The organism is Actinacidiphila guanduensis, assembly GCF_900103985.1.
GTDB classification, from domain to species: domain Bacteria; phylum Actinomycetota; class Actinomycetes; order Streptomycetales; family Streptomycetaceae; genus Actinacidiphila; species Actinacidiphila guanduensis.
This window is the reverse complement of sequence record NZ_FNIE01000007.1, coordinates 57,672-113,512: the sequence shown is the minus strand read 5'-3', so window position 1 is coordinate 113,512 and position 55,841 is coordinate 57,672. Positions and strand designations below refer to the sequence as shown.

At 74.4% G+C, this 55,841-nt stretch carries 48 protein-coding genes and 2 tRNA genes (2 of these 50 cut by a window edge); 15 read left to right on the top strand and 35 right to left on the bottom strand.

Annotated features, from left to right (window positions below; translation table 11 throughout):
* The 4 genes from BLR33_RS16810 to BLR33_RS16795 all read right to left on the bottom strand — a co-directional run.
* Positions 1-2,775, bottom strand: partial view of an FAD-binding and (Fe-S)-binding domain-containing protein gene (locus BLR33_RS16810; protein ID WP_093785303.1) — the 5' portion only. It extends 168 nt beyond the left edge of the window; the window shows 2,775 of its 2,943 coding nt (coding positions 1-2,775); the start codon lies at positions 2,773-2,775; its stop codon lies beyond the left edge, outside the window.
* 188 nt (positions 2,776-2,963) lie between these two features.
* Positions 2,964-3,671, bottom strand: coding sequence for a class F sortase (locus BLR33_RS16805; RefSeq protein WP_093785302.1), 708 nt, complete (start codon positions 3,669-3,671; stop codon positions 2,964-2,966).
* 6 nt (positions 3,672-3,677) lie between these two features.
* Positions 3,678-4,367 (bottom strand): hypothetical protein, encoded by a 690-nt coding sequence (locus BLR33_RS16800; RefSeq protein WP_093785301.1) that lies wholly within the window; start codon positions 4,365-4,367, stop codon positions 3,678-3,680.
* 159 nt (positions 4,368-4,526) lie between these two features.
* A complete protein-coding gene (locus BLR33_RS16795; RefSeq protein ID WP_093785548.1) occupies positions 4,527-5,306 on the bottom strand; it encodes an HAD-IIA family hydrolase in 780 nt (259 codons plus the stop codon).
* A gap of 144 nt (positions 5,307-5,450) precedes the next feature.
* Between BLR33_RS16795 and BLR33_RS16790 the strand changes: the two genes are divergently transcribed.
* Positions 5,451-6,509 carry a Gfo/Idh/MocA family oxidoreductase gene (locus tag BLR33_RS16790; protein WP_093785300.1) on the top strand — a complete coding sequence of 353 codons (1,059 nt, stop codon included), beginning with the start codon at positions 5,451-5,453 and terminating at the stop codon, positions 6,507-6,509.
* Positions 6,510-6,833: 324 nt separating this feature from the next.
* Here BLR33_RS16790 and BLR33_RS16785 read toward each other — a convergent pair whose 3' ends face one another.
* On the bottom strand, positions 6,834-7,688 hold the full coding sequence (locus BLR33_RS16785) for a fumarylacetoacetate hydrolase family protein (protein ID WP_093785299.1): 855 nt from the start codon (positions 7,686-7,688) through the stop codon (positions 6,834-6,836).
* Positions 7,689-7,835: 147 nt separating this feature from the next.
* Positions 7,836-9,131, bottom strand: a complete 1,296-nt coding sequence (locus tag BLR33_RS16780; protein WP_093785298.1) for a DUF445 domain-containing protein — start codon at positions 9,129-9,131, stop codon at positions 7,836-7,838.
* A 296-nt stretch (positions 9,132-9,427) separates the two neighbouring features.
* On the opposite strand from BLR33_RS16780, the gene BLR33_RS16775 reads away from it, so the two are divergent.
* The gene (locus tag BLR33_RS16775; protein ID WP_093785297.1) at positions 9,428-10,561 is read left to right on the top strand and encodes an aminotransferase class V-fold PLP-dependent enzyme; all 1,134 of its coding nucleotides are present in this window, start codon (positions 9,428-9,430) and stop codon (positions 10,559-10,561) included.
* A gap of 356 nt (positions 10,562-10,917) precedes the next feature.
* Entirely contained in the window at positions 10,918-11,541 is a 624-nt protein-coding gene (rdgB, locus tag BLR33_RS16770; RefSeq protein WP_093785547.1) for an RdgB/HAM1 family non-canonical purine NTP pyrophosphatase, read from the top strand.
* A 51-nt stretch (positions 11,542-11,592) separates the two neighbouring features.
* Here the strand turns inward: rdgB and BLR33_RS16765 are convergent.
* A tRNA-Leu gene (locus BLR33_RS16765) sits at positions 11,593-11,677 on the bottom strand.
* A gap of 88 nt (positions 11,678-11,765) precedes the next feature.
* Positions 11,766-12,263, bottom strand: a complete 498-nt coding sequence (gene bcp / locus BLR33_RS16760; RefSeq protein ID WP_093785296.1) for a thioredoxin-dependent thiol peroxidase — start codon at positions 12,261-12,263, stop codon at positions 11,766-11,768.
* Positions 12,264-12,370: 107 nt separating this feature from the next.
* Between bcp and BLR33_RS16755 the strand changes: the two genes are divergently transcribed.
* Together BLR33_RS16755 and BLR33_RS16750 are read left to right on the top strand one after the other, a co-directional pair.
* A complete protein-coding gene (locus BLR33_RS16755) occupies positions 12,371-12,697 on the top strand; it encodes a DUF3618 domain-containing protein (protein WP_093785295.1) in 327 nt (108 codons plus the stop codon).
* Between the two features lie 49 nt (positions 12,698-12,746).
* The gene (locus tag BLR33_RS16750) at positions 12,747-13,049 is read left to right on the top strand and encodes a GroES family chaperonin (protein WP_093785546.1); all 303 of its coding nucleotides are present in this window, start codon (positions 12,747-12,749) and stop codon (positions 13,047-13,049) included.
* Between the two features lie 73 nt (positions 13,050-13,122).
* Here the strand turns inward: BLR33_RS16750 and BLR33_RS16745 are convergent, their stop codons facing one another.
* The gene (locus BLR33_RS16745; RefSeq protein ID WP_093785294.1) at positions 13,123-15,489 is read right to left on the bottom strand and encodes a transglycosylase domain-containing protein; all 2,367 of its coding nucleotides are present in this window, start codon (positions 15,487-15,489) and stop codon (positions 13,123-13,125) included.
* A 281-nt stretch (positions 15,490-15,770) separates the two neighbouring features.
* Here BLR33_RS16745 and BLR33_RS16740 point away from each other — a divergent pair, with 281 nt between their 5' ends.
* The 3 genes from BLR33_RS16740 (at position 15,771) to BLR33_RS16730 (ending at position 18,431) form a co-directional block, all read left to right on the top strand.
* Positions 15,771-16,574 (top strand): ABC transporter permease, encoded by an 804-nt coding sequence (locus tag BLR33_RS16740; protein ID WP_093785293.1) that lies wholly within the window; start codon positions 15,771-15,773, stop codon positions 16,572-16,574.
* 88 nt (positions 16,575-16,662) lie between these two features.
* Entirely contained in the window at positions 16,663-17,454 is a 792-nt protein-coding gene (locus BLR33_RS16735) for an ABC transporter permease (RefSeq protein WP_093785545.1), read from the top strand.
* Positions 17,451-18,431: an ABC transporter ATP-binding protein gene (locus BLR33_RS16730; RefSeq protein ID WP_245771482.1), complete on the top strand. Its 981-nt coding sequence runs from the start codon at positions 17,451-17,453 to the stop codon at positions 18,429-18,431. Before BLR33_RS16735 ends, BLR33_RS16730 begins: the two co-directional genes overlap by 4 nt.
* 16 nt (positions 18,432-18,447) lie before the next feature.
* Here the strand turns inward: BLR33_RS16730 and rph are convergent, their stop codons facing one another.
* From rph to clpS, 9 genes are all read right to left on the bottom strand, one after another.
* Complete coding sequence (rph, locus tag BLR33_RS16725) at positions 18,448-19,170, bottom strand: ribonuclease PH (RefSeq protein WP_093785292.1); 723 nt, start codon at positions 19,168-19,170, stop codon at positions 18,448-18,450.
* Between the two features lie 176 nt (positions 19,171-19,346).
* A complete protein-coding gene (locus BLR33_RS16720; RefSeq protein WP_093785291.1) occupies positions 19,347-19,580 on the bottom strand; it encodes a glucose PTS transporter subunit EIIB in 234 nt (77 codons plus the stop codon).
* 148 nt (positions 19,581-19,728) lie between these two features.
* A complete protein-coding gene (locus BLR33_RS16715) occupies positions 19,729-20,481 on the bottom strand; it encodes an MBL fold metallo-hydrolase (RefSeq protein WP_093785290.1) in 753 nt (250 codons plus the stop codon).
* A 417-nt stretch (positions 20,482-20,898) separates the two neighbouring features.
* Entirely contained in the window at positions 20,899-21,849 is a 951-nt protein-coding gene (locus BLR33_RS16710; protein ID WP_093785289.1) for a PLP-dependent cysteine synthase family protein, read from the bottom strand.
* Positions 21,849-22,154: a MoaD/ThiS family protein gene (locus BLR33_RS16705; RefSeq protein ID WP_093785288.1), complete on the bottom strand. Its 306-nt coding sequence runs from the start codon at positions 22,152-22,154 to the stop codon at positions 21,849-21,851. Before BLR33_RS16705 ends, BLR33_RS16710 begins: the two co-directional genes overlap by 1 nt.
* Positions 22,155-22,357: 203 nt before the next feature.
* Complete coding sequence (locus BLR33_RS16700; RefSeq protein WP_093785287.1) at positions 22,358-22,768, bottom strand: Mov34/MPN/PAD-1 family protein; 411 nt, start codon at positions 22,766-22,768, stop codon at positions 22,358-22,360.
* A 27-nt stretch (positions 22,769-22,795) separates the two neighbouring features.
* Positions 22,796-24,382: an amino acid permease gene (locus tag BLR33_RS16695; RefSeq protein WP_093785286.1), complete on the bottom strand. Its 1,587-nt coding sequence runs from the start codon at positions 24,380-24,382 to the stop codon at positions 22,796-22,798.
* Positions 24,383-24,562: 180 nt separating this feature from the next.
* On the bottom strand, positions 24,563-25,126 hold the full coding sequence (locus tag BLR33_RS16690) for a DUF2017 domain-containing protein (protein ID WP_093785285.1): 564 nt from the start codon (positions 25,124-25,126) through the stop codon (positions 24,563-24,565).
* A complete protein-coding gene (clpS, locus tag BLR33_RS16685) occupies positions 25,126-25,500 on the bottom strand; it encodes an ATP-dependent Clp protease adapter ClpS (protein WP_093785284.1) in 375 nt (124 codons plus the stop codon). The genes BLR33_RS16690 and clpS overlap by 1 nt, the downstream gene beginning before the upstream one ends.
* 119 nt (positions 25,501-25,619) lie before the next feature.
* On the opposite strand from clpS, the gene BLR33_RS16680 reads away from it, so the two are divergent.
* Both BLR33_RS16680 and BLR33_RS16675 read left to right on the top strand, forming a co-directional pair.
* The gene (locus BLR33_RS16680; protein ID WP_093785283.1) at positions 25,620-26,951 is read left to right on the top strand and encodes a nicotinate phosphoribosyltransferase; all 1,332 of its coding nucleotides are present in this window, start codon (positions 25,620-25,622) and stop codon (positions 26,949-26,951) included.
* Between the two features lie 426 nt (positions 26,952-27,377).
* Positions 27,378-27,968 carry a nicotinamidase gene (locus tag BLR33_RS16675; protein ID WP_093785282.1) on the top strand — a complete coding sequence of 197 codons (591 nt, stop codon included), beginning with the start codon at positions 27,378-27,380 and terminating at the stop codon, positions 27,966-27,968.
* A 54-nt stretch (positions 27,969-28,022) separates the two neighbouring features.
* Here BLR33_RS16675 and BLR33_RS16670 read toward each other — a convergent pair whose 3' ends face one another.
* A complete protein-coding gene (locus BLR33_RS16670; RefSeq protein WP_093785281.1) occupies positions 28,023-28,337 on the bottom strand; it encodes a hypothetical protein in 315 nt (104 codons plus the stop codon).
* Between the two features lie 148 nt (positions 28,338-28,485).
* The gene (locus BLR33_RS16665) at positions 28,486-30,900 is read right to left on the bottom strand and encodes an immune inhibitor A domain-containing protein (RefSeq protein ID WP_456049198.1); all 2,415 of its coding nucleotides are present in this window, start codon (positions 30,898-30,900) and stop codon (positions 28,486-28,488) included.
* 327 nt (positions 30,901-31,227) lie between these two features.
* On the opposite strand from BLR33_RS16665, the gene BLR33_RS16660 reads away from it, so the two are divergent.
* Positions 31,228-31,551 (top strand): hypothetical protein, encoded by a 324-nt coding sequence (locus BLR33_RS16660; protein WP_093785279.1) that lies wholly within the window; start codon positions 31,228-31,230, stop codon positions 31,549-31,551.
* A 60-nt stretch (positions 31,552-31,611) separates the two neighbouring features.
* Here BLR33_RS16660 and BLR33_RS16655 read toward each other — a convergent pair whose 3' ends face one another.
* The 3 genes from BLR33_RS16655 to BLR33_RS16645 form a co-directional block, all read right to left on the bottom strand.
* Positions 31,612-32,085 carry an RDD family protein gene (locus BLR33_RS16655; protein WP_245771463.1) on the bottom strand — a complete coding sequence of 158 codons (474 nt, stop codon included), beginning with the start codon at positions 32,083-32,085 and terminating at the stop codon, positions 31,612-31,614.
* A 142-nt stretch (positions 32,086-32,227) separates the two neighbouring features.
* A complete protein-coding gene (locus tag BLR33_RS16650) occupies positions 32,228-32,989 on the bottom strand; it encodes an RDD family protein (RefSeq protein ID WP_093785277.1) in 762 nt (253 codons plus the stop codon).
* A 361-nt stretch (positions 32,990-33,350) separates the two neighbouring features.
* Positions 33,351-35,231, bottom strand: coding sequence for an RDD family protein (locus BLR33_RS16645; protein WP_093785276.1), 1,881 nt, complete (start codon positions 35,229-35,231; stop codon positions 33,351-33,353).
* Between the two features lie 279 nt (positions 35,232-35,510).
* Between BLR33_RS16645 and BLR33_RS16640 the strand changes: the two genes are divergently transcribed.
* On the top strand, positions 35,511-36,023 hold the full coding sequence (locus tag BLR33_RS16640; protein ID WP_093785275.1) for an SsgA family sporulation/cell division regulator: 513 nt from the start codon (positions 35,511-35,513) through the stop codon (positions 36,021-36,023).
* A 54-nt stretch (positions 36,024-36,077) separates the two neighbouring features.
* Here BLR33_RS16640 and BLR33_RS16635 read toward each other — a convergent pair whose 3' ends face one another.
* A complete protein-coding gene (locus BLR33_RS16635) occupies positions 36,078-37,448 on the bottom strand; it encodes an FAD-binding oxidoreductase (RefSeq protein WP_093785274.1) in 1,371 nt (456 codons plus the stop codon).
* A gap of 76 nt (positions 37,449-37,524) precedes the next feature.
* Positions 37,525-38,649 carry a 4-hydroxyphenylpyruvate dioxygenase gene (hppD, locus tag BLR33_RS16630; RefSeq protein WP_093785273.1) on the bottom strand — a complete coding sequence of 375 codons (1,125 nt, stop codon included), beginning with the start codon at positions 38,647-38,649 and terminating at the stop codon, positions 37,525-37,527.
* Between the two features lie 124 nt (positions 38,650-38,773).
* On the opposite strand from hppD, the gene BLR33_RS16625 reads away from it, so the two are divergent.
* Positions 38,774-39,244, top strand: coding sequence for an Lrp/AsnC family transcriptional regulator (locus BLR33_RS16625; RefSeq protein WP_093785272.1), 471 nt, complete (start codon positions 38,774-38,776; stop codon positions 39,242-39,244).
* Between the two features lie 27 nt (positions 39,245-39,271).
* On the opposite strand, the gene BLR33_RS16620 is transcribed toward BLR33_RS16625, so the two are convergent.
* The 4 genes from BLR33_RS16620 to BLR33_RS16605 form a co-directional block, all read right to left on the bottom strand.
* A complete protein-coding gene (locus tag BLR33_RS16620; protein ID WP_093785271.1) occupies positions 39,272-40,060 on the bottom strand; it encodes a S16 family serine protease in 789 nt (262 codons plus the stop codon).
* A gap of 211 nt (positions 40,061-40,271) precedes the next feature.
* Positions 40,272-41,045 carry an IclR family transcriptional regulator gene (locus BLR33_RS16615; protein ID WP_093785270.1) on the bottom strand — a complete coding sequence of 258 codons (774 nt, stop codon included), beginning with the start codon at positions 41,043-41,045 and terminating at the stop codon, positions 40,272-40,274.
* A gap of 335 nt (positions 41,046-41,380) precedes the next feature.
* Positions 41,381-43,192, bottom strand: coding sequence for a DEAD/DEAH box helicase (locus tag BLR33_RS16610; protein WP_093785269.1), 1,812 nt, complete (start codon positions 43,190-43,192; stop codon positions 41,381-41,383).
* Positions 43,193-43,384: 192 nt separating this feature from the next.
* Positions 43,385-44,827: an MFS transporter gene (locus BLR33_RS16605; RefSeq protein ID WP_093785543.1), complete on the bottom strand. Its 1,443-nt coding sequence runs from the start codon at positions 44,825-44,827 to the stop codon at positions 43,385-43,387.
* Positions 44,828-45,129: 302 nt separating this feature from the next.
* On the opposite strand from BLR33_RS16605, the gene BLR33_RS16600 reads away from it, so the two are divergent.
* A tRNA-Cys gene (locus tag BLR33_RS16600) sits at positions 45,130-45,200 on the top strand.
* Between the two features lie 69 nt (positions 45,201-45,269).
* Here the strand turns inward: BLR33_RS16600 and BLR33_RS16595 are convergent.
* Entirely contained in the window at positions 45,270-46,412 is a 1,143-nt protein-coding gene (locus tag BLR33_RS16595) for a hypothetical protein (RefSeq protein ID WP_218136668.1), read from the bottom strand.
* Between the two features lie 18 nt (positions 46,413-46,430).
* Entirely contained in the window at positions 46,431-47,567 is a 1,137-nt protein-coding gene (locus tag BLR33_RS16590; RefSeq protein ID WP_093785268.1) for an SPFH domain-containing protein, read from the bottom strand.
* A gap of 317 nt (positions 47,568-47,884) precedes the next feature.
* On the opposite strand from BLR33_RS16590, the gene BLR33_RS16585 reads away from it, so the two are divergent.
* Entirely contained in the window at positions 47,885-48,610 is a 726-nt protein-coding gene (locus tag BLR33_RS16585; protein WP_093785267.1) for an isocitrate lyase/PEP mutase family protein, read from the top strand.
* Positions 48,611-48,853: 243 nt separating this feature from the next.
* Here the strand turns inward: BLR33_RS16585 and BLR33_RS16580 are convergent, their stop codons facing one another.
* The 4 genes from BLR33_RS16580 to BLR33_RS16565 all read right to left on the bottom strand — a co-directional run.
* Positions 48,854-51,151, bottom strand: coding sequence for a xanthine dehydrogenase family protein molybdopterin-binding subunit (locus tag BLR33_RS16580; RefSeq protein WP_245771481.1), 2,298 nt, complete (start codon positions 51,149-51,151; stop codon positions 48,854-48,856).
* A gap of 43 nt (positions 51,152-51,194) precedes the next feature.
* The gene (locus BLR33_RS16575) at positions 51,195-53,300 is read right to left on the bottom strand and encodes a (2Fe-2S)-binding protein (RefSeq protein WP_093785265.1); all 2,106 of its coding nucleotides are present in this window, start codon (positions 53,298-53,300) and stop codon (positions 51,195-51,197) included.
* Complete coding sequence (locus BLR33_RS16570; protein WP_093785264.1) at positions 53,297-54,169, bottom strand: FAD binding domain-containing protein; 873 nt, start codon at positions 54,167-54,169, stop codon at positions 53,297-53,299. Before BLR33_RS16570 ends, BLR33_RS16575 begins: the two co-directional genes overlap by 4 nt.
* A 287-nt stretch (positions 54,170-54,456) precedes the next feature.
* Positions 54,457-55,841, bottom strand: the 3' portion of a protein-coding gene (locus BLR33_RS16565; RefSeq protein ID WP_245771461.1) for a beta-N-acetylhexosaminidase. The gene runs 286 nt beyond the window's last position; only the last 1,385 of its 1,671 coding nucleotides appear in the window; its start codon lies beyond the right edge, outside the window — the gene reads right to left on this strand; it ends in the stop codon at positions 54,457-54,459.

Below are 55,841 nucleotides of genomic sequence, written 5' to 3'. Positions count from 1 at the left end.
GGTCAGGGACCCGCAACCGCAGCAGCCGGCGTCCTCGGGGACGGCGACGTCGGACGCGAGGGCGCGGGCGAGGACGGCAAGCGGGTCGTCGCCGGCGGCGTCCGGCCCGGCGAGGCGGTGCCCCGCGCAGGTGGGGTGGAGGACGGCGGAACCCGCCGGCGAGGCGACCGTCAGCTTGGGCAGCAGCTGCTCCGCCGTCCAGGACACGGCGTCCACGATCGTCAGCTCCTCGTGCAGCTCGCGGTTCGCGTCGCTGAGCAGCGGCACGAGACCCTGCCCGAGTCCGAGCGCGCAGGACTGGGCGTCGACCACGAAGGGGAGCCGCCCGCCTCCGGTCCAGCCCCACGCGTGCTCGACGGCCCGGTTGGCCATCAGCGCGGCCCCCTCCTCGTGGCCCCGGGCCCGCCACGGCGCCGCGCAGCACGTGCCGGCCACGCCCGGCGGGATCCACAGCGGCGAGCCGGCCCGCTCGGCGAGCGCCACCAAGGCCTGCACCACCCAGCCGCGGCGCCCCCGGGCCGGCCCGAGCAGCCGGTTCGCGCACGCCGGGTAGTAGACGGCGGCGGCACCGCGCTGGGCGGTGTGCGGCAGCCGTGGCGCGGCACCGGGCGGATCCGACAGGAACCCAAAGGGACCGGCGGCCCCGCGCTGGGGCGTGCGCGTCGGATCGGGGAGGACGTCGCCGGGGCGGGTGCGGGCGCGTACGGCGGCTGCCGCCGCGAGGGTGCTGCGGGCGGCGCGGCCCGCCGTGCGCCAGTGCCGGGCGAGCGCGGTGGCGGCCCGCTCCTCGGCCCGGCCGCGGCGGGCCCGCCGGAAGTCCCGCATGAGGGCGCCGGTGTCGATGCCGACCGGGCAGGCGGCCGCGCACAGCGACTCCCCGGCGCAGGAGTCGACGGCCTCGGCCCCGTACCCGGCCAGCAGCGCCTCGGCGACGGGCGACCCGGCGCCCTGGCGGTGCATCTCGCGGCGCAGGGCGATCCGCTGCCGGGGTGTGGTGGTCAGCTCCCGGCTCGGGCACACCGGCTCGCACAGCCCGCACTCGGTGCAGGGGTCGGCCGCGGCCTCGATCGCCGGGAGCGTCTTCAGGCCGCGCAGGTGGCCGCGCGGGTCCTGGTCGAGCAGGACCCGGGGGGCGAGGATGCCGTCGGGGTCGAGCAGCCGCTTGACCCGCCACATCAGCGCCACGGCGGCGGGCCCCCAGACGGTCTCCAGGTGGGGTGTCAGGGCGCGGCCGGTGCCGTGCCGGGCCCGCGGGGTGCCGCCGAGCCGTTCGGTGACGGTGTGGCAGTAGTCGTCGAGGAAGGCGGCGTAGCGCTCCACGTCGGCGGGGTCGGCGGCGTCGAAGGCGAGCAGGCATTCCAAGGTGCCCTGGCCGGCGCTGCCGGCGACCGCGGCCGTCTCGAAGCCGTGCCGCTCCAGCAGCGCGAGGAGTTCGGCGCACGCCTCGGCGAGCCGGCCCGGCGGCACCGCGAGGTCCTCGCAGGCCAGGGTGATGCCGGGCGGGCGGGTGGCGCCGACCGCGGTGAGGAAGGCACGGCGGGCCCGCCACAGCCGGGCGATGGCGGCCCGGTCGCGGGTGAAGTCGTTGGCGGCCGTGGGCACCGGGCTGACCAGCCCGAGGTCGTCGCAGATCCGCCGAGCGGCCCGCTCGTAGGCGGCCAGCTCCGTCTCGTCGGCGGCGCGGAACTCCACCAGCAGGGCCGCGCACTCGGCGGGCAGCGCGGCCCACTCCCCCGGCAGGCCCGCCACCGCGGCGGCCGCGCGCAGGGTGCGGCCGTCCATCAGCTCGACCGCCTCGGCGCCGGCGGTCGCGAAGTGCGGTGCCGCCTCGGCGGCCGCGGCGAGCGCGGGGAAGAACAGCAGCGCGGCGGTGGCCGCGGGCCGGGCGGGCAGCGTCTCGTAGACCGCCTCGGCGACGAAGCCGAGGGTGCCCTGGGAGCCGATCATCAGCCCGCGCAGGATCTGCACCGGGGTCTCGGCGTCGAGGAAGGCGTCCAGCCGGTAGCCGGCGGAGTTCGGCAGCGCGTGGCCGGCCCGGATGCGCGCGACCAGCTCAGGGTCGCCCTCGATCTCGTCCTTGAGGTCCAGCAGGCCTTGGTGCAGCTCGGGTTCGGCGGCCGCGAGCGCGGTGTCGGCCTCCGGGTCGCCGGTGTCCACGACGGTGCCCGAGGGCAGCACCGCGGTCAGGGAGAGCACCGTGCGGTAGGAGTCGCGGGTGGTACCGGCGGCGGGCCCCGCGGCGTTTCCCGCGAGCACCCCGCCGATCGTGGCCGCGGCCGCGCTCGCCGGGTCCGGGCCCAGCACCCGGCCGTGGCGGGCCAGGGCGGCGTTCGCGCGGGCCAGCACGGTGCCGGGCAGCAGCCGCGCCCTGGCGCCCCCGGCCTCGACCTCCACGCCGCTGAAGTGGCGGCGCACGTCCACCAGGATGTCCTCGCCCTGGGCCTGCCCGTTCAGGCTGGTGCCGGCCGCGCGGAAGACCAGGGTGCGGCGCTCCCGGCGGGCGTACGCCATGAGCTTGGCGATGTCCTGCACGCTGTCGGGGACGGCCACCGCCTGCGGCACGAAGCGGTAGGGGCCGGCGTCGGAGGCGTACCGGACCAGGTCGGACACGGTGCCGAGCACCTTGCCGGGGCCGAGCAGGCCGGCCAGGTCGGCGGCCAGGCCCCGCGGGGAGCCGCCGGCCCGTGCCTCCTCGACGCGGTCCGGTGCGGCGGTCGCGGGCGGCCGCGGCCGCCATCCGGCCGGCTTCTCCCCCTTCGGCTCACGTACGGGCATCCGGACCTCCACTGGGGGATCACTGGGCTGCGTACACCGCTGTGGCTTTCCGTCCTGGTGCTGTCCTGGTTCCGTCCCGGCAGTCCTGCTCGTTCTGTCGATCGTCGTCGTGTTCGTGGCGTTCGTCGTACTCGTGGCGTTCGTGGCATTCATCGGCTTCGTACGGAACCGTCCCCTTGCCCGGCACCCTAAGCCCCGCTGGTGCGGGCCGCGCGCGAGCCGGTCAGGGAGGCGTAGACCACCACGTTCGCCGAGTACGCCTGGCTGGCCTCGTCGAAGTCGCCGCCGCAGGTGATCAGGCGCAGCTCGGGGCGCTGCGCGGAGTCGGCGCCGTAGACGCGGGTGGCGTCGAAGTGGGCCTTCTGGACGACCTCGACCGCCTCCACCGAGAAGTCGGCGACCGTGTGGTCCGCCCGGGTCACCTCGACCAGCGCGCCCGGCTTCACCGTGCTCAACGGGAAGAACACCGCAGGCCCGGTCTCGGTGTCCACGTGCCCGACCACGATCGCCGCCCCCGCCGACCCCGGCGCCGGACCGCCCCGGTACCAGCCGGCGACCTTCGGCGTCGAGTACGGCGGCGGATCGACCGCGCCGCCGGACAGGCCGCGCGGCACGAGCGGCGCGTGCAGGCCGATCGAGTCGATGTCCAGCCGTACGGGGTCGGCCGCGGGCAGCGGGGCGTGGGCCGCGTACAGGTGCGGCGGGTGGTCGTCGGCGGCCGCGGCGAACACCCGCGGGGCCGCGGCGCCCTGTCCGCCCGAGCCGTGCCCGACGAGCCAGGCCGCCAGCAGGAGCAGTCCGGCCGCCAGCGCCGTCCACGTCCTGCTGTCGGGCCTGGCCCGGGTGTCGCCGCGCAGCGCCGCCTCGTCGCCGTCCCGGTCGTCCCCGCCGGTCATGCCGGGTCAGCCGCGGGCCGCGCGCCGGCGGCGGTGGACGGCCAGGCCGACCAGCCCGGCGGCGGCCACGGCGCCGGTGACCAGCAGCGGCTCGGTGCTGGTGCCCGCGGCCGCGGGACCGGCGGCCAGCTGCTCGGCGCTGCCGGCGCGCTGGGCGGCGAGCTGCTTGGCGGCCCCGCCCCCGCCGGCCGGCACCGGGCGGTCCGGCTGCAGCGGGGTGACCGGCGTGGTGCCGCCACCGCTCGCGCTGACCGTGATGGACGCGCTCGCGGAGCTGCTGGAGCCGTCGCACTCCACCGACACCCGGTAGGAGCCCTCGACCGCGTCGGAGCGGATGAACGCGCTGCCGTCCATGCCGCGGCCGTCGCCGGAGGGCGCGAGGGTCACGGTGTCCACGAAGACCTTGGCGCTCGCCTTGGCGGTCTTGCCGGACTTGCAGGAGGTGGACAGGTGCAGCGAGACGACGCCGCCGGGGGCGACGGTCTGCGGCGAGACGTCCATGCTGCCCTCCGAGCTCGACGACGAGCTGGAGGAGCTGCTCGACGAACTCGACGAACTCGACGCGGACGAGCTGGACGAACTGCTCGACCCGCCGTCGTCGGCGACGGCCTGCTCGACCGGTCCTGACAGGCCGCCGACCGCGAGGACGGCGACGGCGCCGGCGGCTGCGGCGGCGGGCAGTTTCAGACCAAACATGGGGACCTCCGCTCGGCCGGGAGCGGCGACTCGCGCCCGGTGCCTACGAAGATTCCGTCCCCCGCCGCCGCCCGCACTCCGAGCGGGCCCCCAGTGGGCCACCTGGGTGACGAACCGTATACGCAGAGTAAAAACCGCGTGTCGGGACAGCGCCCCGGGTCAGATCTCCGCGACGAGGTCCGCGATCGAGTCGACCACCCGCGAGGGGCGGAACGGGTAGCGGTCGATGTCGGCCACCGCGGTCAGGCCGGTGAGCACCAGGAAGGTCTCCATGCCGGACTCCAGGCCGGCCAGCACGTCGGTGTCCATCCGGTCGCCGATCATCGCGCTGGTCTCGGAGTGGGCGCCGATCGCGTTGAGCCCGGCGCGCATCATCAGCGGGTTGGGCTTGCCGACGAAGTACGGGTCCTTGCCGGTGGCCTTGGTGATCAGCGCGGCCACCGAGCCGGCGGCGGGCAGCACGCCCTCCGGGGAGGGGCCGGTCTGGTCGGGGTTGGTGCAGATGAAGCGGGCGCCGCCGTTGATCAGGCGGATCGCCTTGGTCAGCGCCTCGAAGCTGTAGGTGCGGGTCTCGCCGAGCACGACGTAGTCGGGGTCGTGGTCGGTCAGCACGTAGCCGACGTCGTGCAGCGCGGTGGTCAGCCCGGCCTCGCCTATGACGTACGCGGTGCCGCCGGGCCGCTGGTCGTCCAGGAACTTCGCGGTGGCCAGCGCGGAGGTCCAGATGCTGGCGACGGGGACGTCCAGGCCCATCCGGGCGAGGCGGGCGTGCAGGTCGCGCGGGGTGTAGATGGAGTTGTTGGTCAGCACGAGGAAGGGCTTGCCGGAGGCCTTGAGCCCCTTCAGGAAAGCGTCGGCCCCCGGGATGGGCGTGCCCTCGTGGATGAGCACCCCGTCCATGTCGGTGAGCCACGACTCGATCGGCTTGCGTGTCGACACGGATTGCTCTCCCGTCGTGGTCATATCGGTTCCTCAAGCCTAACGGTGGCGGACACCCCCGCCGGGGCGGAACCCCGCCGCGGGGTCCCGGCCGCGGTTGCCGCGAACCCGAGCGGCGAGGAGCCGCCCCGTACGCTGGGCCGTATGGAACCCTTGCGTGTTGCGCTGGTGGGGTACGGGCCCGCGGGGGCGTACTTCCACGGTCCGTTGATCGCCGGTACGGCCGGGCTCGAACTGGACACGGTGGTCACCGGGAACCCCGAGCGCAGGGAGCAGGCGCGGGCGGAGTTCCCCGGCGTGCGGTTCGCCGCCAAGGCGGAGGAGGTGTGGTCCCGCGCGGACGAACTCGACCTCGTGGTGATCGCCGCACCGAACCGTACGCACGTGCCGCTGGCGACCGCCGCGCTGACCGCGGGGCTGCCCGTGGTGGTGGACAAGCCGCTGGCCGCGACCGCCGCGCAGGCGCGCGCGCTGGGCGTGCTCGCCGAGGAGCGCCGGCTGATGCTCGCCGTCTTCCAGAACCGCCGCTGGGACAGCGACTTCCGCACCCTGCGGGACCTCCTGGAGCGCGGCGAACTCGGCGAGGTGCACCGCTTCGAATCCCGTTTCGAGCGCTGGCGGCCCCAACTCAAGGGCGGCTGGCGGGAGTCGGACGACCCGGCGGAGGTCGGCGGGCTCCTCTACGACCTGGGCGCCCACCTGATCGACCAGGCGCTCACCCTCTTCGGCCCGGCCCGCACCGTCTACGCCGAGACGGCCGCGCTGCGGCCCGGGGCCGGGGCGGTGGACGACGCGTTCGTCGCCCTCACGCACGTCGGCGGGGTGCGTTCGCACCTGTGGATGAGTGCGGTCGCGGCCCGGTTCGGGCCGCGCTTCCGCGTGCTCGGCAGCCGCGGCGGCTATGTCGTCCACGGGCTCGACCCGCAGGAGGCCGCGTTGCGCGCCGGCCGGCGCCCCGGCGGGGGCGACGAGGGTTCCTGGGGCGAGGTGCCGCCCGCCGACTGGGGCACCCTGGGCACGCCGGACGCCACGGAGGCGGTGCCCTCGCTGCCGGGTGACTACCCCGCCTTCTACGCCGCCGTCGAGTCTGCCCTCCGCGACGGCTCCGCCCCTCCCGTCACGGCTCTGGACGCGGCGGCGTCCCTGGCAGTCATCGAAGCGGCCGCGTCTTCTTCACGGGATGGCCTCACGGTCACCCTTTGACCCGCACGGCTCCCCGCCCCCGGGACCCCCTCCGGCGGTGTGCTGGTGGGGTTCCCCCTCCGCGGGAGCAGTTCCCGCGCCCCTGGGTTGTAGGGCCTCGCCCTTCATGCGAAGGGCAAGCACCTTAGGGGCGCGGGGAACTGCGCGACCAGCCCACACCGGCCTTGCGACGGCATACGACCCGGTCGGGCAGACGGGGAGCCGTTCTTGGAGGCGCTGGGGGTACCCCCAGGCGAAGCTCTGGGGGAGGAACTGCGCGACCAGCAGGCCACCGGGCGGCAGGCGGCGACGAGGCGGGAACCCAACGGCGAGAAGCCGCCCCCCTTACGCAGGCGCGAGCTCTTGGCGCTGGCGTCCCAGCCCCTCGATCGTCAGCTCGACGACATCGCCCGGCTTCAGGTACGGCTTGGGCTCGGGCCGGCCGAGGGCGACCCCGGCGGGGGTACCCGTGTTGATCACGTCACCCGGGTACAGCGTCATGAACTGGCTGAGGTAGCGCACGACTTCGGCGACGGGGAAGATCTGGTCCGCCGTCGTGCCGTCCTGGCGCAGCACCCCGTTGACCCATAGTTTCAGGGAGAGTGCCTGCGGGTCGGGCACCTCGTCGGCGGTGACCAGCCACGGCCCCAGCGGGTTGAACGTCTCGCAGTTCTTGCCCTTGTCCCACTGACCGCCGCGCTCGATCTGGAACTCCCGCTCGGAGACGTCGTGCGCGACCGCGTACCCCGCGACGGCGGCCAGCGCCTCCTCGTGCGAGGCGGCGTACCGCAGCTCACGTCCGATGACCACGGCCAGCTCCACCTCCCAGTCGGTCTTCACGCTGCCGCGCGGCACCAGCACGGTGTCGTCGGGCCCGACCACGGTGTCCGGCGCCTTCATGAAGACGACCGGCTCGCTCGGCGCCTGCGCCCCCGTCTCGGCCGCGTGGTCGTGGTAGTTGAGCCCGATGCAGACGATCTTGCCGATCCGGGCGAGCGGCGGCCCGACCCGCAGGCCGGCGTCCAGGGCGGGCAGCGAGCCGTCCGCGGCCGCGGCGGCGACCCGGGCGAGCGCGGCCTCGTCGGCGAGGAGGGCGCCGTCGATGTCGGGCACCAGGCCGCCCAGGTCCCGCAGGACGCCGTCCTGGTCCAGCAGTGCGGGGCGCTCCGCCCCGGCGGGTCCGACACGCAGCAGCTTCACAGTCGTACTCCATACGTCAGGTCGGTCGGATCGGAGCCGGATCGGAGTTCGATCGAGGACGAACCCGTCAGGTCATCCGATGTCTGGGCCGATCCTCCGACTCCGTGCCGTCCGGCCGCAAGTCCCCGACCACCCCGTGGACCGGGCTCAGCGGGTCGCCAGCTGGGAGACGGTGTAGATCAGCAGGCCGGCCAGCGCTCCGACCACCGTGCCGTTGATCCGGATGAACTGCAGGTCCCGGCCGACGTGCGCCTCGATCTTGCGCGAGGTCTGGTCGGCGTCCCAACCGGCCACTGTCTCGCTGATCAGCGAGGTGATCTCGTCGCGGTAGGTGGTGACCAGGTAGGTGGCCGCGTCCTCCAGCCAGCTGTCCACCTTGGCCTGCAGCGCCGGGTCGGCGGTCAGCCGGCGGCCCAGCGAGAGCAGCGAGGCGCGGGCGCGCTGCCGCAGCGCGCTCTGCTCGTCCTCGGCGGCGGCCACCACCATCGCCCGCACCGCGCCCCACGCCGAGGCGATCAGGTCCTGCACCTCGGAGCGGGCCAGCAGGTCCTTCTTCAGCCGCTCCACCCGGGCGCGGGTGTCGGCGTCCTCCTGCAGCTCGTGGGCGAAGTCGGCCAGGAAGCGGTCCACGGCGCCGCGGGCCGGGTGGTTCGGGGAGTCGCGCGTCTCGGTGACGAAGCGCAGCAGCTCCTTGTAGACGCGCTCGCCGATCCGGCGGTCCACGAACCGCGGGGTCCAGCCGGGGGCGCCGCCCTGCACGGCGGTCATCACCGAGTCGCCGTGCTCCACCAGCCAGTCATGCGCCCGTACGCACACCAGGTCCACCATCCGGCGGTGCCCGCCGTCGGCGACGACCCGCTCCAGCAGCCGGCCGAGGCCCGGCCCGACCTCCTGCGCCTCGGCCCGCCGGGTGATCGCCTCGCCGACCACCGCCTGCACGTCGGAGTCGCGCAGCACCGTGAGCACGCCGCGCAGCGCCGCCGACGCCTGCTCGGTGACCTTCGCGGCGTTGTCCGGTTCTGCCAGCCAGCCGCCCAGCCGCGCGCCGATGCCGACCGTCCGCAGCCGGGCCCGTACGACGTCGGCGGACAGGAAGTTCTCGCCGACGAACTCGCCCAGGCTCGCGCCCAGGGCGTCCTTCTTCGTCGGGATGATCGCGGTGTGCGGGATGGGCAGGCCGAGCGGGCGGCGGAAGAGCGCGGTGACCGCAAACCAGTCCGCGAGCGCGCCGACCATGCCGGCTTCCGCGGCCGCCGCCACATAGCCGGCCCAGCCGCCCGCGCCCTCCTCGCCGGCCCACTTGGCCAGCCCGTACACGGCCGTCGCGACGAGCAGGAACCCCGTCGCGATCCGCTTCATCCGCCGCACGCCGACCCATCGGGCCTCGTCCGGATCGCTCCCGCCCGGTGCTGTCGGCCCCGCCACCGCTCTCCCCGCATCCATCGGCTCCACCCGCGTATTCTCACCGCCCGTCCCCTCCGAGTAACGCCCCAGCTCCCCGCGTGGCTCCCGACCCGGCGGATTCGCCACCGTGAAGCCGTGTCCGGCGGGCCGGACCTGCGGGGCCTCGCGGGACCCACCGGGCCTGGGGCGCCTCGTAGAGGCAGGGACGGCACCGGCGTGCGGCGGGGCTCCGGTGGCACCCCCGAGCAGGGGGTTCGCTGCCGCAGGGCTCAGACTGGGCGCGGGTCGGGCGCAGGTCCGGGCCGGAGCCGTACGACGTCGAGGAGCAGCCGCGCATGGGACCGCAGAAGACCGCCGGCGGACTGCCGGGGTATGCCGAGCACTTCGAGGAGCCCGAGGGGTACCTCGACTTCGCGCGGTACGGGCCGCCGTCGCGGCAGGTGGTCGCCGCGACCGCCGAGGCGCTGGGCCGGTCCGCCCGCGCGGACCACACCACCGTGAACGAGCTGATGGCCGCCGAGGTACGGGCCAGGGCCGCCGCGGCACGGCTCGCCGGCACCGACGCCGAGCACACCGTGCTGCTGCCGAACGCCTCCACCGGCCTGTTCCACGCGGCCTTCGGGCTCCCGTCCGGCGCCGTACTGGTGCCGGCCGGCGACTTCCCGTCCAACCACTACCCCTGGCGCCGCTCGGCCGCGCTCGGCCGGGCCGTCCCGCGCTGGCTGGAACCCGACGAGCAGGGGCGGATCACCCCCGACACGGTGAAGGCCGCGCTCACCGACGACGTGGTCGCCCTGTCGGTCAGCGCGGTCGACTTCCGCACCGGCTTCCGCTGCGACCTCGCCGCCCTGCGGGACGTGCTCGGGCCCGACCGTCTGCTCGTCGTGGACGCGATCCAGGGCTTCGGCGTGCTGGACCTGCCCTGGCAGGCGGCCGATGTCGTCGTCACCGGCGGCCAGAAGTGGCTGCGGGCCAGCTGGTCCACGGGCTTCGCCACGCTCTCCGACCGGGCCCTGGAATGGCTCGAACCTGTCCTGACCGGGTGGACGGGCGTCGCCGACGTCGCGCTCTTCGACGACCGCGAGCACGAGCCGGTGCCCGGGGCCGGGCGGTGGAGCGTCACCAATCTCAGCCCGGTGGCCGGCGCCGCGCTGGAGGCGGCGCTCCTCCTCGTGGAGAGCGTCGGGGTGCCCGCGATCGCCGCGCACATCGAGGGGCGGGTGGACGAGCTGATCGAGGCGGTACGGGGTGGCGGGGGCGAGCTGCTGTCCCCGGCGGACCCTTCCGAACGGGGCGGGATCGTGTCCTTCCGCCTCCCGGGCACCGCGTCCTCGCGGGTCGCCGAGGCCCTGCACGCCCACGGCGTGACCCCCACGGTCCGCCCCGACTCCCTCCGCCTCTCCGCCCACGCCTCCACCCCGGCCTCCGCCCCCACCCGAGTCCACGAAGCACTCGCCTCTCTACGGTGAACCCGCCGTGGGGGCTTCTCCGAGTTCCCGGCCGCGGGAGGGTCCTGGGCTTGTCGCGCAGTTCCCCGCGCCCCTTTCGGCTCCGCGTCTGCCCCCACCTCGCCGATCCCGGCCACAGCAGGGTGGGTGGTTGCTCGCGCAGTTCCTCCCCCAGAGCTTCGCCTGGGGGTACCCCCAGCGCCCCTGGGTTGTACAGGTTCGCTTTGCGCGCGAAGGGCAAGGTTTTCAGGGGCGCGGGGAACTGCGCGCCCAGGCAGGGGAGCCGTGCACGCGGCAGCGGCGGGGACCCCGTCGGCGGGGAGCCGGAACCCCCCACGCTCAGCGCGAGCGAAAACGTGCGAGCGATAATGCCCGGCATGGAAAAACGCCTCGTGCTTGCCACCCGCAACGCCCACAAAATCGTCGAGCTGCGAGCGATCCTCGCCGAGACGGGCCTGGACGTGGAGCTCGTGGGGGCGGACGCCTTCCCCGAGGTGGCCGACGTGAAGGAGACCGGCGTCACCTTCGCGGAGAACGCCCTGCTGAAGGCGCACGCGCTGGCCGCGGCCACCGGCCTGCCGGCCGTCGCCGACGACTCGGGGCTGTGCGTGGACGTGCTCGGCGGCGCCCCCGGCATCTTCTCCGCCCGCTGGGCCGGCCGGCACGGCGACGACGCCGCCAACCTCGCGCTGCTGCTCGCCCAGCTCGCCGACATCGACGCCCCCCACCGCGGCGCCCATTTCGCGTGCGCGGCCGCGCTCGCCCTCCCGGACGGCACCGAGCGCGTCGCCGAGGGCCGGCTGGCCGGAACCCTGCGCCGCTCGCCCGCCGGTTCCGGCGGCTTCGGCTACGACCCGATCCTCCAACCCGACGCCTCGAACGGCGAGTTCGTGGCCGGAAGGACCTGCGCGGAGCTGACACCGGCGGAGAAGAACGCGATCAGCCACCGCGGCCGGGCGTTTCGCGCGCTGGCCCGGCAGGTCGCCGAACTCCTCGGCTGAGACCGGGCGGAGGCCCGGCGGAGACCGGCAGGCGGAAGCCCGGGCACTGCGTGCGGCCGGTGGGATTCGAACCCACACGGGGGGATACCCCACTGGGACCTAAACCCAGCTCGGCTGCCAGTTACGACACGGCCGCGTGTCCCGCCATGGTATCCGCGCCGCCGGGCCCGTACGCGGGCCCGGGCCGGAATCCGGACACCCGGCCGTGCCGCCCGGCCGCCGGGTCAGACCTTCAGGTCCCGCAGCAGCTTGGCGACGTGCCCGGTGGCGCGGACGTTGTAGAACGCCTCGGCGATCTTCCCCTCCTCGTCCACGACGAAGGTGGAGCGGATCACGCCCATCACGGTCTTCCCGTAGTTCTTCTTCTCCCCGTAGGCGCCGTAGGCGGTGAGCACCGAGCGGTCCGGGTCGGCCAGCAGCGTGACCTTCAGCGACTCCTTCTCGCGGAACTTCGCCAGCTTCTCGGGGGCGTCGGGCGAGATGCCGAGCACGTCGTAGCCGGCGGCGGCCAGCACGTCGAGGTTGTCGGTGAAGTCGCACGCCTCCTTGGTGCATCCGGGCGTCATCGCGGCCGGGTAGAAGTAGACGACGACCTTGCGGCCGCGGCGGTCGGCGAGCGCGACCTGGTTGCCGTCGGCGTCGGGCAGGGTGAAGTCGGGGGCGGTGTCGCCGGGGGCGAGGCGGCCCGGGGTGCCGGCCGCGGGGGTCGAGGAAGCGGACATGGGGTTGGCTCCTGGTGCGGGGGCGAACGGGGTGCCGACGAGGCGCGCGCCGCGTCGTACTGACAGACTGTCCGAACGCTACCTAATCAGGCGATGGAGGAAGTGCCGTGTCGGAAGCTGCCAGGACGCCCGCCCAGATCGAGGCGGACATCACGCGCAGGCGGCAGGACCTCGCGGTGGTGCTGGACGAGATCGCGGTACGGGTGCACCCGGTCACGATCGCGCGCGACACCAAGGCGAAGGCGGTGTCCGCCGTGGACCGCACCGTCGGGCAGGCGTACGTCGCCGCGAACCGGGCGGTCGGCCGGGCCCGGGCGCAGTTCGTGGACGAGGACGGATCGCCGCGGATGGACCGGATCGTGCCGGCCGCTGTGGCGGGCGCCGCACTGGTGGCCGCGGTGGCCGGTATCACGGTGTGGCGGCGGCGCCGGTAGGTTCGTGGTCGTGAGTTCGAAGAGTGAGCACGACAAGCTGCCCATCCGGATGCTGCACGACCGCGTGCTGGTGCGGCAGGACAACGGGGACGGCGAGCGCCGCAGCGGCGGCGGCATCCTCATTCCGGCGACCGCGGCCGTCGGCAAGCGGCTGGCCTGGGCCGAGGTGGTCGCGGTGGGCCACAACGTGCGCAGCGTCGAGGTCGGCGACCGGGTGCTGTTCGACCCGGAGGACCGGGCCGAGGTCGAGGTGCAGGGCGTGGCCTACGTCCTGATGCGCGAGCGGGACCTGCACGCGGTGGCCGCCGAGCGGCTGGAGGGCACCGACGACTCGACGGGCCTGTACCTGTAGCCGTCCCGCGGCCGTCCGGTAGCCGCCCGGACGGGCCGGCCCCTGGACCGGCCCCTCACCGGCCGGCGGCCGTCTACGGCGGGAAGGCGTTCGCCGCGTCCTGCGCCGAGCCCCGGCCGTCCGGCGGGTTCGGGTCGTTCGGCGGCGCGCCGAGCGGGCCGACCGTGTCGGTGGGCTCCCCCACCGGCGGCGGGCTGCTCTCGACCGGCGGCGTGGTGCCGGTCGGCGGGGTGCTCGGGGTGCCGCTGCCGCTCGGCGGGGTGCTCGGGGGTGTGCTGCTCGGCGGCTGCGAGCCGGTCGGCGGGGTGCCGGTGGTCGAGGGGCTGCCGGTGTCGGTGGGCGTGCTGCCGGGCTCGTCGCTGGGGGCCTCGGTCTGCGCGCCCTGGGCGAGGTCGAGGTCGAAGTCGGTGGTGGGCACGTCCCGCAGCGCGGAGGCGGTGTAGTCGGCCCACACCTGGCCGGGCGGGCCGCCGCCGTTGACCCGGTCCTGGTGCAGGGCGCCGTAGAGCGGTTCCTGGGCGCCGTTGGCGGGGTTCATGCCGAAGACGGCGACCACGGTGGCGAGCTTGGGGGTGTAGCCGGCGAACCAGGCGGCCTTGTCGGAGTCCGCGGTGCCGGTCTTGGCCGCGGCCGGCCAGCCGGAGTCGGAGGCGACCGCGGCGGTGCCGCCGGGGTTGTCCACCACGCTCTCCAGCATGGCGGTGGTGGTGTCGGCGGCGGTGCGCGGCACCGCCTGCACCGGGTCCCGGCGGGGCAGCCCCAGGTCGTGGCCGTCCTTGGTGACCTTGGCCACCAGGGAGTACGGGATCTGCTTGCCGTGGTCGGCGAGCGTGGCGTAGACCTGCGCCATGTCCAGCGGGCTGGCGCTCTGGTTCTTCGCGGAGTCCTGGCCGAAGGCGCCCAGCGCCATGGCGGGCGTCTGCGGGATGTCCACCTCGGGGGGCATGCCCAGGTCGTGCGCGGTGTCGATCACCTTGGCGGTGCCGACGTCCTGCGCCATCTGCGCGAAGACGGCGTTGACGGACTTGTCCATGGCCTCGGTGACGGTGATGTCGCCGTAGTCCACGTCGTCCTCGTTGGCCGGGTGGTAGCCGACCGGCCCGTTCGGGCCCTGCACCTGGCGGCCGCTGTCGCCGTTGTAGATCGTGGTGGGGCGGATCGGCTGGCCGTCCTGGGTCCTGGAGTCGTTCTGCAGCGCCGAGGTGAATATCACCGGCTTGAAGGTGGAGCCCGGCTGGTAGGTGCGGTTGGTGGCGCTGGAGACGTACTGCTTCGTGTAGTCGATCCCGCCGTAGAGGGCGACGACGTCGCCGGTGGCGGGGTCGATGGACGCCCCGCCGGCCCGTACGTACTTGTCGGCCTTGGCGTGGCCGAGCTTGTCGTACACGTCGTCCTGGGCCGCCTTGACGAAGGCGTCCTCCTTGGGCTTCTGGATGGTGGTGACGATCCGGTAGCCGCCGCGGCGCAGGGCGTCGGCGTCCACGATGTGGTGCGAGGTCAGGTAGTTGTTGACGGCCTCGATGATGTAGCCGCGCTGGCCGGCCTTGCTCGCGGTCGCCTTGGGGGCACCGATCTTCGGGAAGGCGGTGGCGGCGCGCTGGGCGGGGGTCAGCCAGTGCTCCTTCACCATGCCGTTCAGCACGTAGTTCCAGCGGGCCTTGGCCGCCGGGGCGTTCTCGGGGTGGGCGGCCAGGTCGTACTCGCTGGGCGCGTTGAGCAGCGTGGCGAGGTAGGCGCCCTCGGCGGTGGTCAGGTCGGCGGCGTTCTTGTCGAAGTACGCCTGGGCGGCGGCCTGGATGCCGTAGGCGTTGCGGCCGTAGTAGCTGGTGTTCAGATAGCCCTCGAGGATCTGGTCCTTGGACTCGTTGCGGTCCAGCTTGATCGAGATGAAGAACTCCTTGACCTTCCGCGAGGCGGTCTGGTTCTGGTTCAGGTAGTAGTTCTTCACGTACTGCTGGGTGATCGTGGAGCCGGACTGCTTGCCCTTGCCGGTGGCGGTGTTCCAGGCGGCGCGGAGCATGCTCTTCGGGCTGACCGCGGACTCGTGGTAGAAGTTCCGGTCCTCGGCGGCGAGCGTGGCGTACTGCGCGGTCTTGGAGACCTCGGCCAGCGTGACGTTCTGCCGGTTGACCGCGCCGTCGCGGGAGATCTCCGTCTTGCCGTCGGCGTAGTAGTAGACGTTGTTCTGCGCGACCGCGGCGGCGTTGGCGTCGGGGATGTTCACCAGCGCGTAGCCGGCGAAGAAGGCCCCGATCAGGAGCAGCAGCAGGGTGAGGCCGCCGCCGAGCGCCATCCGCCAGGTGGGCAGCAGGCGGCGCAGCCCGGTGCGCCGGGGGCGCCCGGGGCGGTCGGTCAGCGTCGGGTGGGGTCCCCACCCGCCCTGGCCGGCCGGCGCGCCGTAAGCGCCGCCGGCCGCCGTCCGGCTCGGATCGTCACTCATGTCTGTTGGGACTCCTCGGCCGCCGCCATGGTTGGTCTGCGGCGGAACATATGGACCAATCGTTACGTACGCGTCCGTACAGCCACGTAGCCCTCCGACTCACACTGTCGCATCATCTGCTCGCACCTCCGCCGCGGCACGCATCCGTGACAGGGCTGTGACGGGCCGTCCGGCGCATCCTGCTCACCTGTTCGGACGGCTAAAACCGTTGGCGCGCCTGGTCGGAGCGGTAATAGGCTCGGCGGCTTGTGTCGCGCGCCACGTGAGGGGGTTCACATCCGATGGGCGGCTTCTACGGGGCCGTGGTCACCCGGGGCTTCCGCCGCTATGCGACCTACCGCTCGGCCACCGCGGCGGGGGTGGTGACCAACAGCGTCTTCGGGCTGATCATCGCCTACAGCTACATCGCCCTGTGGGACCAGCGGCCGCACCTGGGCGGCTACAGCGAGCCGCAGGCGCTCACCTACGTGTGGGTCGGCCAGGCGATGCTGGCGGTGATGGCGCTGATGGGCGGCGGGTTCGAGGACGAGCTGATGGACCGGATCAGGTCCGGCGACATCGCGGTGGACCTGATGCGCCCGGCCGACCTGCAGACCTGGTGGCTGTCGGCCGACCTCGGCCGGGCCGCCTTCCAGCTGCTGGGCCGCGGGGTCGCGCCCATGGTGTGCGGCGCCCTGCTCTTCGACCTGGCGCTGCCGTCGGCCCCGGGGACCTGGCTGCTGTTCCTGGTCTCGGTGGCACTGGGCGTCGTGGTGAGCTTCGGCCTGCGCTTCCTGGTGGCGCTGAGCGCCTTCTGGCTGCTGGACGGGGTGGGCGCCACGCAGATGGCGATGCTCGCCGGGCTGTTCTTCTCCGGGATGCTGCTGCCGCTCAACGTCTTCCCCGGCGGCCTGGGCGAGGTTGCCCGGGCGCTGCCCTGGTCGGCGATGCTCCAGGTGCCCGCCGATGTGCTGCTCGGCCGGCACCGCGGCACGGGCGCGCTGGCCGCGCTGGCGTTCCAGGCCGGGTGGGCGGTGCTGCTGCTGGCGGCCGGGCGGCAACTGCAGGGCGTGGCAGCCCGGCGGGTGGTGGTGCAGGGTGGCTGAGCTGACCCCCGGCGAGGTCGCGGCGGCGCTGCCCGCGGCCGCCGGCCGGCCGGAACACCAGGAGCCGCGGTGGCAGCCGGCCGAGGCGATGCGTGCCTACGCCCTGATCGTGCGCATGTGGGTGCGCTCGACGATGGCCTACCGCACCTCCTTCGTGCTGACCGCGCTCGGCAACCTCGCCGCCACCGGGCTGGACTTCCTGACCATCGTGCTGATGTTCGCCCACATCCACGCGCTCGGCGGGTTCACCCTGCCCGAGGTGGCCCTGCTCTATGGCGCCACCAGCACCTCCTTCGGGATCGCCGACCTCACGCTCGGCTCGATGGACCGGCTGGGCCGGCGGGTGCGCGACGGCACCCTCGACGTCCTGCTGCTGCGCCCGGCCCCGGTGCTCGCCCAGGTCGCCGCCGACCGCTTCGCGCTGCGCCGGCTGGGCCGGATCACCCAGGGCGTGCTGGTGCTGGGCTGGGCGCTGCTGCGGGTGGACGTGCGCTGGAGCCCGGTGAACGTGGCGCTGGTGCCGGTGATGCTGGTCTCGGGCGCGGTGATCTTCGGCGCGGTCTATGTGGCCGGCGCCGCCTTCCAGTTCCTCGCCCAGGACGCCGCCGAGGTGCAGAGTTCGGTGACTTATGGCGGCAACACGATGCTGCAGTACCCGCCCGGGATCTTCGCCCGGGACCTGGTGCGCGGGGTCACCTTCGTGGTGCCGCTCGCCTTCGTCAACTGGCTGCCCGCGCTCCACGTGCTGGGCCGCCCCGACCCGCTGGGCCTGCCCGGCTGGCTGGACTTCGCCTCCCCCGCCGTCGCGCTGCTGTGCTGCCTGCCGGCGGCCGCGGCCTGGCGGGCGGGACTTCGCGCCTACCGCAGCACAGGGAGCTGACCGTGAGCACCACCGCCGGCACCGCGCCGGTCATCGAACTCGACGGTGTCGAGAAGGTCTTCGACGTCCGGCGGAAGACCGGGACGCTGCGCCGCACCCGCACCCGGGTGCGCGCGGTGGACGGGATCTCCTTCACGGTGCCGCGCGGCGAGGTCGTCGGCTACATCGGGCCGAACGGCGCGGGCAAGTCCACCACCGTGAAGATGCTCACCGGCATCCTCAACCCCAGCGCGGGCCGCATCCGCATCGACGGCATCGACCCCACCCGCGAGCGGACCAGGCTGGCCCGCCGGATCGGCGTCGTCTTCGGGCAGCGCACCACGCTGTGGTGGGACCTGCCGCTGCGCGACTCCTACGAGTTGGTGCGCCGGATGTACCGGGTGCCCGACGCGGTGTACGCCCGCAACCTCGACACGTGCGTCGAACTCCTCGATCTGGGGCCGCTGTTGGAGGTGCCAGTGCGTCAGCTCTCGCTCGGCCAGCGGATGCGCGGCGACATCGCGGCCGCGCTGCTGCACGACCCCGAGGTGCTCTACCTGGACGAGCCGACGATCGGCCTGGACGTGGTGAGCAAGAGCCGGGTGCGGGACTTCCTGCGCGGCTTCAACGCCGAGCGGGGCACCACGATCCTGCTCACCACGCACGACCTGACCGACATCGAGTCGCTGTGCCGCCGGGTGATGGTGATCGACCACGGCCGGCTGGTCTACGACGGGGGCCTGGACGGGCTGCACGCCTCCGGCGAGAGCGAGCGCACCCTGATCGCGGACTTCGCCCGCGAGCTGCCGCCGATCGACCTGCCGGGAGCGCGCTGCGTAGGCGTGGACGGGCCGCGCCAGTCCTTCGCCTTCCCGGCCGGCCGCAGCGCGGCCCCGCTGGTGGCCGCGCTCGCCGCCGACCACCCGCTGGTGGACCTGTCCATCCGGGAGCCCGCCATCGAGGACGTCATCTCCCGGATGTACGGGGCCACTTCGTGACGCGGCGGGCGAAGGCTCAGGCCAGGGCGTCCAGTTGGGCCTTGGTCAGCTCGGCGCAGCCGGCGGTGGCCAGGGCGAGCAGCGCGTCGAGTTCGGCGCGGTCGAAGGGGACGCCCTCGGCGGTGCCCTGGACCTCCACGAAGCGGCCGTCGCCGGTGCACACCACGTTCATGTCGGTCTCGGCCCGCACGTCCTCCTCGTAGGCGAGGTCGAGCACGGGGGTGCCGTCCACGATACCGACGCTCACCGCGGCCACGCTGCCGGTGATCGGCTTGGCCTTGGCCCGCACCAGGTGGTTGGCCTGCATCCAGGCGACCGCGTCGACCAGGGCGACGTAGGCGCCGGTGATCGCGGCGGTGCGGGTGCCGCCGTCGGCCTGCAGCACGTCGCAGTCGAGGACGACGGTGTTCTCGCCGAGCGCCTTGTAGTCGATCACGGCCCGCAGCGAGCGGCCGATCAGCCGGGAGATCTCGTGGGTGCGGCCGCCGATCTTGCCGCGGACGGACTCGCGGTCGCCGCGGGTGTTGGTGGCCCGCGGCAGCATGCTGTACTCGGCGGTCACCCAGCCCTCCCCGCTGCCCTTGCGCCAGCGGGGCACGCCCTGGGTGGCGCTGGCGGTGCAGAGCACGCGGGTGTCGCCGAAGGAGACCAGGACGGACCCTTCCGCGTGCTTGCTCCAGTTGCGCTCGATGGTGACAGGGCGGAGCTGGTCGGGGGTGCGGCCGTCGAATCGTGACATGCGCCCGAGCCTATCCGGGTGACGGACCCGGCCGCGCGCCGCCCGCTCCCCGGGCGGCCCGCGCCCCGGCGGGGAGCCGAGCCGGACGCACGACGGGGACGCGGCCGGCACGCGGCAAGGACGGCCCGGCGCCGGCTCCGGGGGGCCGCCCGGCTGGAGCCCGGGTCGCCGCCCGGCTAGAGCAGCGCCCCGATCTCGGCGGCGAGCGGGTCCGCGTCGGTGCCGACGACGACCTGCACGGCGCTGCCCATCTTCACCACGCCGTGCGCGCCCGCCGCTTTCAGCGCGGCCTCGTCCACCCGCCCGGGGTCGACCACCTCGGTGCGCAGCCGGGTGACGCAGCCCTCGATCTCCTCGATGTTCTCGATGCCGCCGAGCCCGGCGACGATCTTCTCTGCCTTGCTGGCCATCTGCGCCTCCTGCCTTCGCCCGTGGCGGCCGGCCGACGGGTCCGCCGCCTTCCGTTATGTCACGCCCGGCCGGTCCGCGCCTGCCGTGGCCGCACCAGGACCGGGCCGGGCCGCGATCAGGCCGGGTCAGCCCGGGTCGGGCCCGGGTTCAGACCTCGTAGACCGCGCCGGCCTTGGCGAGTTCGACGGGTCCGGCGAAGGCGGCCTGGGCGTCGCGCAGGTTCACCGAGGGGTTGGTCCACGGCGGGATGTGGGTGAGCACCAGCCGGTCCACGGCCGACCGGGCCGCCACCTGGCCGGCCTCCCGGCCGTTGAGGTGCAGGTCGGGGATGTCCTCCTTGCCCGCGGTGAAGGACGCCTCGCACAGGAACAGGTCGGCGCCGCCGGCCAGCGAGAGCAGCGCCTCGCACGGCCCGGTGTCGCCGGAGTACGCCAGCACCCGCCCGTCGGCCTCGATCCGGAAGCCGTACGCCTCCACCGGGTGGCAGACCGCGGCGGCGGTCACCTTGAACGGGCCGACCTCGAAGGAGCCGGTGCGCAGGGTGCGGAAGTCGAAGACCTCGCTCATGCAGGTGTCGTCGGGCACGTCGCCGTAGGCGATGTTGAGCCGCCGCTCGGTGCCGGCCGGGCCGTAGACGGGAATCGCGGAGACCGGGCCGCCCTCGTGCCGGTAGTAGCGGGCGACGAAGTAGCCGCACATGTCGATGCAGTGGTCGGCGTGCAGGTGGCTGAGGACGACCGCGTCCAGGTCGTACAGGCCGCAGTGGCGCTGGAGTTCACCGAGAGCGCCGTTGCCCATGTCGAGCAGCAGCCGGAAGCCGTCGGCCTCGATCAGGTAGCTCGAGCACGCGGAGTCCGCGGACGGGAACGAGCCCGAGCAGCCGACGACGGTGAGGTTCATCGCGGGGTACACCTCCGTTGGCGCGGCGCATCGGCCCGGTCCGGCTCCGAGGTGGCGGGACGCCCGCCACGTTTAGAGAGGGTAAAACGGCGTGCTCGCCGCCGCGCTCCCGCGGGGCCCGGTTGTGGGCGGAATCACCAGTGCGGGTCACCCGTGCGGGTGAGCGCCCGCGGTCGGCCGTGCGGGTGCCCGCGGGGCGCCCGCGGGGCCGGTTCCGCGGCCCGTTCCGGCCTGCCCGGCAGGCCCGTTCGCCGGACCCGCGGGCCCGGAGCCGGCCGGTGAGCGCCGTCGGTACGGACCGGACGGACCGGCGCGGCCCACCACGGAGGTGGCCGGGACCCGGCACGTACAAGCGTGGCCCCGGCACGTATCGGCACGGGCCCGGCCCGGACCCGGCGCTGCCCTACCGCCGAGGGGTCAGGCCCAGAGCTGCCCGTGCAGCGCGGCCACCGCGTCCTCGGTGGAGGCGGCGGTGTAGATGCCGGTGGACAGGTACTTCCAGCCGCCGTCGGCGACGACGAAGACGACGTCGGCGCGCTCGCCCGCGCGCTGCGCCTTGGCGGCGACGCCGAGCGCCGCGTGCAGGGCGGCGCCGGTGGACACCCCGGCGAAGATGCCTTCCTCCTGCAGGAGTTCGCGGGTGCGCCGGACCGCGTCGGCGGAGCCGACGGAGTAACGGGTGGTGAGCACGGTGCCGTCGTAGAGCTCGGGCACGAAGCCCTCGTCGAGGTTGCGCAGCCCGTACACCACGTCGTCGTACCGGGGTTCGGCGGCGACGATCGCAATGCCGGGGACCTTCTCGCGCAGGTAGCGGCCGACGCCCATGAGGGTGCCGGTGGTGCCCAGGCCCGCGACAAAGTGCGTGATGGTGGGCAGATCGGCGAGGATCTCGGGGCCGGTGGTGGCGTAGTGGGCGCCGGGGTTGGCCTCGTTGCCGTACTGGTAGAGCATCACCCAGTCCGGGTGCTCGGCGGCCAGCTCCTTGGCCACGCGCACCGCGGTGTTGGAGCCGCCGGCGGCCGGCGAGGAGATGATCTCCGCGCCCCACATGGCGAGCAGTTCGCGCCGCTCGCTGGAGGTGTTCTCCGGCATCACGCAGACCATGCGGTAGCCCTTGAGCTTCGCGGCCATCGCCAGCGAGATGCCGGTGTTGCCGGAGGTGGGCTCCAGGATGGTGCAGCCGGGGGTGAGCAGGCCGTCGGCCTCGGCCCGCTCGATCATGTGCAGGGCCGGCCGGTCCTTGACCGAGCCGGTGGGGTTGCGGTCCTCCAGCTTGGCCCACACGCTCACCCCCGCCGAGGGCGACAGCCGGGGCAGCCGCACCAGGGGGGTGTTGCCGACGGCGGCGAGCGCGCTGTCGTACCGCATCAGCGGGCGCCGGCGGGCATGGCGGCGGCACCGGAGCCGCCGGCCACCGCGGGCAGGATCGTCACGTTGTCGCCGTCGGCGACCTTGGTGGCGATGCCGTCGAGGAAGCGGACGTCCTCGTCGTTGAGGTAGACGTTCACGAAGCGGCGCAGCTCGCCGCCCTCGACGACGCGGTCGCGCAGGCCCGCGTGCCGGCTGTCCAGGTCGGTGAAGAGCTCGTCCAGCGTGGTCCCGGTGCCCTCCACGGCCTTCTGCCCGTCGGTGTAGGTGCGGAGGATGGTCGGGATGCGGACCTCGATGGCCATGGCTGCGCTCCTGTGCAGGCGGAATGGTGCGGGCTGGCGTTCTTGCGGCTTACATGCGGCTTGGGTGCGGAGGGAAGGTGCGGGCGGTGCGGGACGGGACCGGTGGCCCTGGCCCCTCCTGGGCCCTCCGCAGGTGGAAACGACGCGGTCATCGTAACGATTCCCCCGCGCGGGCCCGAGGGCGCCGTCCGGCATCCGGGACGTCAGGTGTAGGAAGCGACCACTTCGACCGGTTCCTCCGTCACCTTGCCGTCCACGATGCGGAACGAGCGGAACTGGAACTCCTCAGCGGTGGAGACCAGCACGTAGTGCGCGCCGGGCTCGTTCGCGTAGGAGATGTCCGTGCGCGAGGGGTACGCCTCGGTCGCGGTGTGCGAGTGGTAGACCACCACCGGCTCCTCGCCGCGGTCGTCCATGTCGCGGTAGAGCCGCAGCAGGTCGGTGGAGTCGAACTCGTAGAACGTGGGCGAGCGGGCCGCGTTCAGCATCGGCACGAAGCGCTCCGGGCGGTCGCTGCCCTCGGGTCCCGCGACAATCCCGCACGCCTCGTCGGGGTGGTCGGCCCGGGCGTGGGCGACGATCGCGTCGTGGATCTCCTGCGTGATGGTCAGCATGCCCGCAACGTAACAGGGGCCCGCGGGCTAGAGCGCCGGGGTCCCCGACAGCGGATCGGGCCGGTCGTCGCGGTCGTCACTGCCGTCACGGTGATCACTGCCGCCGCTGCCGTCCCCGCCGCCCGCCCGGCCGTGCGCGGGTGCCGGGGCCAGGTGCGGCCGGCGGGCGAAGGCGGCGGGGTCGCGGCGGCGCAGCACCCGGTGGCCGAGGACCAGCAGGACCGCCCACAGCGGCACCCCGTAGAGCGAGACGCGGGCGTCGTGGTCGATGCCGATCAGCACCAGCACCATGGCGAGGAAGGCCAGCGCGACCCAGCTGGCCGCCGCGCCGCCGGGGGCGGTGAACCACGAGGGCGCGGCGGCCCCTGCCCGCACGGCGGCCCGGTAGCGGATGTGGGCGGCCAGGATGACGCCCCAGGTCCACACGGCGGCGACGGTGGCGAAGGCGGTGATGTAGGTGAACGCCCCTGCCGGATCGACGTAGTTGACCCACACGCCGATGCCTATCACGGCCACCGAGGCGAGCGTGCCCCGCGTCGGGGTGCGGCGCTTGCCCAGCCGGGTGAAGGCGCGCGGGCCCTGCCCGTTGGCGGCCAGGTCGCGCAGCATCCGGCCGGTGGAGTACATGCCGGAGTTGCAGGAGGACAGGGCCGCGGAGAGCACCACGAAGTTGACCACGCCGGCACCGAAGGGGATGCCGATCCGGGCGAAGGCGGCGACGAAGGGGCTCACCCCGGGCCGGAAGACCGTCCAGGGCACCACGCACAGGATCACGGTGAGGGCGCCGACGTAGAAGAGCACGATCCGCCAGGGCAGGGTGTTGATCGCCTTGGGCAGGGTCCGGCGCGGGTCGCGGGCCTCCCCCGCGGTCACACCGACGAGTTCGACGGCGAGGTAGGCGAACATCACGATCTGCAGGGTGAGCAGCGAGCGGCCCAGGCCGTGCGGGAAGACGCCGCCCTGCCGCCACAGGTGGGTGACCGAAGCGGTGTCGCCGGCCGCCGAGACGCCGAGCAGCAGCACCGCCAGGCCGACCAGGATCATCCCGATGATCGCGGTGACCTTCACCATCGACAGCCAGAACTCGACCTCGCCGAAGATCCGCACCGAGACGGTGTTCACCGCGAGCAGCAGCACCAGGAAGCCGGCCGCGGCGGCCCACTGCGGCACCTGCGGCCACCAGTAGGCGAGGTAGGTGGCGGCCGCGGTGACCTCGGCCATGCCCGTGACCACCCACATCAGCCAGTACGTCCAGCCGGTGGCGTAGCCGGTGAAGGGGCCGAGGAACTCGCGGGCGTAGTCGGCGAACGAGCCGGAGACGGGACGGTAGGCGAGCAGCTCGCCCAGCGCCCGCATGATGGCGAAGATCACCGCGCCGGCCACCGCGTACATCAGCACCAGGCTGGGCCCGGCCTGGTGGATGGCCCGGCCCGCGCCGAGGAAGAGGCCGGTGCCGATGGCGCCGCCGATCGCGATCATCTGCACCTGGCGCGGGCCCAGGCCCCGGGCGTACCCCTCACCGCCCTCGCCGCCCGCACCGCCCTCGCCGCTGTCGTGCGGGGGCGAGGGGGGCCGGGCCGGGCCGGGGGTGCCGCGCAGAGTTTCGTCCGCCATGGGGCGATCCGTACCACCGGGTGCGGGCGGCGCGCCGGACGGTCACCGGATCGGGCGAGGCGGCACCGCCCGGACGGCGGGGGTGGCGAAGGCGGCCAGCAGCCCCAGCCCCGGCGGGACCGGGGAGCAGGCGGCCGCCGCCGCCTCAGGGCGGCACCGGAGCGGCACCGCACCACGAGGTCAGCGCAGCAGCGTCTCGACCAGGGTCTCCTGGAGGCCGCCGAGCCACAGGTACGCCATCACCAGCGGCTTGCGCGGATCGCTGTCCGGCAGGTGGTACAGCCCGCTCTCGTCGTCCTCGGTGACCTCCAGGCGGGTGCCGATGGTCAGCCGCAGGTCGTTGAGGCCGCCGAGCCACTGCCGGGCCTGGTCGGCGGTGAGCTCGACCACAGGGCCGCCGGCGTCCAGCGCGCGGATCATCGCCAGGGCGTCCTCGCGTTTGCGGGCGCGCAGGTCGTTCTCGGTGAAGCGGCGGAACTCCGAGGACTCCTCGGCGTCCTCGTAGGCGTCGGGGAAGAGCCGGGCGAGCGCCGGGTCGTCCGGCGGCTTGCTGGGGCCCTCGGCGAAGAGCCGGGCCAGCGGGTCCGCGTCGTCGGCGCCCTCGGCATCGCCGGGGCCGACGAGTTCGAGCAGCTGGACGGCGAGGCTGCGCAGGATGGAGACCTCCACCTCGTCCAGGGTGATGGCCGCCCCACCGCCGGGGGTGGGCTCGAAGTATCCGGCGCGGCCGCGTCGGCGGGCCATCAGCGGTCCTGCGACAGCGTCGCCCACAGACCGTAGCCGTGCATCGCCTGCACGTCCCGCTCCATCTCCTCGCGGGTGCCGCTGGAGACCACGGCCCGGCCCTTGTAGTGGACGTCCTTCATCAGTTTGGTGGCCTTGCCCTTGGAGTAGCCGAAGTACGTCTGGAAGACGTAGGTCACGTAGCTCATCAGATTGACCGGGTCGTTGTGCACGAGGGTCACCCACGGGACGTCCGGCTCCGGGACCTCGAAGGGGGCCTCGCCCGGATCGGTGCGCTCGACCTCGGACGGAGCCGGAGCGGGTGCGGACGCGGCGAAGGTGCCGCTCCGGGGCGGGGCGGTGGTGTCAGGCGGGTGGGCACTCACAACTCCCATGCTGCCGCTCACCGGGTGCGTCGCACAAATGGGCGTGTGAAGGCCGTGTGAGGGGTTGCACAGCGGCACCCGCCCACGAGATCTCGTCAGATTGACGAAATGCGGGGTAGCATCGCGCCATGAGCACTGCAGACCTGGCACTGCCGGTGGACGTGCCGTCCACCGCGCTGTTCACCGACCGGTACGAGTTCACCATGCTGCAGGCGGCGCTGCGCAGCGGCGCCGCGCACCGCAGGTCGGTCTTCGAGGCGTTCACCCGCCGGCTGCCGGAGGGGCGCCGCTACGGGGTGGTGGCCGGCACCGGCCGCGTGCTGGACGCGGTGGCGAACTTCCGCTTCGACGCGCCCGTGCTGGAGTTCCTGGAGCGCGAGCGGGTGGTGGACGCCGAGACCCTGGACTGGCTGGCCGGCTACCGCTTCACCGGCGACGTGTGGGGCTACCCCGAGGGCGAGGTGTACTTCCCCGGCTCGCCGATCCTGCGGGTGGAGGGGAGCTTCGCGGAGGCGGTGCTGCTGGAGACGGTGGTGCTGTCGATCCTCAACCACGACTCGGCGATCGCGGCCGCCGCCTCCCGGATGTCGGTGGCCGCGGGCGACCGCCCGCTGATGGAGATGGGCGCCCGGCGCACCCACGAGCTGGCCGCGGTGGCCGCCTCGCGGGCCGCGTATGTCGGCGGCTTCAGCTCCTCCTCCAACCTCGCGGCCGGCTTCCGCTACGGGCTGCCCACCATCGGCACCAGCGCCCACGCCTTCACCCTGCTGCACGACACCGAGCGGGACGCCTTCACCGCGCAGGTCGAGTCGCTGGGCCGCTCCACCACGCTGCTGGTCGACACCTACGACCTGACCGCCGCGGTGCGCACCGCCGTCGAGGTGGCCGGGCCCGAGCTGGGCGCGGTCCGGATCGACTCCGGCGACCTGCTGCTGCTCGCCCACCGGGTCCGCCAGCAGCTGGACGACCTCGGCGCCGAGCAGACGAAAATCGTGGTCACCTCCGACCTGGACGAGTACGCGATCGCCTCGCTGGCCGCGGCCCCGGTCGACGCCTACGGGGTGGGCACCTCACTGGTCACCGGCAGCGGCAACCCCACGTGCTCGATGGTCTACAAACTGGTGGCCCGCGCCGCCGCCGACGACGACCCGGACGCGCCCCTGGTCCCCGTCGCCAAGAAGTCGCTCGGCGGCAAGACCAGCGTCGGCGGCCGCAAGTGGGCCGCCCGCCGGCTCGACGACGAGGGCCACGCCGCCGCGGAGGTCATCGGCTCGGGCCCGATCCCCCCGGACCTCGCCGACCGCCAGCTCCTGGTCCCCCTCATCCGCCACGGCGAGGTCGTCGCCCGCGAACCCCTCGACGCGGCCCGCGCCCGCCACATCGAAGCCCGCGCCGGCCTCCCCCTGTCCGCCACCCAGCTCTCCCGCGGCGAACCGGTCATCCCCACAGAACTCATCTGACCGCAACGGGGAGAGCCCCGAAGGGGCGCTGGGGGTACCTCCCAGGCGAAGCTCTGGGGGAGGAACGGCTCCCCCATAGGGGGGACCCCCAGAAACCCCCACCGGCCGGTGGTCCGGACGGAACCGAACCACCCCTCCGGTCCGGTGGCGAAGCCCGACAGGGCCACCCACCAGGGGCGCGGGGAACGGCTCCCCCATAGGGGGGACCCCCAGAAACCCCCACCGGCCGGTGGTCCGGACGGAACCGAACCACCCCTCCGGTCCGGTGGCGAAGCGCCGCACCGTGCCGAGCCCCCCGCAGCGGAACCGTACATACGCACAGGGCACCACAGCAGGCGTAAGGACCCCCGCTTACGGGTAAGCGCGCGAGCCCCTAGTCTCGGTACGGCAGCACCGCAGCAGCCACCGTGAACCCTCGGAGAGAAAATGCACCGCGCACTCATCGTCGTCGACGTGCAGAACGACTTCTGCGAAGGGGGCAGCCTCGCGGTGTCCGGCGGCGCCGACGTGGCCGCGGCGATCACCGACCTGATCGGGGAGTCCGCGGGCTCGTACCGGCACGTCGTGGCCACCCGCGACCACCATGTGGACCCCGGTGACCACTTCTCGGACCACCCGGACTTCGTGACGTCCTGGCCCGTGCACTGCGTGGCCGGCACCGAGGGCGTCGGCTTCCACCCGAACTTCGCCCCCGCGGTCGCCTCGGGCGCGATCGAAGCCGTCTTCGACAAGGGCGCCTACGCGGCCGCCTACAGCGGCTTCGAGGGCGCCGACGAGAACAGCGTGGGCCTGGCCGACTGGCTGCGGCACCGCGAGGTCACCGAGGTGGACGTCGTCGGGATCGCCACCGACCACTGCGTACGGGCCACCGCGCTGGACGCGGCCCGCGAGGGCTTCACCACGCGGGTGCTGCTCGACCTGACCGCCGGGGTGGCCGCGCAGACCACCGAGCAGGCGCTGGCGCAGCTGCGCGAGGCGGGCGTGGAGCTGACCGGCAAGCCCGTCGTCCAGGGCTGAGCCCCGCAGAAGGGCCCAGAAGGACACAGAAGGGCCCCGGGGAGCCGCGAGGCCTCAGGCGGGGTGCGCCAGGCGGTTCAGGGTGGAGATCGGGTGCCAGGGGGCCGCCGCGGCCGCCTCGTGGTCCCGCCAGATCAGCCCGTCGGGGTGGTGCAGCACCGCCGTGACCTCGTCGGGCGTGGGCGGGTGGGCGTTCCCGGCCAGCCGGGCGCCGCGGAAGCCGAGGTTGCGCAGCCGGGTCAGCGCCCGCTGCCGGTTCACCGCGTGCACCACCACCCGCACCGTGAGCTGGGCGTACACCGGGTGCGGCAGCACGAGCGCCACGACGACCGTGCCGCCGGGGAGCTTGGTGAAACCGCCGACCGCCATGCCCACATCTTGTGCGCATCGGCCGCCGCCCACCAGGGGGCGGCGGCCTCGGAGCGCCCTTCGAGCCGCCACTGACCGCATCACCGCAGGTCAGAGACGCATGTGACACCTGTTACAGCTGATGCCGAAGGCGCGGGCGCCGGACGGGTCAGCGGTGGTGGGCGGGGGCCACCTGGACGGTCATGGTGCTGCCGTCCCACGCCTCGCTCAGGATGCTGATCCGGGTGTTGGTGTCCGGCACCTGCACGCTCCCGTACGGGTTACTGGCGTACCAGTACGTTCCGCTGTGGTCGTCGAAGACCGGGGTGCCGGGCTTCGCCGGGATGCGCTTGGCGACGCCGTCGTCATGCAGCGTGATCGCGTCGGTCGGGTAAGTGCTGAAGGGCGCGTCGAACGCCTGGGCGCGGTTCCTGATCACCGAGCCGTCACTGTACGTGAGCGGCTTGGCGTGCGCGTCCACCGGCAGGATCTCGCCGCTGCCCGGGTGCAGGCCGACGTTGTTGTCCGGCTGCGAGGTGTCCCACAGCCAGATCAGCAGGCCGTTCTGGTAGGGGAAGTGCTCCACCCAGTCGGGCCGGGTGCTGGTCCAGCCGAAGTTGTACGGGCCGGTCTGCAGGGTCCGGTCGTAGGAGACGTACTGCCGGTTCTCCGCGAGGTAGAACTCCGGGTAGTCGTTGGTGAACGACGCGCCGATGCGGGAGAAGCCCTTGGCGGTCCAGCCGCCGCCGTCGTTCTCGGCGCCGTCGGACAGCACGGTCCTGCCGTCCGCGGTCACTGCGATCGCGTCGGCCGCGAAGCCCTTCTGGGCTACGCCGCCGTCGGTGAGGTAGCGGAAGCGCAGCTGGATCTGCTTGCCGGCGTAGGCGTCGAGCGGGAAGACCAGGTTCTCGTAGGCGCCGGAGGTGCCGGTCAGCGCCGGGACGTCGCCGCCGTCGCGCGGGATGGCCGAGCCGTCGGCGGTGCCGTCCAGCGCGGTCCAGGTCGCGCCGCCGTCCGCGGAGACCTCGGTGTAGAGGTAGTCGTAGTTCTGCTCGATGTCCCACCAGCCCTTCAGGCTGAGCGAGGCGGTGCTCGCTCCGGTGAGGTCGAGGCTGCGGGTCAGGGTGTTCGACAGGTTGTCGCCCATGCCGCTCCACCACTGGCTGCTGCCCTCGGGCGGGGTGGCGACGGTGGTGGTGACCGCCTTGTCGGGCAGCTGGACGACCAGCGCCTGCTTGTCCTTGGTGTTGTACTCGGCGACGCCCAGCTTGGTGGTGGAGCGGGTGGCGGCCTTGGCCGTGCCGTAGTTCAGCCAGCCGAGCTGGAGCTTGTCCCAGGCGTTCATGTCGTCGGGGAGGTCGCCGATGGCGTTGCGGCCGGTGCCCATCCAGGAGCCGGAGGACATCAGGGTCCAGAAGGCGGTGCTGTTCTCGCCGATGTAGGTGGTGTCGTACTCGTCGGGCAGGCCGAGGTCGTGGCCGTACTCGTGGGCGAAGACGCCGAGGCCGCCGTTCTCCGGCTGCAGGGTGTAGTCGCCGATCCAGATCCCGGTGTTGCCGATCTGGGTGCCGCCGGCCTTGTTGCCGGCCGGGCCGGTGCGGCCCGCGTCGCTGCCGTAGGCGTACCAGCGGTGGGCCCACAGGGCGTCCTCGCCCTGGACGCCGCCGCCTGCCGACTCGTCCTCGCCGGCGTGCACGATCTGGAAGTGGTCGATGTAGCCGTCCGGCTCGTTGAAGTCGCCGTCGCCGTCGAAGTCGTAGCGGTCCCACTGGTCGTACTGCGCGAGGTCGGCCTTGATCTGGGCGTCGGTGCGGCCCTGCGCCTTCTGGTCGGCGACATAGGCGGCGGTGGCGTCGCGGATCAGGTCCCAGGCGTTGGAGCAGACGCTGGAGCCGCACCAGTTGGAGCCGTAACGGGCCTCGTTGTAGGGGACCTTGACCCAGTCGGAGACCTCGCCGTCCACCGAGTAGCGGCCCGAGGACTGCTTCTCGTAGTAGGTGGCCAGCGAGTCGGCGCCCTTGGCGTGCGAGAAGTACAGGTCCTGGAAGTGCTGCCGGTCGTAGTCGGCCTGCCAGGCGGTGCTGTTGTCCTTGCTGCGGTCCGGCGCGGCGATCGTGTTGTGCGCCGGGCCGGGGTCGCCGCCGTACTTGGGGGCGGGCGGCTCGGGTCCGTCCGGGCCGTCCGGGTCGTAGGCGGTGGTGCTGTCCACCTGGTCGCCGAACTCGACCAGGATGGTGAAGATCTTGTCGGTCTTCTCCCGGCCCAGCTCCACGTACTTGCTCTTCTTGCCCTTGCCGTGGCCGAGTTGGACCACCTGCGAGCCGTTGCGCTGCTGGACGCCGGCTTTGCCGGAGACGACCTGCTGGAGGGCGGCGGAGTGCTCGGCCGCCTGCTGCTTGCTGAACGGGCCCGGCAGGTCGTGCGGTTCACTCTGCGCCGGGTCGTGGCTCGCCGGCGCGGCCGCGGCGCCCGCGTCATGGCCCGGTGTCGCGGCTGCCGCCCCGGTGACCGTCGCGGGGATGCCGAGTGCGGCGACCGCGACCACCAGGGCTGCGCTTTGACGTATCCTCCACTGTCTTTTCACGATGCTTGACCTCCCCTTGGGAAAGGCCATTGCACCGGAGTGGCGGTGGAAAAGACAGACCTTGACTTGTGCATGACGGCGCCATTACCTTGGCCGGTTTCCGGTACGCGCGCTCCCGCTGACCGGACATCACCTCGGTGGCTCGTTCGGTCCGTTCTGCACGTGCAGGGGCGTTTCGGTCAGGCGTGCGACCCTGTGCGCCCCCTCGTGCACCGCGCCGCGGGTTAGGCGGGGCTTACCCCGCCGGGGGCCGGGGCATGCCCGACACGAGAGCACCGATGCCGGCGCAGCCCCCGCGCCGGCGCGAGCGACGAGGGCGGTCCCCCGATGCCACGTCCGACGACCCTGCAGGTCGCGTGCGGATGCGCGACCGTAGTCCTGTCCACCCTGGCGGTCCTGCTGCTGGCGGATGTGCGCTCCGGCGGCCCGGTGGTCGCCGTTGCCGCGGCCTGCCTCGTGCTCGGCCTCGCGGTCGCGGCCGCGGTCGGCCGCGGGTCCCGCCGCGTTCCCGCCCTGGCGGCCGGCGCCGCGACCCCCGCCGGAACCACCGTCGCGGCCCGGCCGGCCACCGCATCCCGGCCGGCCGCCGCGCGCTCCGCGCGGGCCCGGGCGCGCGCCGAGCGGGTCCGCGAGCACTCGCTGCGCGGCTGAGCCGAGCCCCGGGAACCCCGGGGGAACCGAGGAGCAGTGCTCGGCGCCGGCGATCCGGCGTCAGACGGCGGCCACGACCACGGTCCTGGCCGCTTTGTCGTGCAGGCACTGCCGCAGCGGCCGGTCCCAGGTGCACCACAGGGCGTTGACCAGCCAGAAGAGCGGGCCGATGTAGACCGCGCTGAGCACGGCGGGCAGCACGTACACCGCGGCGCGCAGCCAGCCGGCCGGCCCCGGCACCCCGCCGTCGTCCAGCCGGGCGGCGCGGATGCGCAGCGCGAGCTTGCCGAGGGTCTGCCCGCGGGCGGCGGTCATGGCGCCCTCCACCGCGAAGTAGGCCACGTAGCCGAGGACGGCGACGAGTTCGCGCCTGCCGAGCGAGACGTCCGACTGGTGGGTGACGCTGCCGCCGAGCGCCGCCCAGCTGACCAGCAGCACCACGGCGACGAGCACGACGGTGTCGATCGCCCGGGCGAGGAAGCGTTGCCCGAACGTCGCGAGCGGAGCCATACCGGCCGGTTGCTCAGGCGTCATGACTCCTGAGTAAATCAGCCATCCGGGTGACGGTACAGGGGGCCGGGCATCCCTCGCGCGGGGGACGCCGGGGCTGCTCACGCGGGCGCGGAGCCGAAGCGTCGCCGGGGCGGTACCGGCACCGGGCCCGGCGGAGCCCCCGTCAGTTCGCGCGCACCACCACGGTCCTGGCCGCCTTGTCGTGGATGCCCTGCTTGTAGGGGCGGTCCACCAGCACCGTCAGGCCGATCACCAGGAACCACACGCAGGAGCAGCAGAAGGCCGGCAGCCAGAGCACCAGCGCGCGCACCGCCGCCGCGCTCGGGCTCGGCACGCTGCCGTCGGCGAGCATCGCCACCCGCAGCCCCATCGCCCGCTTGCCGAAGGTGCGGCCGTCGGTGCGGGTCATGAGGAACTCGTACAGGAAGCCGATGCCCGCGGTGAACACCCCGCCGACCGCCGAGCGGCCCGCGCTGAAGTGGCCCTCCTGCAGCCCGACCGCGGCCCAGTCCAGCAGGTAGGCCGGGATGAGCACGATGACGATGTCGATGATCCGGGCCAGCAGCCGCTTGCCGCCCTCGGCGAGCGGCGGCATCCCGGCGAGCGGGTCGCCGCCGGGCCCGTAGGGCCCCTGCTGGTACGGGCCGGGCCCCTGACCGTACGGGCCCCCTTGGCCCCACTGGCCGCCCTGCTGCCCTCCCCCGCCATAACCCCCGCCGTAGCCGCCCTCGCCGGGGCCGCCCGGGGGCGGGGGTCCGTACGGGCCGCCGCCGTACGGGCTGCCGGGCGGCGGCTGGTTCGCGCCCGGCGGGGGCTGCTGCGCGGAGCCGGGCGCGTCGTCCGGCGAGCCCTGCCCGCCGCCCTGTCCGGGCCGCTTGGCGAACGGGTCGTCAGGGGAGCCGGGCGGCGGCTGGTCGGTACTCATGGACCGAGTCAATCCCGCCACTCGCGCGCCCGCCCGCGGACGGCAGCCGATCGGAGTACGGCACCGGGCGCCCCGAGAGCGGTTGCCCACAGGCCCGGAGAACCGCAACGGGCCGCAACCGTCAGGCGTGACCCGCCGCGGGTACGGTCCCGGGCTCGCGCGCGGCCACCGCCGGGAGACACCGGCACCCGCAGCCGGCCGTAGCGGTCAGGCGTGACCGCTACGGCACCGGCCCGGCCGGCAACCATGAGTTGCCGGCACCCGCAACCGGCCGGCACCGGTCGGGGCCGGCCGCGTACGGAACCGGGTGCGCCCGCGGCCGCCGTCGCCGGACGTCGGCCGCCGCCGTCAGCCGTCGCCGTCAGCTGCCGGCGACGAACGTGCGGGCTGCCTTGTCGTGCCAGCACTGCTTCCACGGGCGGTCGAAGAGGCACCACGCCACGCCCACCACGCCGACGACCACCAGGTCCAGCACGGTGCGGGTCAGCCAGCGGCGCAGGCTCGCGCCGAAGCCGGGGGGCAGTTGCCCCTCGATGTCCAGCACCTGCAGGCCGACCAGCCGCTTGCCCGCGGTGCGCCCCCAGCGGGCGGTGGGCAGCACTTCGAGCAGCAGGCACACGATCACGAACACGGCGAGGACGCCGCCGAGTTGGGCGCCGGTGGTGCTGTCGATCAGCCAGACCCGCACCGTTTCGCCGGTCAGCTTGGCCTGGTCCACCTTGTCCTTGGCGTGGTGGTAGGCGGCCGTGCCGAGCGGCACCGCGGCCAGCGCGGTCAGCGCGCCCACCAGCACGGTGTCGATCAGCCGCGCCACGAACCTGCGCACCAGCCCCGCGGGCCGCTCCGGGGCGCGGGCCGCGCCGAACGGGTCGTCGGCCGGCGGCCGCCACGGTACGACACCCTCCGCCCGTGCCAGGTCCTGCACCTGCGCGGCCCACGGCACGGACGCCCCGGGACCACCCGGGCTCTGGGCGCCGGGACCTGACGGGGTACCGAGGATGCCGCCCGCGGCCGGGCTCTGGGCGGCGGGCCCGTTCGGGGTGCCCGCGGCCGGGCCCGCGGTTGACGCGCCGCCGGCGAGGTTCTGCGGACCGGGGTAGCCGTAGCCGCCCGGCGACGCCGGACTCCCCGCCGGGCCGCCGGCAGGCGCACCACCCCCGAAGCCCTGCGGGCCCGGATAGCCGTAACCACCGGGACGCCCCGGAGCGGCCGGGCCGCCCGCCGGACCCTGCGCGGCCTGCGGACCCGGGTAACCGTAACCGCCGACGCCCGCCGCACCCTGCGGACCGGGGTAGCCGTAATCACCGGAACCGCCCGGCGAGGCCGCACCGCCCGCCGGGCCCGACGGCGCCGGCTGGACCGGAACCCCCTGCGGCGGGCCGAAGTTGGGACCCGCGCCGAACTCCGCCGGACCCTCCGCGGACACGCCACCCGCCACGCCCTGCGCACCGGGATGGCCGTAACCGCCGGCGCCCGCCGGACCCTGCGCGCCCGGGTGACCGTAACCGCCGGAGCCACCCGGCGAGGCCCCACCGCCCGCCGGGCCCGAAGGCGGCGACTGGGGCGGAACTCCTTGCGGGGCACCGAAGTTGGGGCCCGCCACCAAGGGCGGCTCGGACCGGGCCGCGGCGCCGGGCAGGGCGTGCTGGGGCGAGGGGCCCTGGAGTTCGGGCGTGGCCGGACCCTGTGCGCCGAATTCGCCGGAGCCAGCAGCGGGCCCCTCGGCCGCCGGGTGGGCGGGCGCCCCGCCCGCGTACGGGGCCGCGGCGTACGGGTCGGCGGCCGCACCCTGCTCGCCGCTTGCCGAGCCCTGCTCGCCGCGGGCCGACTGGGCGCCCCAGGAGATGCGCGGCAGTTCGGGCTCGGCGGGGCGGGGCTCTGGCCACGCGGGGACGTCGTCCTGGGTGAGCGGGGCCCGCGGGTCCGGGACGGACGGGCCGGGGCCGTGCTCGGCCCGGGGCGCGGCCGGGTCCTCGTCGAGGAACATCGGCCCCGACTCGTCCACGGCCGGGGCCAGTCGGTCGGGCAGGGGCATCACGGCGGACGGTCCGGACTGCGCCGACGGCCCGCCGGGCGGCTCCGGCGCGCTGCCGTCGGTCGGGGCGCGGCGGCTCGTGCCCGGGACCCACGCCGAGCCGTTCCAGTAGCGGATGTAGCCGGGGATCGAGGGGTCGGGGTAGTAGCCCGGCACCGGAGCGGCGGCGGGCTCAGAACCGGAGGAGCCAGACGTGGGTGCGCTCATGCTTCACGGGTTCCGTATCTGCTCGGCCGGGGGTGTTACGTCCACATCTACCAGACGGCGCGACCCGGTGGGTCCGCCCCGTCACCCGCGGTCCGGCGCACCGCCTCTCCCGGTGTCCTTACCGCGACCGGCCGGTCCGCGCCCGTCGTTCGGGAAATCTGAACCGGATTGTGGGAAGCCGCGTAATGGTGGGTGAGGCACGCGCTCTCTTCCAGGTGCAGGCCCCGCCGGCACAGCCCGCCCCAGGGGCCACCGCGCCGAGGAAAGGACGTCGGACTCATGCAGAACGTGGTGGAACGCGAACTCGAAATGCAGCTCGTGCTGTCCCCGGAACGAAGCATTCCGGTGCCGGCCAGGCTGACGTACCGCACGGACGACCCGTACGCCGTGCACGTGACCTTCCACATCGGCTCGGAGGCGCCCGTCAACTGGACGTTCGCCCGTGAGCTGATCGTGGAGGGCGTCTTCCGGCCGTGCGGGCACGGCGATGTGCGGGTCTGGCCGACGAAGGTGGCCGGCCGCAGCGTGCTGTGCATGGCGCTCAGCTCTCCCGACGGCGACGCCCTGCTGGAGGCGCCCTCCTCGCCGGTGGCCGCCTGGCTGGAGCGCACCCTGCGCCTGGTGCCGCCCGGCACGGAGTTCGACCAGCTGGGCATGGACGACGGGCTCAGCCGGCTGCTGGCGCCCGCGGCCGGCGACGAGATGTGGCTGCCCGACCGCTCCCCGCGCGCCCGGCGGCCCGGCGAGAACGGAGTGCCCGGCGGCGAGGAGACCCCGGATGCCGGTGCCTGAGCGGGCGGCGGCCCGGTCGGGCACGGGCGGCGGGCCCGCGCGGCGCAGGGCCGCTCAGAGCACCTTGCCCGGGTTGAGCAGCCCGAGCGGGTCGAAGACCGCCTTGACCCCGCGCTGGATCTCCAGCCCGGTGGAGCCGAGTTCGCGGGCCAGCCACTCGCGCTTGAGCAGGCCCACGCCGTGCTCGCCGGTGATGGTGCCGCCCAGCGACAGGCCGAGCGCCATGATCTCGTCGAAGGACTCGCGGGCCCGGCGGGTCTGCTCCTCGTCCTGGCCGTCGAAGCACACGATGGGATGGGTGTTGCCGTCGCCGGCGTGCGCGCACACCCCGATCGTGAGGTCGTACTTGGCGGCGACGGCCGCGACGCCGTCCAGCATGTCGGCCAGCCTCGCCCGCGGCACGCACACGTCGTCGATGAGGGTGGCCGACGCCAGCCGCTCCAGTGCGGGCAGCGACATCCGCCGCGCCTGCAGCAGCATCTCGGACTCGGCCGGGTCGTCGGCCGGCACCACCTCGGTGGCGCCCGCCGCCCGGCACAGCTCCGCCACCGCCGCGAGGTCCGCGGCCGGGTCCGGGGTGTCGAAGGCGGCCAGCAGCAGCGCCTCGGTGCTCTCCGGCAGGCCCATGCGGGTCAGCTCGTTGACCGCGCGGACGGTGGTGCGGTCCATCAGCTCCAGCAGCGAGGGCGTCCGGCCGCTCGCCATGACCGCGCCCACCGCCGCCCCGGCCGCGCCGGTGGACGGGAACTGCGCCGCCAGCACGAGTTGCGGCGCCGGGGTGGGCCGCAGCGCCAGCACCGCCTTGACGACGACGCCGAGGGTGCCCTCAGAACCCACGAACAGCCGGGTCAGGTCGTAGCCGGCGACGCCCTTGGCGGTGCGCCGGCCGGTGGTCAGCAGCCGGCCGTCGGCGAGCACGACCTCCAGGCCGAGCACGTACTCGGCCGTCACCCCGTACTTCACGCAGCACAGGCCGCCGGCGCCGGTGCCGATGTTGCCGCCGATGGTGCAGCTCTCCCAGCTGGAGGGGTCCGGCGGGTAGCTCAGGCCGTACTCGGCGGCGGCCTTGGACAGCGCCGCGTTCACCACGCCCGGCTCCACCACGGCGATCCGGTCCACCGGGTCGATCTCCAGGATGCGGTCCATCGCGGTGAGCGACAGCAGGATGCAGCCGTCCACGGCGTTCGCCCCGCCGGACAGGCCGGTCCGCGCGCCCTGCGGCACCACCGGCACCCGCAGCGCGGTGGCCGTGCGCATCACGTGCTGCACCTGCTCGGTGGTGCGGGGCCGCACCAGCACGGCCGCGGTGCCGGCCGCCGAGAACCCGGCCATGTCCCGGGCGTACCCGGCGACGACGTCGGGGTCGGCGATCACCGCCTCCGGCGGCAGGCCCGCCGCCAGTTCGTCCATCAGCTCCTCGCGCATACGTACAGCCTCGCACGCGCGAGCCCCTCCGAGGGAGGGTGGAAAAGATCCTCGGAGGGGCGGGACGGCGGTGTCCCTACAGGTTGCCGCGGCGTTCCTGCTCGCGCTCGATCGCCTCGAACAGGGCCTTGAAGTTGCCCTTGCCGAAGCCCATGGAGCCGTGCCGCTCGATCATCTCGAAGAAGACCGTGGGGCGGTCCTGCACCGGCTTGGTGAAGATCTGCAGCAGGTAGCCGTCCTCGTCGCGGTCGGCGAGGATCTTCAGCTCGCGCAGGGTGTCCACCGGCACCCGGGTCTCGCCGACCCACTCGCCGAGGGTGTCGTAGTAGGAGTCCGGGGTGTCCAGGAACTCCACGCCCGCGGCCTTCATCGCCCGCACGGAGGCGACGATGTCGTTGGTGGCCAGCGCGATGTGCTGGACGCCGGGGCCGCCGTAGAACTCCAGGTACTCGTCGATCTGCGACTTCTTCTTGCCCACGGCCGGTTCGTTGAGCGGGAACTTCACCTTGCGGGAGCCGTCGGCGACCACCTTGGACATCAGCGCGGAGTACTCGGTGGCGATGTCGTCGCCGACGAACTCCTTCATGTTGGTGAAGCCCATGACCTTGTTGTAGAAGCCCACCCACTCGTCCATGCGGCCGAGTTCGACGTTGCCGACGCAGTGGTCGACCGCCTGGAAGAAGCGCTTGTCCGGCGGGGCGGCGATGGGGCCTGCGGCGGCGTAGCCGGGCAGGTAGGGGCCGTCGTAGCGGCTGCGGTCCACCAGGGTGTGGCGGGTCTGCCCGTAGGTGGCGATGGCGGCGAGCACCACCGTGCCGTGCTCGTCGGTGAGTTCGTACGGCTCGGTGAGGCCGGTGGCGCCGTTGCCGACCGCGTGGGCGTAGGCGGCGCGGGCGTCGGGGACCTCGATGGCCAGGTCGTACACGCCGTCGCCGTGGGCGGCCACGTGGTCGGCGAGGAAGCGGCCGTGGTCGGACTCGGGCTTCACCACGGAGGTGAACACGAACCGGGCGCTGCCCGACTCCAGGACGTAGGAGGCGGTCTCGCGGCTGCCGGTCTCGGGGCCCGCGTACGCCACGCGGCGCATCCCGAACGCGGTCGAGTAGTAGTGCGCCGCCTGCTTCGCGTTGCCCACGGCGAAGACGACGGCGTCCATGCCCTTGACGGGGAAATCATCCTGGGTGCCACTGGGTGCGGTCATGGCAAAAGCGTCTCCCCGCCCGTCAGGGTGTGCAAGAGTTCCGGATTTCACTGGACAGGATGTCCAGCCGGAGCGAGGATCGGCCGCACAACCTGTGCAGGATGACCATGGGAGGCGGGCGGGGATGGCGATAGACGGGCTCGACGGGCGGCTGATCACGCTGCTGGACGCCGAACCGCGGATCGGCGTGCTGGAGGCGTCCCGGCGGCTGGGGGTGGCCCGCGGCACCGTGCAGGCCCGGCTGGACCGGCTGCGCGCGGGCGGGGTGATCCGCGGCTTCGGCCCGCAGGTGGACCCGGCGGCGCTCGGCTACCCGGTGACGGCGTTCGCCACGCTGGAGATCCGCCAGGGCCAGGGCGCGGACGTACGGGCCCATCTGGCGGGCGTCCCCGAGGTGCTGGAACTGCACACCACCACCGGTGAGGGCGACATGCTGTGCCGGCTGGTGGCCCGCTCCAACGCGGACCTGCAGCGGGTGATCGACCGCGTGGTGGGCTTCGAGGGGATCGTGCGGGCGTCCACCACGATCGCGCTGGAGAACCCGGTGCCGCTGCGGATCATCCCGCTGGTGGAGCAGGCAGCCCAGGAGAGTTGAGCAAGCCGCCGGCGGGCTCCCGGGGCGTCAGCAGCTCGGGGTTGCGCGGCCCGCCCGCAGGTCGGCGAGGGCCGTCAGCGCGCCGTCCAGGGTGGTGACCGGGATCAGCTTCAAACCGCCGGGGAGCTGGGCGGTGGCGTCGCTGCACTCGTCCCTGGGGACGATGAAGACGGTGGCGCCGTCGCGGCGGGCCGCCTTCTCCTTCAGCGGCACCCCGCCGACGGCGCCGACCTTCCCGGCCGCGTCGATGGTGCCGGTGCCGGCGATCGTGCGGCCGCCGGTGAGGTCGCCGCCGTGGCCGTCGCCGTCGATCTTGTCGATGATGCCGAGGGTGAAGAGCAGGCCTGCGCTGGGGCCGCCGACGTCGGCGAGCCGCAGGGTCACCTTCACCTGCGAGGGCGACAGCTTCAGGTGCTTCAGCGCCGCGGCGGTCGCGTCCTGCTGGGAGTCGGTCATCTCCTTGGTGTTCTCGCGCTCGATCTCCTTCACGGAGCCGCCGCTGGGGTAGACCGAGTCGCGCGGCATGGCGGCCTCGTCGGTGCGGAACCACGCCTTGGCGACGTCGGCGACGTGCACGGAGGCGTTGGGGGCGGTGGCCGCGACGGTCACCATCCGCAGCTGGCCGCTCGTACGGCGCACCGGCACGCCGCTGATGGAGATCACCGGGGTGCCCTTGTTCGCGCCGAGCACGTTCGCGGTCAGCCCCGGCTCCACGATCGAGATCGGCAGCGGCGCGAGCGCGGCGACCAGGACCAGCACGACCACGACCACGGCGCAGGCGAGCAGGGTCACGGTACGGCGTGAGAGTCCCAGCATGCCGCGAGCTTATCGGGGGGCTCGGCTACCCGCCGCGGGGGTTCCCGCCGTTCCCGGCCGCCAGGCCGGCGGCGGGCCCGCGGCTCCCGCCGCGAAGGGTTCCCTACGGTGCCGAGTACCGCCTCGCCGTGGCCGGATGGTGCGGCAGGCGGCGACGAGACGGGGACCCGAACGGCGAGAATCCACACCGTACTCGGGAATCCGCACCGTACTAGCGAAGGGCCTCGGAGACTTCGGTGGCCGCTTCGACGACGCGGAGGCCGACACGTTCGGGGACCGCGTCGGCGAGCATGACGACACCGACGCTGCCCTCGATGCCGGGGACGCCGACGAGGGGGGCCGCGGCGCCGCTCGCGCCCGATTCGAGGTCGCCCTTGGCGATGACGTAGCGGAGCTGGTTGGTGGTGCCCCCGGCGCCCAGGACGCGGTCGGTGCCGTCGCCGGCGACGGCGGTCCGCACCCCGTAGTCGGCGAAGTCCGCGTACTCGACGTCCTCCCCCGCCGCCCGCTCCCAGCCGATGCCGTCCGGCGCGGGCTGCATGCCGCGGCCGGCGAGGATGGCCCGCCCGGCGGCCCCGCGGTCGAGCGGGTGGCGGAACCCGGTGCGGTAGGCCACGTGGTAGTCGGTCCAGGTGGGTTCGACGACCGCGACGGCCAGCGCCTCGGAGCCGTCGACGAGGGTGAGGTGCGCGGTGGCGCCGATGTCCTCCGCGAGCGAGCGCAGCGCGGGCAGCGCGGCCTCCCGCAGCAGCGGGTGCACCTGGTGCGCCAGCCCCAGCACGCCGAGCCCCACCCGGGCCCGCCCGCCGAGGTCCCGGCGGACCAGCGAGTGCTGCTCCAGCGTGGCGAGCAGGCGGTAGACCACCGTCCGGTTCACGCCCAGCTTGCCGGCCAACTCCGTCACCGTCAGGCCGTGGTCGGTATCGGCCAGCAGCTTCAGGACCCGCAGGCCCCGGTCGAGCGTTTGAGACGTCTCCGCGGTCACGACGCCCCCTCCTCGTGAAATCGGCGGCGCATCTCGCACTCCCCGAGCGTCGGGTACGCACTGCCGGTCCCGCGGCAGTGCGCGAGAGGCCGCCGGTCGGTTCGTTACCGGCTGCGCTCCGCGGCTGCACTGCCACGGCGCGTGCGTGACCGGCACCGTAGCGAGGGAGTACCGCTGAGCGGAAGAGGTCGTCCACAATCCGGGCGCTGTCTTGACCTGTTTTTGGGGCGCCGAACGCACGCAATCCGGCCGAGACACGTACAATCCGCTGCCGGAAATTTCGCGGTGAGCGGCACCGGTTGTCACTCGCGCCAGTGACACCACGCGCCGGGGTGTCACCGCATCCGGGTCGCCCACTCCTGGACCTTCTTGATCCGCTCGGTGAGTTGACCCGCCGTCGCCTCGGCGCTGGGCGGCCCGCCGCAGACCCGCCGCAGCTCGTTGTGCACCACTCCGTGCGGTTTGCCGCTCTGGTGGTGGTATGCGGCGACAAGGGTGTTCAACTGCTTGCGGAGCTCCAGCAGTTGGCGGTGGCTGACGACCGGGCGCCGCTCGGCCGGCAGCTCCAGCAGGTCCGCCTCCTCGTCCGGCTTCTTGCGGCTGTGCGCGATCTGCCGGGCCTGCCGCCGCTGCAGCAGTATCTGCACCTGGTCCGGCTCCAGCAGGCCCGGGATGCCGAGGTAGTCCTGCTCCTCCTCGCTGCCGGGGTGGGCCTGCATGCCGAACTCGGCGCCGTCGTAGAGCACCCGGTCGAAGACCGCGTCGGACTCCAGGGCCTCGAAGGGCAGTTGGTCGTCGTCGGTGGCCTCGTCCTCGGCCCGTTCGGCCTCGGCGAGGAGTTGGTCCTCCTCGGCGAACGGGTCCTCCTCGCCCGCCTTGCCGGGCTTGTCGAGCACGTGGTCGCGCTCGACCTCCATCTCGCCGGCGAACTCCAGCAGGGTGGGGATGGTCGGCAGGAAGACCGACGCGGTCTCGCCGCGCCGCCGGGAGCGGACGAAGCGGCCCACCGCCTGGGCGAAGAACAGCGGCGTGGAGATCGTCGTCGCGTACACCCCGACCGCCAGGCGCGGCACGTCCACGCCCTCGGAGACCATCCGGACCGCGACCATCCAGCGGTCCTGCGAGGCGCTGAACTCCTCGATCCGCTTGGAGGCGCCCGTATCGTCGGAGAGCACCACAGTGGCCTTGTGGCCGGTGATCTCGCGCAGCAGCTTGGCGTAGGAGCGGGCGGTGTCCTGGTCGCTGGCGATCACCAGGCCGCCGGCGTCCGGGATGGCCTTGCGGACCTCGGTGAGCCGCTGGTCGGCGGCGCGCAGCACGTTGGGGATCCACTCGCCGGTGGGGGCGAGCGCGGTGCGCCACGCCTGGGCGGTGGCGTCCTTGGTCATCGGCTCGCCGAGCCGGGCGGACAGCTCGTCGCCGGCCTTGGTGCGCCAGCGCATGGTGCCGCTGTAGCTGAGGAAGATCACCGGGCGGACGACGCCGTCGGCGAGCGCGTTGCCGTAGCCGTAGGTGTAGTCGGCCGAGGAGCGGCGGATGCCGTCGTTGCCCTCCTCATAGGTGACGAACGGGATCGGGTTGGTGTCCGAGCGGAACGGGGTGCCGGTCAGGGCGAGCCGGCGGGTGGCCGGCTCGAACGCCTCCAGGCACGCCTCGCCCCAGGAGCGGCTGTCGCCGGCGTGGTGGATCTCGTCGAGGATCACCAGCGTCTTGCGCTGCTCGCAGCGGTTGCGGTGCAGCATCGGGCGCACGCCGACGCCCGCGTACGTCACGGCGACGCCGTGGTACTCCCGCGACACCGGGCCGGCGCTGTACTCCGGGTCCAGCCTGATCCCTATCCGGGCCGCCGCGTCCGCCCACTGCGTCTTGAGGTGCTCGGTGGGGGCGACGACGGTGATCTGCTGCACGAGATGGTTGTGGAGCAGGTAGGAGGCGAGGCTGAGCGCGAAGGTGGTCTTGCCGGCGCCCGGGGTGGCCACCGCGAGGAAGTCCCGCGGCTGCCGCGCCACATAGGCGTCGATGGCCCCCTGCTGCCAGGCCCGCAGCTTGTTCGCCGTCCCCCAGGGTGCGCGGCCGGGGAAGGCGGGGGACAGGTGGTGGCCGGCGGCACCGGCGGGGTGCGAGGCGGAGGTAGTCACGGTCTCCATACGGGGTCGGTCGGCGTACGGCGGCGCCGCTGCTTCGCCGGGCCCCGCCGCTTCTCGGTTCGGTACGAAAACCGCCTCAGCCTACCGGCCCCCCGGCCACCCCCCGCGCCGACGCCCCGCTCGGGGCCCGGCTGCGACCCAGCTCACAACGGGGCGCCGGCAGGGGCGTTGAGGGGCCCACTCAGGACGCCCTCACTTGGCGACGCGCAGGCGGGGGGCCGTGGTGGCGCCGAGGAGGGCTATGGCGGCGGCGGGGAGGAAGACGGCGGCGAAGGCGGCGGGGTGGGACGGGGAGGCCGTGGTGGCGGTGGTGGAGCCGCCGCCCAGGGCGGTGAAGACGGTGCCGGCCGCGCCGACCAGGACGACGTTGGACAGGGCGTCGCTGACCTGGAGGGCGGCGGAGTTGGTGCCCGCCTCCTCGGCCGGGGACAGCCGCAGCAGGAGCACACTGAGCGCGGAGATCGCCAGGCCCATGCCGGTGCCGCCGACGCACCAGGACACCGCCACGGTCCACGCGGGCACCTGGTGGAGCAGCACCAGCGGCACCGTGCCGATCGCCACCGTGGTGAGCGCCATACCCGCCTGGACCAGGCGTTCGCGCACCGGTGCCAGCCGCGGCCGGGCCTGCAGCCAGGAGCCCAGCGCCCACGTCATGCCGCCCCCGGAGAGGGAGAGCCCGGCCAGGGTGGGCGACAGGCCCCGCTGGGTGACGAGCATCAGCGGGATGAAGCTCTCCGCGGCGATGAAGGAGCCCGCCGCGATCCCGCGCATGAGCACCACCGTCGGCAGCCCGCGGGCCGCGCGGAAGGTGCCGCGCGGCAGCAGCCGCAGCGCGGCCGGCACCAGCAGCGCCGCTCCCGCCACGGCGGGGGCGATCGAGCGCGGCCGCAGGTCCTGGCCCGCGTACTGCAGCAGCGCGGCCCCGGCGGCGAGCGCGGCGGCCAGCCAGATCCGGCGCCGGTCGGCGGCGGCCGGCTCCTGCGTGCGGCCGGTCGCGGTGCGCCGCAGCGCGGGCAGCATCACCGCCACCGGCAGCAGCACCAGGACCGGGATGGACAGGAACACCCAGCGCCAGCCGAGGTGTTCGGAGACCGCGCCGGAGATCAGCGGGCCCACCAGGGCGGGAACCACCCAGGACGCGGAGAAGGCGGCCATCACCGCGGGCCGCAGCCGCTCGGGGTAGGCCCGGCCGACGACCACGTAGAGCGCGACGATCACCAGCCCGCCGCCCAGCCCCTGAACGGCCCGCCCGAGCACGAAGACGGCCATCGAGGAGGCGGTGCCGCTGACCGCGAGGCCGGCCGCGAAGCCGGCGATGCCCGCGGTCAGCGGCGGGAGCGGTCCCGCGCGGTCGCACCACTGGCCGCTGACCACCATGGCGAGCAGCGAGGTGGTGAAGTAGCCGGAGAACGCGAAGGCGTACAGGCCCAGGCCGTGCAGGTCCCGGGCGGCGACGGGCATCGCGGTGCCGGTGGCGGTCGCCTCGAAGGCGATCATCAGCACGACGGAGACGATGCCGAGGGTGAGCGCCCGGTACGGCCGGGCGAGCACCCCGCCCGCCTCCCCCGGGCCCGGGGCGCCGTCCGCGGGCCCGCCCGGCCCGCCGTCCGGCCCCTCGCGCAGCCCCTCGCACATGTCCGCGCCCTGCGCGGCCGCCGCCACTTCAGCCGCCGCTTCCGCCCCACCCGCACGGCGCCGTCCGCGCCCTCCCGCCACAGCCATCCGGCCAGCGTAAGGGGTGAAGGGCCGCTCTGCCCCCTGCCGGTGGGCCCGTTCTCCCTGGTCCGCTCGGCCTGGGCCCACCGCCGGGCTCGCGGTGCGGGCCGGGGGCGGGCGGGCCGAGCGTGAACGGGGTGTGGCAGTCGCATTGCAGGGCGCCCCATCGTGTTGACCCGCACCCGGGGCGCCCGCCATCGTCGGAGGCGGAACAAGCACACGGCCGTGTGCCCGAGTGGTCAGGGACTCGTCTGCAAAGCGAGCCACGCCGGTTCGAATCCGGTCGCGGCCTCACAAGGACGCCGGGCCGGCACCCGCGAAGGGTGCCGGCCCGGCGCTCGTCCGCGCGGCTCCCGCCGCCTCACTTCAGGGCGACCGCCGCGACGACCGCCGCGATCACCGCCAGCGCCAGCACGACCGCCGCGGTGATCTTCGCCGCGCTGTAGGGGCGCTCGCCGATCACCTCGCCGGTGCGGGCGTTCACCATCACCTGCCAGGAGCGCCCGGCGTGCAGGTAGGTCAGGAACCACACGGGCAGCAGCACCAGCTTGTACGTCACGTCGTCGTACCGCGTGTCCACCGAGGTGACGCGCTGCTCGTCGCCGCCGATGTCCGCGCGGCAGTCGCCCTCGATCACCTCGGCCATGCGCTGCTTCGCCGTCTCCAGCCCCTGCTCGGGCTCGACGTCGTAGCGCACGGTCTGGAAGCCCGCGAGGTATTCCGCCTGGTAGGGGCGGGCCTCCTCCAGTGGCCAGGGGGTGAGCTTGTCCAGCTGCGCGGCGGCGACGTGGCCGGTGCCGGCGACCAGGATGTCGTCGAAGCCGCGGGCCACGGTGCCCGAGACGTGGTGCCAGCGGGTGTGCCGCACCTGCCGGGTCCTGGTGACCTGCTCGCCGTTCTCGGTCGCGGTGTAGGTCTCGGTGGTGTAGTAGTACTCGCCGCGCTGGCCCTCGTAGTGCGAGGTGGTGGCGGCGTCGTACGTCCAGTGCGGCAGGTAGCTGCCCTTGAACGTCTCCGCCTCGGTGACCTTCTTCAGGCTGCCGGGGGCGAACCAGCGCGAGGACGTCCACTCCCCCAGCTTCTCGCGGGCCGCCCGGCGGTCCAGGCCGAAGGGCACGACCGCCTCGGGGACGACCCGCTCGGTCAGCTCGGGGTCGGCGACCAGCGCGGTGGCGCAGAACTGGCAGCGGGCCGACAGGTCGTCGGTCTCGGTGCGGGCGCCGCAGCCGGGGCAGACGAAGGCGCGGGCGGCGCCGAGCGCGGTGGCGCGCGGCTTGGCCGGCAGCGCCGCCAGCTCCTCGATCGGGTGCTCGCGCACCTGCCGCGGCACCGCGGCAACCGCCTGCTCGTGGCCGCAGTAAGGGCACTTGAGGGCGTCGGCGCCGGGTGCGAACTCCACCGTCGCCCCGCACGCCTCGCACGGGTAGGACTGCCCGCCCGCGTCCGCGCCGGGGAAGCCGGCGCCCGCCGCGAAGCCGTCGGCTCCGCGCTCCTGTGTGCTCATGGGTCTGCTCTCCCCGCCTCAGGCCTGCGGCGGCAGCGGCGGCGGCACGGCGGCGAAGAGCCCGCCGAGGTCCGGCACTTGGGCGGCCGGCTGCCAGGCCGCCATCCCGTCCTTCCACACCAGCGTCTCGCGGGTCAGCGAGCCGGCGCCGGCCAGGCCGGCCAGCGCGGCCGCGTCGTAGGGGCCCTGCTGGGTGCCGCCGATGCCGACGAACCACTGGGCGGGCTGCGGCAGCGGCGGCGGGGTGGCCACGGCAGGAGCGGGGGCAGGAGCGGGAGCGGCCGCCGGGGCCGCGGGCGCCTGCGGGGTGAGCCCGGCCGCGATCCGCTGCCCCATCGCCATCCCCACACCGAGCCCGATGCCCTCGCCGGCGCCGCCCGGGTTGCGGGCCGCGTCCCCGATCGCGTCGGCCGCCTGGAACTGCGTGTACTGGTCGAGGTTTCCGGCGATGCCCATCCGGGAGCGGGTGTCGATCGCCTGCTCGACCTCCGGCGGCAGCGAGATGTTCTCGATCACGAACTTCGGCAGGCTGATGCCGACCGGGGCGAGCTCCTGGCTGATCGCGCCCGCCAGCCGCGTGCCCAGCAGCTCCTGCTGCCCGGCCAGGTCCAGCATCGGCACCCCGGCGGTGGCCAGGGCCGTCGACAGCTTGGAGACGACCAGCTGCCGCAGGTACTCCTGCACCTCCTCGGTGCGGAACTGCGGGTCGGTGCCGGCCAGTTCGCGCAGCAGCGCGGCGGCGTCGACCACCTTGGCGGCGAAGGTGCCGAAAGCACGCAGCCGCACCATGCCGAACTCCGCGTCCCGGACGATCACCGGGTTCGCGGTGCCCCACTTCATGTCGGTGAACTGCCGGGTGGTGACGAAATAGACCTCGGCCTTGAAGGGCGAGTCGAAGCCGTACTTCCAGCCCTTCAGCGTGGACAGGATCGGCATGTTCTGCGTCTGCAGGGTGTAGGTGCCGGGGGTGTAGACGTCGGCGATCTGGCCCTCGTTGACGAACACGGCCGTCTGGGACTCGCGGACGATCAGCTTCGCGCCCATCTTGATCTCGTTGTCGTGCCGCGGGAAGCGCCACACGATCGTGTCCCGGCTGCTGTCGGTCCACTCGATGATGTCGATGAACTCGCCGCGGATCGCGTCGAACAGACCCACCCTGGCCCCCATCCCGCGCTGCGCGCGTCACTGCCCTGCCGCCCGGGCACCCGGCTGCGCCCGAACCCGCGCACTTTAGCAACCAGGCGCGCGCCGCCCCGGAAGACGCCCGCGGCCGCGGGCACGGTTCCCCCTGGCCGCGGCCCCGCGGGCACCTCGTGCCCCGCGAAGTGGCCCACGGAACGGGTGCCCCAGTGGTCCGCACGAGGAGGGCGGCCAGGCCGTACGGTCGGGGCCATGATGCTGCGAGGACAGGCCCCCGGGCGGGGCCGCAGGAGTCAGGAACCGGCGGCGGGGCGCGGCCCGGCGGTGGCGGCGTGAGCGGGGCGGCGGCGCTGCGGGCGCTGCACCACGGCCGCGCGGCCGGCGACCCGCTGGTGCTGCCCGGCCCCTGGGACGCCGCCTCCGCCCGGGTGTTCGCCGACGCCGGGTTCGAGGCGCTGGCCACGCCGAGCGCCGGCGTCTCGGCCGCGCTCGGCTTCGAGGACGGCCAAGGCACCCCGCCCGCCGAGATGTTCGCGGCCGTCGCGCGGATCGCCCGCGCGGTGGACGTACCCGTGACCGCCGACGTCGAGGCCGGATACGGGCTGCCCGCCGCGGAGTTGGTGGAGCGGCTGCTGGCGGCGGGCGTGGCCGGCTGCAACCTGGAGGACACCGACCCGGCCACCCGTCGGCTGCGCGACCCGCACGAACAGGCCGACTATCTCGCCGCGGTACGGGCCGCGGCGGGAGCCGACCTCGTCCTCAACGCACGGGTGGACACCTTCCTGCGCGGCGATCGCACGCTCGCCGAGGCCGTCGCCCGCGGCCGCCTGTACGCCGAGGCGGGCGCGGACTGCCTCTACCCGATCACCGCCCCGCCCGAACTCCTCGCGGACTTCCGCGAGCAGACCGGGCTGCCGGTCAACGCCCTGTGCCGGGCGGGCAGTTCGTCCCCGCGTGAGCTGGGCGCCTTCGGCGCGACCCGGGTCACCTTCGGCGGCACCCTCCAGGAGCAGGCGATGCACGTCCTGGCGGAGACCGCCCGCGGCCTGCGCGGCTGAGCAGGCGTCAAGAACCTGGCTCCCATGGGGATTCGGGGCCGGCGACGGCCCGCCGGGCGGGGGTTCGGCGCCGTTGGCCCGCCGGGTCCGCAGTGGCGCGGCAGCGGCCCGGGCGCAGATTCGGCACCCTTCGCGCGCCTGGCCCGCAGTCGCACCGCAGCGGCGCGACCGCCGTGTCCCGCCGCGCCGGTCCGTTCTGCCCGCGTGAACGCCCCTGCGGGCGACCGCCGTTGGGGCCCGTCCTCAGACCTGCGGTTTGACGATCGCGGCCTGGGGGCGGATCGGCAGCCGGTTAACCGGGCGCCCGGTGGCCGCGCGCACGGCCGCGGCGACGGCGGCGGGCGCGGTCACCACAGGCACCGCCGAGACCGCCTTGGCGCCGAACGGGGCCACCACGTCCCGCTCCTCGACCAGCTTCACGATCCGCACGTCGGGCGCGTCCAGCGCGGTCGGCAGCGGGTAGCCGGTGAAGTTCGGCCGCTTGACGACCCCGCCCGGCGCCCGCAGGTCCTCCATCAGCGCCATGCCCAGGCCTTGCGTGACACCGGCCTCGATCCGGGCCGCCAGTTGCCGCGGGTTGAGCACGCGGCCCACGTCCTGGGCGACGGCCAGCTCCACCGCCCGCACCGAGCCCAGCTCGATGTCGACGTCGACCACCGCGCGGATCGCGCAGAACGCCAGGCCCACGAAGGCGTCGCCCTGCCCGTTCTCGTCGAGCCGGTCGGTGGGGTGCGGGCGGCACTGGGCGGTCGCCCACAGCTCCTTGCCGTCGAGCGTCTCGGCCACGGTGGTGGAGAGCACCCCGTCGTAGGAGGTGATCTTGCCGTCGGCGATGGACAGCAGCTCCACCGACATGCCGAACTTCGCGGCCAGCGGCTGGAGGAGCTGGGTGCGGACCATCTTCGCGGCCCGCTCCACCGCGCCCGCGCTCACCCACGTGTGCCGGCCGCGGGCGGCGGGGCCGGCGGGCGGCTGGTCGGTGTCGGCCGGCAGCACCCGCACGTCCTCCACACCCAGCACCTCCTGGACGACCTGGCGGGCCAGCGTGGTGAAGCCCTGCCCGGTCTCCACCGCGGCGCAGATGACGGTGGCCCGCCCGTCGTGGATGCGCACGGTCGCGGTGGACACCTCGTCGGTGCCCTCGGCGCCGAGCACGTGCACCATGCCGAGCGCGTAGCCGACCCCGCGGCGGACCGCGCCGGGCTCGCCCGCGCCGGAGGTGCCGCCGGGCAGCAGCCACTGCGACTCGTCCTCGCCGTCGGGCAGCGGCGGCAGGTCGGCGTCGCGCACGGCCTTCAGCAGCTCGCCCACCGGCGCCGGGCAGGTCACCGTCTGGCCGGTGGGCAGCAGGTCGCCGGTGGCCAGCACGTTGCGCATGCGGACCTCGGCGGGCTCCAGGCCGAGCTTGGCGGCGAGCTTGTCCATCTGGCCCTCGTAGGCCGCGCAGACCTGCATCGCGCCCTCGCCGCGCACGTGCCCGGACGGCGGGTTGTTGGTGCGCACCGCCCAGCCCTCGACGAAGACGTGCGGCACCACGTAGGGGCCGGCGGCGAAGGCCACCGCGGCGGCGAGCGCCGAGGAGGAGGCGTCGGCGTAGGCGCCGGCGTCCAGCAGGATCTGCGCCTCCACCTTCACCAGCCGGCCCTCGGCGTCGGCGTGGTGCCGGTAGCGCAGCAGGGTGGGGTGGCGGTGGGCGTGGCCGAGGAAGGACTCCTCGCGGGTGGCGACGAACTTCACCGGGCAGCCGGTCTTCAGCGCCAGCAGCCCGAGCGGCAGTTGGACGCCGGAGTCCTCGCGGTCGCCGGTGGCGCCGGGCACCCCGGTGACGACGACCTTGACCCGGTCGGCCTCCAGGCCGAAGCAGGCGGCGGCGATGTCGCGGTCGGCGTGCGGGTCGGTGGAGGCGATGTAGAGCTCCACGCCGCCGTCCGGGCGCGGCACCGCGAGCCCGGCCTCGGCGCCGATCGGCGCCGGGTCCTGCCGGCCGACCCGGTACAGGCCCTCGACCACGACCTCGCCGACCGCCTCCGGGTCGCCGAAGCTCAGCGGGATGTGCCGGATCAGGTTGCCGTCGGGGTGCAGCGGCTCGGCGGCGAACGCCTTCTCCGGGTCGGTGACGGGGTCCAGCACCTCGTACTCCACGAGGATCGCGGCGGCGGCCAGCCGGGCGGTGTCGGGGTGGTCGGCGGCGACGGCGGCGATCGGCTCGCCGTGGTGGCGCACGACGTCCTGGGCGAAGACCGGCCGGTCGGCGACGCCCCGGCCGTGCATGGCGTCGCCGGGCACGTCCTCGTGGGTGATCACGGCCCGCACGCCGGGCATGGCGCGCGCGTCGGCGGTGTCGATGCGCACGATCCGGGCGCTGGGGTGCGGGGAGCGCAGCACGGCCGCCCACAGCAGGCCCTCGGCCCACAGGTCGGCCGCGTACGGGTAGGTGCCGCGGGTCTTGGCGAGCGCGTCGGCCGGCGGCACGGAGGCGCCGATGCCGTGCGCGGAGGCGCCGGCGAGGGTGTCGGCGACCGGCCCGGGGCCTTCGATGATGCTCACAGGGCGCCTCCCACGGGCGAGTCGGGCCGTCCGGCGGTCATCCGGCGGCTCCCGGCGTGCCGGGCCCGCCCTGCTGCGGCACCCGGGCGTGGTCGTCGGCGGCCGCCTCGTCCTCGGCCGCCCGGGTGGCGACGACCTGGCGGACCGCCTCGATCACCCCGCGGTAGCCCGAGCAGCGGCACAGGTTGCCGCTGAGGGCCTGGCGGACGTCGAGGTCGGTGGGGCGGTGGTTGCCCTCCAGCAGGTCGTGCACCGTCATCGCCATGCCGGGGATGCAGAAGCCGCACTGGACGGCCCCGCTGTCGGCGAGGGCGCGCTGCACGTCGGAGGGGCGGCCGCCCTCGCCCAGGCCCTCCACGGTGCGCACCTCGCTGCCGGCGGCGGTGGCCGCGGGCACCAGGCAGGAGGCCACCAGGCGGCCGTCCACCTGCACCGAGCAGGCCCCGCACTCGCCCTGCTCGCAGCCGTCCTTGGCGCCGGCCAGGCCCAGCCGCTCGCGCAGCACGTAGAGCAGGGACTCGCCGAGCCAGGCGTCGGTGACGGGCCGGTCGGTGCCGTTGACCCGCAGCATGTACGAGGCCAGCGGGTGCTCGCTGCGGGTCTCCGGCAGCGGCTCGGGCTCCGGTTCGGCGGCGGCCCCGGCGAGCGGGTCGTCACCGGAGTCGTCACCGTGGTGGTCCGGGGTGTCGGCGGCGTCGGCGCCGGGCTCGGCGAGGGGGTCGGGCAGGGTGCCGTCGGCGGCGGCCGTACCGGGGTCGCCGGGGTCGCCGGGCCCCTCGGAGCCCGCGCCCTCCTTCTCGGCGGGCGCCCCGAAGGTCTCGCCCGCCTCGCTGTCCGCGGGCGCGAACGGCTCGGCGCCGTGCGGCGGTTCGGCCCCCTCGGCGGGCTCCTCGGGGAGCCCGGACGCCTCGCTCCCGGCGGCCGCGGCCTCCTCCCCCGCCTCGCCCGCGTGCTCGCTACCGGGCCCGGTGCCGAAGCCGCCGTCCCCGCCGGCCGGGGAACCTCCGTCGTCGCCGGAGCGCTGCTCGGGCAGGTGGAGCGCCGTCGGCTCCTCGTGGCCGGCCTCCCCGGCGGGGTGGGCGGGCCGGGGCGGCGCCGGGTCGCGCGGGCTGTCGGGGTCGTCCACGAAGGCCGACCAGGCGGCGTCGGCCGCGGGCGCGTGCGCGGGCAGCCAGGGGCCGCCCTCGGTGCCGTCCTGGCCGTACGGCTGCGCCCAGGGACCGCCGCCGGTCCCCGGCCCGTTCTCCTGGGCGGGTTCCCGGCCGCTTTCCTGACCGGTGTGCTGCTCGGGAGGCGGCGGGAAGTCCTGCGGGAAGCCGTGCCCGAAGTCCTGCGCGGGCTCGGCCGAGCCGCCCTCGGCGGGCGTGCCCGCGGCCTCGGCGGCCGCCCTGGCCGCCGCCGCGCCCTGGCCGAACATGCCCGCCGGGAACGACGAGGTGGGCGCGGCCGGCGAGGGCGCCTGGTCCCAGGACGGCGGCGGGGCGAAGGCGCCCACGGAGAACTCCCCGGAGTCCCCCTCGCCCTCGTCCCTGATGACGGGGATCGTCCAGGTGGTGGCCGCGTCGGCGGGCCGGGCCGCCGACGCGTCGGGCCCCGGCTCGGTCCCCGCCTCGGGCTCACCGCCGCCCTGCCCGGCCCCGTCGGGCACGCCGCCCTCGTGGCCGCCGTATCCGGCCGGGTCGCCTTGCGTCCCGCCGTAGCCGCCCGGCTGGTGCGGGGCGTAGCCCTCGGGGTCGTAGTCCTGCCCGGCGTAGCCGCTGCCCTCGTGGCCGCGGTAGGCGTCCTCGGCGGCGGTGTCGTGCCGGCCGTAGACGGGGGTGCCGTAGTAGGGGGCCTGGCCGGGGTAGCCGGAGTAGTCCGCGTAGTCGCCCGGGTAGCCGGTGGTGTGGCCGGCGGGGCCGCCCTCGCCCGCCGGGTCGGCCTGGCCCCGGTAATCGGGGTGGTAGTCGGGGCCGACCGGGCCGTGGGCGCTCAGGGGGTCCTCGCCGGGGCGCGGCTCGGGCGGCAGTTGGGCCGCGAAGGAGACGTGCATGGTCTGGTCGGGGTCGTAGTCCCCGCCGCCGGGCACGGGCTGCCAGGCTCCGGCGCTGCCCGGGCCGTCCTGCCCGTGCGGGTCCCGCTCGTGCGGCTGCCGGTCGGTCATGCCAGGGCCCTCCCGAGCGCTCGGCGGGACAGTGCGGCCACGGTACGGCGCAACTGGACGGCGGCGGGCGGCAGTTCGACGCCCGGCTGGTCGGGGATGCAGGCCGCGGCCACGTATTCACCGAAGGCCGTGCACGCCTCGGGGGCCAGGCTGCGCTCGCCGTCCCAGTCGATCAGCCCGGCCACCCACTGCTCGGCCTCCAGCGGCCGCAGCGGCACCGGCGCCACCGCGCCGACCGAGCAGCGCACCTGGCGCCGGGCCGGGTCCACCACGAGCGCGACCGAGGCCACCGCGCGCCCGGGCCCGGTGCGGCCGGTGGCCTTCAGGAAGGTCTGCGGGGCGTGCAGCAGCGGGATGCGGACGAAGGCCAGCAGCTCGCCGGGGCGCAGCGGGTCCATCCCCGTGAGCAGGTGACTGACCGGCAGTTCGCGGTCGCCCTCGGGCCCGGCGAGTATCACGCTGGCCTCCAGGGCGGCCAGCACCGGCAGGGCGTCGCCGGTGGGCGCGGCGGTGGCGATGTTGCCGCCCAGGGTGCCCGCGTTGCGGATCTGCGGCGGTCCGGCCGAGCGGGCGGCGGCGGCCAGGGCGGGGATGAGCGCGGCGAAGTCGGGGCGGCCCATGCGGGCGTGGGTCAGTCCCGCGCCGAGCAGGGCGGCGCCGTCGGCGTACTGCCAGCCGCGGATCTCGCTGATCCGGCCGAGGCCCACCAGCGCGGCCGGACGCAGCAGCCCGGAGTTCACGGCCGCCATGAGGTCGGTGCCCCCGGCGACGGGCACGGCGCTGGGCATGGCGGCCAGCGCCTCCACCGCCTCGTCGAGCGAGGACGGCAGCGTGACGTGCTCCGCCGCCTGCCCTGCATACGTGCTCACGCAGCTGCCCCTTCCCGGCCTACCTCCGTCACGCGGTAGCCGTACCGTACGTGCTGACAGCCCGGACGTGGCAACTCTGGCACATGTTCCCGGGCGGTCGGCGCGAGGGTCCACGAAGTACCGATCCGCCCCTCCCGGGTGCGATCGTACGACTCCGCTGGGAACGGGCGCGGAGTCGCGATTGCCGCGACCACGGGCAGTTGGGGCGGTTTGCGGTACCGGGCGAACGGGTCCGGCGCGGGGCCGATACAGGGCCGGCGGACGACAGCGGGGGCCGGCGCGAAGGGTCAGAGCTCCGGGGGCGGGCCCGCCATGGGGCGGCCGATCACGCCGGGGCGGCGCTGCCAGGGCAGCGGGCCGGACGGCGGCCGGTACTCCACGCCGAGGGCGTCCAGGCGGGCGTAGTGGGTGCGCATCCGCGCCTCGAAGCCGTCCCAGTCGCGCTCCTCGGGCGCCGGCAGGTCGGACCAGGCGACCTCGGCGAAGGCGGCCAGCCGCGGGAACGCCATGTAGTCCACCACCCGGGCCGAGTCCATCACCTCGGTCCACAGATTGGCCTGGGTGCCGATGACGTGCGCGGCCTGCTCGGCGGTGAGCCCGGCCGGGACGGGCTCGAAGCGGTAGACGTCCTCCAGGGTGCGCACGTGCCGGATCGGCACCGGCTCGTCCGGCCCGTCGGCCTGGCGCCAGTCCAGATAGACGTGCGTCTCCGGGCACATCACCACGTCGTGCCCCGCCCTGGCGGCGGCGATGCCGCCGGCGAAACCGCGCCAGGAGGCCACGGTGGCGCCCGGGGTCAGGCCCGCCTCGGCGGTGCCGCCCTCCAGGATCTCCTCCCAGCCGACGAGCCGGCGGCCGCGCCGGGCGAGCCAGGCGTCGAAGTGCCGCACGATGTGGCTCTGCAGCTCGTGCTCGTCGGCGAGGTCCAGCTCCTTGATCCGCACCTGGGCGGTGGCCGAGGCGCGCCACTGCTCCTTGGGGCACTCGTCGCCGCCGATGTGCACGAAGGGGCCCGGGAAGATCTCCAGCACCTCGGTGAGGACCTCCTCGTAGAAGCGCAGCATCTCCTCGGTCGGGGCGAGCACGTTGGGGTTCACGCCCCACTGGGTGAGGACGCCGAGGGCGGCGGTGTCCAGCACGTCGGTGTTGCCGAGCTCGGGGTAGGCGGCGATGGCGGCCTGCGAGTGGCCGGGCAGGTCGATCTCGGGGACGACGGTGATGTGCCGGTCGGCGGCGTAGGCGACGATCTCGCGCAGGTCCTCCTGCGTGTAGTAGCCGCCGTGCGGGCGCTCGTCCCAGCGGGTGGACTCGCGCAGGCCGACCTTGGTGCGCTCGCGCCAGGCACCGACCTCCGTCAGCCGCGGGTGGCGGCGGATCTCGACCCGCCAGCCCTGGTCGTCGGTCAGGTGCAGGTGCAGCACGTTGAGCTTGTGCGCGGCCATCAGGTCCAGGTACCGGAACACCCCGTCCTTGGGCATGAAGTGGCGGGCGACGTCCAGCAGCAGGCCGCGCCAGGCGAAGCGGGGGGCGTCGGCGAGGTGGCAGGCCGGCACCTGCCAGGTGCGGGGGCGCAGGGGGGCGCGCCGGAAGGCGTCCGGGCCGAGCAGCTGGCGCAGCGTCTGGACGCCCCAGAAGACGCCGGCCGGGCCGCCGCCGGTGACGCGGACGCCGG

What these genes read in the sequence shown, in the direction of transcription:
- BLR33_RS16805 (WP_093785302.1), bottom strand. Translation starts at nt 3,671, where the DNA reads ATGACCGGCGGGGACGACCGGGACGGCGACGAGGCGGCGCTGCGCGGC.
- BLR33_RS16800 (WP_093785301.1), bottom strand. Translation starts at nt 4,367, where the DNA reads ATGTTTGGTCTGAAACTGCCCGCCGCCGCAGCCGCCGGCGCCGTCGCC.
- BLR33_RS16790 (WP_093785300.1), top strand. Translation starts at nt 5,451, where the DNA reads ATGGAACCCTTGCGTGTTGCGCTGGTGGGGTACGGGCCCGCGGGGGCG.
- BLR33_RS16780 (WP_093785298.1), bottom strand. Translation starts at nt 9,131, where the DNA reads ATGGATGCGGGGAGAGCGGTGGCGGGGCCGACAGCACCGGGCGGGAGC.
- BLR33_RS16775 (WP_093785297.1), top strand. Translation starts at nt 9,428, where the DNA reads ATGGGACCGCAGAAGACCGCCGGCGGACTGCCGGGGTATGCCGAGCAC.
- rdgB (WP_093785547.1), top strand. Translation starts at nt 10,918, where the DNA reads ATGGAAAAACGCCTCGTGCTTGCCACCCGCAACGCCCACAAAATCGTC.
- bcp (WP_093785296.1), bottom strand. Translation starts at nt 12,263, where the DNA reads ATGTCCGCTTCCTCGACCCCCGCGGCCGGCACCCCGGGCCGCCTCGCC.
- BLR33_RS16750 (WP_093785546.1), top strand. Translation starts at nt 12,747, where the DNA reads ATGCTGCACGACCGCGTGCTGGTGCGGCAGGACAACGGGGACGGCGAG.
- BLR33_RS16745 (WP_093785294.1), bottom strand. Translation starts at nt 15,489, where the DNA reads ATGAGTGACGATCCGAGCCGGACGGCGGCCGGCGGCGCTTACGGCGCG.
- BLR33_RS16740 (WP_093785293.1), top strand. Translation starts at nt 15,771, where the DNA reads ATGGGCGGCTTCTACGGGGCCGTGGTCACCCGGGGCTTCCGCCGCTAT.
- BLR33_RS16735 (WP_093785545.1), top strand. Translation starts at nt 16,663, where the DNA reads ATGCGTGCCTACGCCCTGATCGTGCGCATGTGGGTGCGCTCGACGATG.
- rph (WP_093785292.1), bottom strand. Translation starts at nt 19,170, where the DNA reads ATGTCACGATTCGACGGCCGCACCCCCGACCAGCTCCGCCCTGTCACC.
- BLR33_RS16720 (WP_093785291.1), bottom strand. Translation starts at nt 19,580, where the DNA reads ATGGCCAGCAAGGCAGAGAAGATCGTCGCCGGGCTCGGCGGCATCGAG.
- BLR33_RS16715 (WP_093785290.1), bottom strand. Translation starts at nt 20,481, where the DNA reads ATGAACCTCACCGTCGTCGGCTGCTCGGGCTCGTTCCCGTCCGCGGAC.
- BLR33_RS16710 (WP_093785289.1), bottom strand. Translation starts at nt 21,849, where the DNA reads ATGCGGTACGACAGCGCGCTCGCCGCCGTCGGCAACACCCCCCTGGTG.
- BLR33_RS16705 (WP_093785288.1), bottom strand. Translation starts at nt 22,154, where the DNA reads ATGGCCATCGAGGTCCGCATCCCGACCATCCTCCGCACCTACACCGAC.
- BLR33_RS16700 (WP_093785287.1), bottom strand. Translation starts at nt 22,768, where the DNA reads ATGCTGACCATCACGCAGGAGATCCACGACGCGATCGTCGCCCACGCC.
- BLR33_RS16695 (WP_093785286.1), bottom strand. Translation starts at nt 24,382, where the DNA reads ATGGCGGACGAAACTCTGCGCGGCACCCCCGGCCCGGCCCGGCCCCCC.
- BLR33_RS16690 (WP_093785285.1), bottom strand. Translation starts at nt 25,126, where the DNA reads ATGGCCCGCCGACGCGGCCGCGCCGGATACTTCGAGCCCACCCCCGGC.
- clpS (WP_093785284.1), bottom strand. Translation starts at nt 25,500, where the DNA reads ATGGGAGTTGTGAGTGCCCACCCGCCTGACACCACCGCCCCGCCCCGG.
- BLR33_RS16680 (WP_093785283.1), top strand. Translation starts at nt 25,620, where the DNA reads ATGAGCACTGCAGACCTGGCACTGCCGGTGGACGTGCCGTCCACCGCG.
- BLR33_RS16675 (WP_093785282.1), top strand. Translation starts at nt 27,378, where the DNA reads ATGCACCGCGCACTCATCGTCGTCGACGTGCAGAACGACTTCTGCGAA.
- BLR33_RS16670 (WP_093785281.1), bottom strand. Translation starts at nt 28,337, where the DNA reads ATGGCGGTCGGCGGTTTCACCAAGCTCCCCGGCGGCACGGTCGTCGTG.
- BLR33_RS16660 (WP_093785279.1), top strand. Translation starts at nt 31,228, where the DNA reads ATGCCACGTCCGACGACCCTGCAGGTCGCGTGCGGATGCGCGACCGTA.
- BLR33_RS16655 (WP_245771463.1), bottom strand. Translation starts at nt 32,085, where the DNA reads ATGACGCCTGAGCAACCGGCCGGTATGGCTCCGCTCGCGACGTTCGGG.
- BLR33_RS16650 (WP_093785277.1), bottom strand. Translation starts at nt 32,989, where the DNA reads ATGAGTACCGACCAGCCGCCGCCCGGCTCCCCTGACGACCCGTTCGCC.
- BLR33_RS16645 (WP_093785276.1), bottom strand. Translation starts at nt 35,231, where the DNA reads ATGAGCGCACCCACGTCTGGCTCCTCCGGTTCTGAGCCCGCCGCCGCT.
- BLR33_RS16640 (WP_093785275.1), top strand. Translation starts at nt 35,511, where the DNA reads ATGCAGAACGTGGTGGAACGCGAACTCGAAATGCAGCTCGTGCTGTCC.
- BLR33_RS16635 (WP_093785274.1), bottom strand. Translation starts at nt 37,448, where the DNA reads ATGCGCGAGGAGCTGATGGACGAACTGGCGGCGGGCCTGCCGCCGGAG.
- hppD (WP_093785273.1), bottom strand. Translation starts at nt 38,649, where the DNA reads ATGACCGCACCCAGTGGCACCCAGGATGATTTCCCCGTCAAGGGCATG.
- BLR33_RS16625 (WP_093785272.1), top strand. Translation starts at nt 38,774, where the DNA reads ATGGCGATAGACGGGCTCGACGGGCGGCTGATCACGCTGCTGGACGCC.
- BLR33_RS16620 (WP_093785271.1), bottom strand. Translation starts at nt 40,060, where the DNA reads ATGCTGGGACTCTCACGCCGTACCGTGACCCTGCTCGCCTGCGCCGTG.
- BLR33_RS16610 (WP_093785269.1), bottom strand. Translation starts at nt 43,192, where the DNA reads ATGGAGACCGTGACTACCTCCGCCTCGCACCCCGCCGGTGCCGCCGGC.
- BLR33_RS16605 (WP_093785543.1), bottom strand. Translation starts at nt 44,827, where the DNA reads ATGTGCGAGGGGCTGCGCGAGGGGCCGGACGGCGGGCCGGGCGGGCCC.
- BLR33_RS16595 (WP_218136668.1), bottom strand. Translation starts at nt 46,412, where the DNA reads ATGAGCACACAGGAGCGCGGAGCCGACGGCTTCGCGGCGGGCGCCGGC.
- BLR33_RS16575 (WP_093785265.1), bottom strand. Translation starts at nt 53,300, where the DNA reads ATGACCGACCGGCAGCCGCACGAGCGGGACCCGCACGGGCAGGACGGC.